Below are 55,966 nucleotides of genomic sequence, written 5' to 3'. Positions count from 1 at the left end.
GAACTGACGAGCCTGTCTTCGTTCCTGCTGATTGGCTATTGGAACTACCGAGCGGATGCCCGTCAGGGTGCGCGCATGGCTCTGGCGGTGACGGGCGGCGGCGGGCTGGCATTGCTCGCAGGGATTCTGCTGATCGGGTATATCGTCGGCAGCCTTGAACTGACCACGGTGCTGGCGTCGGGTGATCTGATCCGCGCCAATGCTCTGTACCCTGTGGCGCTGATTCTCGTACTGCTTGGCGTATTCACCAAGTCGGCTCAGTTTCCATTCCATTTCTGGTTGCCGCAGGCCATGGCCGCGCCGACGCCGGTTTCCGCCTTCCTGCATTCGGCGACCATGGTCAAGGCTGGTGTATTCCTTCTCGCTCGGCTTTATCCAGCACTGGCTGAATCGGAGTGGTGGTTCTATCTGGTCAGCGTTACCGGTCTGGCAACGTTGCTGCTGGGTGCCGTGATGGCTCTGTTTCAGCACGACCTCAAAGGACTGCTGGCCTATTCCACAATCAGCCATTTGGGACTTATCACGCTACTGTTTGGTTTGGATTCTCGTCTGGCGGCCGTTGCGGCGATATTTCACATCATCAATCACGCGACGTTCAAGGCCTCGTTGTTCATGGCGGCGGGGATCATTGATCACGAAACTGGAACCCGCGACATGCGGCGTATCAATGGCATGTGGAAGTACATGCCTCACACCGCGGCGCTCGCCATGGTGGCATCGCTGGCCATGGCCGGGGTGCCGCTGCTCAATGGCTTCCTGAGCAAGGAGATGTTTTTCGCCGAGACACTCGATCAGCATCTGCTCGGAAGCTTCTACTGGACCATTCCGGCGGCCGCAACCCTTGCCGGTGCGTTTTCCGTAGCCTATTCGCTGCGCTTCGTGCATGACGTGTTCTTCAATGGCGAGCCGGTCGATCTGCCGAAATACCCACCGCACGAGCCGGCACGCTACATGAAGATTCCGGTGGAAATCCTTGTGCTGCTTTGTCTGCTGGTAGGCATGCTGCCGGCGTTCACGGTGGGGCCGCTACTGGCCGCTGCCGTGTCGGGTACGCTGAATGGCAACGTGCCCGAATACAGCCTGTCGATCTGGCACGGTTTCAATCTGCCACTAGCGATGAGCTTCGTCGCGTTGATTGGCGGCATCCTCATTTACTCGCTGCGCAAGTGGGCGTTCCGCTGGTACGAAGGATTACCTTCAGTCGATTCGCTGGAAGTATTCGAGCGAGTGATGGGAGGGCTGACGCTTGGTGCTCGTTACATCACCGGCCTGTTGGAGAACGGCTCGCTGCAGCGTTATATCGCGCTGATGCTTATCAGTACGCTGGTGCTGGTGGTGTATGCCTTGACGCCTCTGGAAACCCTGCACGGGCCGGTGGCGCTCACGCCGCTGGACGGTATCACTGTGATGGGCATGGTAATTCTCGGGCTCACCTCGCTGCTGACCGTGCTGTTCCATCGCCAGCGACTGGTTGCACTGATCGTGCTAAGCGTCGTCGGGTTGATGGTCGCGCTGGCATTTGCCCGTTATTCGGCACCGGATCTCGCGCTGACGCAGCTGTCGGTAGAGGTCGTAACCATCATCCTGCTGATTCTCGCGCTGTTCTTCATGCCTGACCGCACACCGGCGGAGTCGAGCAGCTTGCGTGCTTTCCGTGACTTCATACTTGCTGGCGGTTGCGGCACGATGGTGGCTTTGCTGGCCTATACCGTGCTGACGCGCGAGTACGACAGCATTGCTTCGTTCTTTCTCGAAAACAGTGTCTCCGGCGGCGGCGGCACCAACGTCGTGAACGTCATCCTTGTGGACTTCCGCGGCTTCGATACGTTGGGTGAGATCGCGGTTCTGGCGGTAGCAGGTGTTGGGATTTACAGCCTGCTCTATGGCCTGCGCTTGCCGCATCCGATTCGAGATGCGGGCGGGCGGCTATGGTCGCTGGACAAGCATCCAATGGTGCTCGATGCGCTGGCGCGTGCGTTGCTTCCTATGGCTTTGCTGATCTCGGCGTTCATCTTCCTGCGTGGCCATAACTTGCCAGGTGGCGGTTTCATCGCCGGCCTTATCACGGCCGTCGCGTTGATTCTGCAGTACATCGCTCATGGTGTGGCCTGGGCACAGGCGCGGCAGCCGCTCAGCTACCACGCGATGTGCGGGGCGGGGCTGCTCATTGCTGGCGCAACCGGGCTGGGTAGTTTGCTGTTCGGTCAATCGTTCCTGACATCGGCATTCGATCATTTCCATCTGCCGCTCATTGGCGAGTTCGAGCTGGCCACTGCAATGCTGTTCGATCTAGGGGTTTATCTGGTGGTTGTTGGAGCGACATTGTTGATCCTTTCCAATATCGGCCAAGTCAGGCAGGACGATTCCAACATGGAGGTGCTGTGATGGAGGCTGTGTTCGCGATTACGCTTGGAATCATGACCGCAAGCGGCGTCTATCTGCTGTTGCGCGCTCGGATCTTTCCGGTGGTGATGGGGCTGACGCTGATTTCCTACGCGGTCAATCTGTTCATCTTTTCCATGGGACGCCTGGCGACCGGCGTTCCGAGCGTCATAGGCAAGAGCGCCGAACACGGCGATCCGCTGCCTCAGGCGCTGGTTCTTACCGCAATCGTCATCGGCTTTGCCATGACGGCGTTCGTCGTGGTCCTGGCGCTGCGCAGCATTGGTGAGCTGCGCACCGACCATGTCGATGGGCAGGAGCCGGGCAAATGAACCATGCGTTAATCCTTCCGTTGTTGGTGCCCTTGATCGTGGGCGCGCTATTGCTGCTCTCTCACCGGATGGGCAAACCGGCCAAGCGAATGCTTTCACTGGCAGCGACCTGGGCGCTGGTCCCGATTGCACTTTGGCTAGTGCTTCTTTCCGATGATGGCCAACTGCGCAGTTATGCGTTGGGAAGCTGGCAGCCGCCATTCGGCATCATCCTCATGCTCGACCGTCTCAGCGCGCTCATGTTGCTCGTGACGGCCGTTCTGGCAGGCTTCGCTGTGCTGTATGCCAGTCGTGGTGACGATGAGCGTGGGCCCAACTTCCACGCGCTCTATCAGTTTCAGCTGCTCGGTATAAACGGCGCATTCCTCACAGGCGACCTGTTCAATCTGTTCGTCTTCTTCGAGATTCTGCTGATCTCCTCGTATGCCTTGTTGTTGCATGGCCATGGCCAAAAGCGAGTGCGTGCGGGCATGCACTATGTGGTGTTGAACCTGCTTGGCTCCTCGCTATTTCTGATCGGGGTCAGCATGCTTTACGGGCTGCTGGGCACGTTGAACATGGCCGATATGGCGGGGCGCGTGAGCGTGGCCGATCCAGCTGACGCTCCGTTGCTTGCGGCCGCCGGCTACCTGTTGCTGGTGGTCTTCGCGCTCAAGGGTGCCATCCTGCCACTGTACTTCTGGCTGCCACGTGCCTACGCGTCGGCAACTGCCCCGGTCGCCGCGCTGTTCGCGATCATGACCAAGGTCGGGCTGTATGCGATCGTTCGAGTATTTACCCTGGTGTTCGGTAGCGAAGCGGGTGAGCTGAGCAATATGGTCGAAGTCTGGCTCTGGCCACTGGCTCTGCTGACTCTTGGCGCGGCGGTGCTCGGTGCGCTGGCCGCACGCAACCTACAGGTGCTGCTCGCGTATCTGGTAGTTGTATCGGTGGGTACGCTGCTGGCCGGTATCGCGCTGGGTACCGATGCGGGTCTCGCCGCTGCGCTGTACTACCTGGTGCACAGTACGTTGGTCGCGGGTGGGCTGTTCCTGCTTGCAGATCTGATCGCTCGTCAGCGCGGCGATCTGGGTACTGATCTGATCTCGGCTCCAGCCTTGCGCCAGCCGTTGCTGCTTGGCTCGCTGTTCTTCATGGGAGCGATTTCTGTTGCCGGATTGCCGCCTTTTTCCGGTTTTCTCGGCAAGGTGATGCTGTTGCGTGCCATTGAGCTGGGTCCGGATGCCATCGCGCTGTGGGCTGTCGTGCTGGTTGGCGGGCTGGGTATGCTGATCGCCTTGAGTCGCGCCGGTAGCCTGGTGTTCTGGCGTCATGCGTCGGAGGCGGTAGGACCCACTGCCGATCCAATCCGCGTGGTCGCGACAGTGGGGCTTCTGCTGGGTAGTGTGGTTCTGGTGGCTGCGGCCGGTCCGTTACAGGCATTCATGCAAGCTACCGCAGCGCAGCTGCTCGATGTCGCACCCTATCTGCAGATCATTCAGGGAGGTGCAGCATGAAGGCCCGCTGGTTACCGAGTCCTGCGCTGACCCTCTTGCTGGCGCTGCTCTGGCTGCTGCTCCATAACACGTTGAGCTTTGGGCATGTTCTGCTCGGGCTGTTCCTTGGTTGGGGTATTCCGCTTCTTGTTCGCGGTTTCCTCATCGAGGTGCCCACGATACGCAAGCCGCTGAAGCTGTGCCTGTTCACGCTCAAGGTTCTCTACGACATCGTGATTGCCAATGTGCAGGTAGCCAAGCTGGTGCTGGGGCCGAAGAAGAACCTGCGTCCGGCATTCATCGAGGTGCCGATGGCGATCGAGAACGAGTTTGCCCTGGCAACGCTCACCAGCATCATTTCGCTGACGCCGGGTACGGTATCGGCTTGCCTGAGCCCCGACCGTCGGTTGCTGATGGTGCATGCGCTGGACGTGCCGGATGTCGATGCGCTGATCGCTGACGTCAAACGCAACTATGAAGCGCCGCTGCTGGAGATCTTCGAATGCTCGCCTACGTAATTCCGCTCTGCATGGCCGTGCTGGGAGTGGCGGCTGTGCTGAACGTCATCCGCCTGGTCCAGGGCCCGGACATGCCCGACCGTGTGCTCGCGCTCGATACGCTATACATCAACGCCCTTGCACTCATCGTGCTGTTCGGTATCTGGCTCGCCTCGGATCTGTTCTTCGAGGCGGCACTGCTGATCGCCGTGATGGGGTTCGTCAGTACTGTGGCGGTCGGCAAGCATCTGCTGCATGGCGACATCATTGATTGAGGGGAGCGGTATGCCATTCTGGATTGAAGTGCTAGTAAGCGTGTTCCTGATCATCGGTAGCCTTTTCGCGCTGATCGGTGCGATTGGCTTGTATCGCCTGCCGGATTTCTATACGCGTCTGCATGGCCCGACCAAGGCGACGACGCTCGGGGTCGGAGGCATCGTCATTGCATCGATGATTTTCTTCAGCAACCAGAGCGACAGCTTGAGCCTGCACGAGCTGCTTATCACGCTGTTTCTCTTCCTCACTGCGCCAGTCAGTGCGCATATCTTGGCCAAGGCTGCGATGCAGCAGAAGCTGCCGGCCGTCGAGCAGACGCGCGGCAAACCCTGGGATTGAGGCGGTCACCTACCTGCGGGCGTGCAGGTAGGGCCGGGGTGGGGCGCTCAGATCAGAATGCTGCTCGGGGAGGGCTGCTGTTCATTCTCCTGCTGCAGTTCCTTGATTAGCGCCTGCTGCAGGCGCAGGCATAGCTGCGGATCGGACAGCGGCTGATTATCGGCATCGGTGATGAAGAACACGTCCTCCACGCGTTCGCCCAAGGTCGCGATCTTGGCGTTCTGTACCGATAGATCGAAATCGAGAAACAGCTGGCCCACTCGAGCCAGCAGGCCTGGCCGGTCCGGCGCGATGATCTCCAGAATGGTTTGCGGCCGCTGCGTGTCGTTATGGATGGTGACCTGCGGCGGGAACGCGAAATGCTTGAGCTGCCGAGGAACGCGGCGCTGGATGATGGTCAGGTAATCGTCCGGATTGCGTAGCGCAGCGATCAGGCCTCTACGAATTTCCTCGATACGTTCCGGATTGTTGCCGATGGGGCTGCCGTCGGCATCCAGCACGACGTAGGTGTCGAGGGTGAACTGGCTGCTGGACGTTAGAATGCGGGCGTCATGGATATTCAGGTTGAGCTGGTCCATGGCTGCCACGGTCACGGCGAAGAAGTCATGCTGGTCCTGCGCGTAGATGAATATCTGCGTGCCGCCTTCGAATTCGCGCTGAGTGGTTTCCTTGATCAGTACCAGCGGCCCGCCGTTGGCAGGGTGCTCGATGATCGCGTCAGTGTGCCAGGCGACGTCGATGGCTGTATGACGGAGGAAGTAGTCGTCACCGAGTTGCGCCCAGAGCTGCTCGGCGTCATCCGGGTCGGTGCCTTGACGCACCAGGTCATCTAGCGCAGCGCGCTGGGTCTGGCGGATCTGCTCCTCACGCCCCAGCGGGTTCTCCAGGCCACGCTTGAGCGCCCGTTTGGTTTCGGTGTAGAGCTGGCGCAGCAGGCTTGCACGCCAGGAATTCCAGAGGGTCGGGTTGGTGGCGTTGATGTCGGCCACGGTCAGGACGTAAAGATAGTCCAGGTGCGTCTCGTCGCCGACCAGTTGGGCGAAATCGTTGATCACCTGTGGGTCGGATAGATCCTTGCGCTGCGCAGTGGTGGACATGACCAGATGGTTTTCCACCAGCCAGACCACCAGCCGCGTGTCCCATGCCGGCAGCTTGTGGCGGCTGCAGAACTGCTCGGCATCCACAGCGCCGAGTTCCGAATGGTCGCCGCCACGACCCTTGGCGATGTCGTGGTAGAGCCCGGCAATATAGATAAGCTCTGGCTTGGGCAGCCTCTCGACCAGCTTGCTGGCCAGCGGATACTTCTCGGCGACGCCGGGCTTGGTCAGCTTGCGCAAGTACTTGATGACATTGAGCGTATGCGCATCGACGGTATAGATGTGGAACAGGTCGTGCTGCATCTGCCCGACGATGTGTCCGAATTCCGGCAGGTAGCGGCCGAGAATGCCGTAGCGGTTCATACGCCTGAGATTGCGGTGGATACCTTCCTTGCACTTGAACAGTTCGATGAACAGGCTGGTGTTGCGCAGGTCCTGGCGGAAGACATCATCGATCAGGTAGCGGTGATCGCGGAGCAGACGAATGGTGTCGGAGCGCACACCCTGGATATCCGGGTGTTGGGCCAGCAGCACGAAGGTTTCCAGAATGGCGAACGGCGTTCGTTTGAAGATGGCTAGGTTGCTGACTTCAAGGTAGCCGTCGCGAACCTGGAAGCGGCTGTTGAGCGGCACGATCGGGCCTGATTCGCCTTCCCAGAGAATCACTTCGGCGAAGTGCTGGCCGACCAGGTCGCTGAGTTCGGCGATGCTCATGACGACCCGATAGTACTTCTGCATGAAGCGCTCGATGGCCAGCTTGGCATCGTTGTTCTCGTAACCCAGCAGCGCGGCGAGGCTGCGCTGGTGGTCGAACAGCAGGCGATCTTCAGCGCGACCGGCAAGCATGTGCAGGCCGTAACGGACCTTCCAGATGAATTCCTGAGCTGCCGTGAGCAGGCTGTGTTCGCCTTCGGTAAGAAAGCCTTGATCAACCATGGCTTGCAGGTTGAGGGTGCCGAATTCCCGACGGGCAATCCAGAGGATGGTCTGGATATCGCGCAGACCTCCGGGGGAGCCCTTTACGTTGGGCTCCAGGTTGTATTCGGTGTTGTTGTACTTCGCATGGCGCGCGCGCTGCTCGTTGCGCTTGGCGAGGAAGAACTCCTTGCTCGGCCACATTTGCTCGGTACTGGTGACCTGCAGCATCGCCTGGCGCAGGCGCTCGGGGCCTGCGATCGTCCGGCTTTCCATGAGGTTGGTGATAACCGTGAGGTCGGCTCGAGCCTCCTCAGCGCATTCGGCAACCGAGCGCACGGCCTGACCAACTTCCAGACCGATGTCCCAAAGCAGGGTGAGGAAACCTTCGATCGCGTCGCGAAAGATCTCTTGGTCGTTATCGTCGAGCAGGATCAGCAGGTCGATGTCGGAGTAGGGGTGCAATTCGCCCCGGCCATAGCCGCCTACCGCGACGAGGGCGATATCGGCGCCCTTGTTCCAGTCGAAGCGGTCCCAGGCCGAGCGCAGAATCTGATCGACGAACCAGGCTCTGTCCTGAATCAGGCGGCGGATATCCCGGCCCGACTTGAAGCGCTCGTCTAGCACCTGTCGCGCCTGGCGTATGGCCTTCTTGTACGCGGCGATGGGGCTGGCCTTCAGCGCCAGCTCCGCCTGAAACTGGCTGCGGTCAAACAGCTCCGGATCGACCTGGGGCATGCGAACGTCCTCCCATGGGTGCTGCGGCTGGGGAAATCTTAGGCGGAGGTGCGGGCGATGGTGTCGTCGCTGCGCAAGGTGAAAATTTCGTAGCCATCTGCGGTGACCAGAATGGTGTGCTCCCATTGCGCCGACAGCTTGCGATCCTTGGTAATCGCGGTCCAGCCGTCGCCGAGCAAGCGGGTCTCCGAACGGCCCTGGTTGATCATCGGCTCGATGGTGAAGGTCATGCCTTCCTTGAGCTCCAGGCCGGTGCCAGCTCGCCCGTAGTGCAGCACCTGTGGCTCCTCGTGGAAGACCTTGCCGATGCCATGGCCACAGTATTCACGGACCACGGAAAAGCCATTCTTCTCGGCATGCTTCTGGATCACCTCGCCAATGTCACCGAGGCGGGCGCCTGGGCGAACCAGCTCGATGCCTTTATATAGGCATTCCTGAGTGACCTGGCAGAGTCGCTCGGCCCACTCGGGTACCTTGCCGGCCATGAACATCTTGCTGGTGTCGCCGTGATAGCCGTCCTTGATCACGGTGATGTCGATGTTGACGATATCGCCTTCTTTCAATGGCTTGTCGTTGGGGATGCCGTGGCAGACGACATGATTGATCGAGGTGCAGATCGACTTGGGGAACCCCTTGTAATTCAGCGGGGCGGGAATGGCTTGCTGCACATTGACGATATGCTCGTGACAGAGGCGGTCAAGTTCTTCGGTGGTGACGCCCGGCTTGACGTGCTCGCCGATCATCTCGAGAACTTCGGCGGCGAGCCGCCCGGCGATACGCATCTTTTCGATATCTTCGGGCGTCTTGATGGTAACAGTCATGCAAACCTCTTAATGCGCCCGCAGGCGAAGGCAATAACGGAAAGCCGCGATGATAAACCAAAGCACCCAATGCCTGCAGGTCAGGGCTGGTCGAGCTGCTGAGCGTGCCGCCGAGGCGTCAAGGCAGTAGCCTCTGGGTAGTCTTTGTGCTATAAAACGCGCCGCTCAACGGGGTAGACCCCGTCGGGCCTAACCCCACACACGTGTCGACACGGTATCCTGGGTGCTCGCAAGAGTTGGATATCGGGACGCGTGGAGGCCTAACCCGACTTATTCGAGGACTGATCATGTCTCAAGTCACTATGCGCGATATGCTGAAGGCCGGTGTGCACTTCGGCCACCAGACCCGTTACTGGAACCCGAAAATGGATAAGTACATTTTCGGCGCGCGTAACAAGATCCATATCATCAACTTGGAAAAAACCCTGCCGATGTTCAACGACGCGCTGCGTTTCGTTGAAAAGCTGGCTGCAGGCAAGAACAAGATTCTGTTCGTTGGCACCAAGCGTTCCGCTGGCAAGATCGTTCGCGAAGAAGCTGCTCGTTGCGGCTCGCCGTATGTCGATCATCGCTGGTTGGGCGGCATGCTGACCAACTACAAGACCATCCGCGCTTCCATCAAGCGTCTGCGTGAGCTGGAAGTTCAGTCCCAGGACGGCACTTTCGACAAGCTGACCAAGAAAGAAGCCCTGATGCGCACCCGTGATCTGGAAAAGCTGGATCGCAGCCTGGGTGGTATCAAGGATATGGGCGGTCTGCCGGACGCCATGTTCGTCGTTGACGTCGATCACGAGCGCATTGCTATTTCCGAAGCCAACAAGCTGGGTATCCCGGTCATCGGCATCGTTGATACCAACAGCAGCCCTGAAGGCGTTGACTACATCATTCCTGGTAATGATGACGCCATCCGTGCCGTGCAACTCTACCTCGGCTCCATGGCTGATGCTGTTCTGCGCGGTCGCCAGAACGGTGCCGGTGGTGCTGACGAGTTCGTCGAGGAAGTTGCTTCCGAAGCGGCTCAGGGCTGAGCGCAGCGCACTGCAGCGTGACACCCGATGAACAAAAAGGGGGCTAGGCCCCCTTTTTGTCTCTTGCGAATTGATCACCCGTGTCATGGGTGAGTGGTTTAGAAACCAAATCGAGAGGATTCCCAACATGGCAGAAATCACTGCAGCCTTGGTCAAAGAACTGCGCGAGCGTACCGGTCAGGGCATGATGGAGTGCAAGAAGGCTCTGGTTGCCGCCGGTGGCGACATCGAAAAAGCGATCGACGACATGCGTGCTTCCGGCGCCATCAAGGCAGCCAAGAAGTCGGGCAACATCGCTGCCGAAGGTTCGATCGCCGTTCGCGTCGAAGGTGGCCGTGGCCTGATCATCGAGGTCAACTCGCAGACCGACTTCCTGGCTCTGCAGGATGACTTCAAAGCGTTCGTCAAGGATAGCCTGGACGAAGCTTTCGAGCAGAAACTGACCGAAGTGGCTCCGCTAGTAGCTTCTCGCGAATCCGCTCGCGAGGCGCTGGTCGCCAAGTGTGGCGAGAACGTCAACATCCGTCGCCTTAGCGCAGTTGAGGGCGAAGTGGTTGGTGCCTATCTCCATGGTCATCGCATCGGCGTACTGGTCACCCTGAAGGGTGGCGATGCCGAGCTGGCCAAGGATATCGCCATGCACGTGGCTGCCAGCAATCCGGCTGTTCTGAGCCCGGCTGACGTTTCCGATGAGCTGGTTGCCAAGGAAAAGGAAATCTTCCTGCAGCTCAATGCTGACAAGATTGCCGGCAAGCCGGAAAATATCGTCGAGAACATGATCAAGGGTCGTATCAACAAGTTCCTGGCCGAGGCCAGCCTGGTTGAGCAGCCGTTCGTCAAGGACCCGGAAATCAAGATCGGTGAGCTGGCCAAGAAAGCCGGCGCCGAAATCGTTTCGTTCGTTCGTTACGAAGTAGGCGAGGGCATCGAGAAGGCTGAGGTCGACTTCGCTGCCGAAGTAGCTGCCCAGGTAGCTGCGACCAAGAAGTAAGTATCGCTCGTGGTTTGACAAGAGGCTGCCCGCTTACGCGTGCGGCCTCTTTGTCGAATTGGGCGGCGGAATTGTTTTTCTTGTCACGATATAGTCATCGCGTGGCACCAACCCCGAGTTGCGCTGTCATAGCGCAGATATTTTTGGTCTGGGTCATACAGACTTGGTCATAGCACGCCGCAGGAGATAACACGCCAATGGCTCAGCAGATGAGTGCACGCAATCCTCGCTATAAACGCATTCTGCTCAAATTGAGCGGCGAGGCCCTGATGGGTTCCGAAGACTTCGGTATCGATCCAAAGGTTCTGGATCGCATGGCTCTTGAAGTCGGCCAGTTGGTGGGGATCGGGGTCGAAGTCGGTCTGGTTATCGGTGGTGGCAACCTCTTCCGCGGTGCGGCGCTTTCGGCAGCCGGCATGGATCGTGTTACTGGCGACCACATGGGTATGCTGGCCACGGTAATGAACTCGCTGGCGATGCGCGATGCGCTCGAGCGCTCGAATATCCCTGCATTGGTGATGTCCGCCATTTCCATGGTCGGCGTGACCGACCACTACGATCGCCGCAAAGCAATGCGTCATCTCAAGACCGGCGAAGTGGTCATCTTCTCGGCTGGTACCGGTAATCCGTTCTTCACCACCGACTCGGCGGCTTGCCTGCGTGCGATCGAGATCCAGGCGGACGTGGTACTCAAGGCGACCAAGGTTGACGGTGTCTACACTGCAGACCCATTCAAGGACCCCAATGCCGAGAAGTTCGCCGAGCTCACTTACGATGAAGTGCTCGATCGCAAGCTCGGCGTGATGGACCTGACGGCCATCTGCCTGTGTCGTGACCACAACATGCCGCTGCGGGTCTTCAATATGAACAAGCCCGGCGCCCTGCTCAACATTGTGCTCGGTGGCGCCGAAGGAACACTGATCGAGGAATCGAACGAATGATCAATGAGATCAAGCAAGACGCGCAGGAGCGCATGAAGAAAACCCTGGAGTCGCTGGACCATGCGTTCGCCAAGATCCGTACTGGTCGTGCGCACCCCAGCATTCTCGATAGCGTGATGGTGTCCTACTACGGTTCTGATACGCCGCTGCGTCAGGTTGCCAACGTGATCGCCGAGGATTCCCGGACACTGGCATTGACCGTGTTCGACAAGAGCATGATCCAGGCGGTCGAGAAAGCGATCATGACTTCGGATCTGGGTCTGAATCCGGCCACAGCGGGCACCACCATTCGTGTGCCGATGCCGGCTCTGACCGAGGAAACCCGCAAGGGTTACACCAAGCAGGCGCGTGCAGAAGCCGAGAACGCTCGCGTTGCGGTGCGCAACATTCGCCGTGACGCGATTGCGCAGCTGAAGGATCTGGTCAAGGAAAAGGAAATCAGCGAGGACGATGAACGTCGTGGCCAGGATGACGTCCAGAAGCTTACCGATAAGCACGTTGCCGAGATCGACAAGGCCCTCGAAGCCAAAGAAGGCGACCTGATGGCCGTGTAAGGCCGGCATCGAACCGCTTCTATCGCGTCACGAGTTTGCGTGGCGCGATGGGCGTGGATGCCACAGAGCTGTTGCTTGCAGCTTTTTCTTTTGGTTCGCAGCGTGTTTTAGCGCAAGTAGAGTTGTTCATGGAAAAGGTCAGGCAGATCGTCGGGCGGAACATACCCCGCCATGTGGCGATCATCATGGATGGCAACAATCGCTGGGCTAAGAGGCGTTTGCTGCCCGGTGTGGCCGGACACAAGGCTGGTGTCGACGCGGTTCGCGCCGTTATTGAGGTCTGTGCCGATTCCGGTGTCGAGGTGCTGACGCTTTTTGCGTTTTCAAGCGAGAACTGGCAACGCCCGGCGGATGAAGTCGGTGCGCTGATGGAATTGTTCCTCTCCGCGCTCAGGCGCGAGGCACGCAAGCTCGATGAAAACGGGATTCGGCTTCGCATCATCGGCGACCGTGCGCGCTTCCATCCAGAGCTCCAGGCAGCGATGCTGGAAGTGGAGGAAATGACCGCTGCCAATCACCGCTTCGTGCTCCAGGTCGCAGCCAACTACGGCGGGCAGTGGGACATTCTCCAGGCTGCTCAGCGTTTGGCTACCGAGGCGCAGTCCGGGCGGCTGAACCCGGCCGAAATTACTCCAGCGCTGTTTCAGAACTATCTGGCGACCGGCGACACGCCATTGCCGGATTTATGCATTCGAACCGGCGGTGAGCGGCGCATCAGCAATTTCCTGCTTTGGCAGCTTGCCTATGCAGAGCTGTACTTCTCTGACCTGTACTGGCCGGATTTCAAGCATGTCGCGATGCGTAAGGCGCTCGCGGACTTTTCTACTCGGCAGCGGCGCTTCGGCAAGACTGGCGAGCAGGTTGAAAGTGAGGTCAAAGTCGAATGCTGAAGCAGCGAATCATCACGGCAGCCATTCTTCTTCCCGTCGCGATCATCGGTTTTTTCCTCCTTCATGGGCTTGCGTTCGCGCTTTTCATTGGTCTTGTCGTTGTGCTAGGCGCCTGGGAGTGGGCGCGCCTCGCTGGTTTCGCCAGCCAGTCGGCGCGCGTTGGTTATGCCGCGCTGGTCGTGGTGTTGCTTGCTGTGCTGTATCAGCTTCCGGGTCTGGCGCCCTGGCTGTTGGCGCTGGCTATCTTCTGGTGGCTTGCCGCGACCTACCTAGTGCTGACTTATCCCCAGAGTAGTCGTCTCTGGGGTGGTTCTGTTGGCAGCTTGCTGATCGGGCTGGCGATTCTGTTGCCGGCATGGCAAGCCTTGGTTGTGCTCAAGCAGTGGCCGTTGGGCAACTGGTTGATCCTGGCAGTCATGGTGCTGGTTTGGGTAGCTGACATCGGTGCGTATTTTTCTGGCAAGACCTTCGGTAAGCGCAGGCTCGCGCCTCAGGTCAGTCCTGGCAAGAGTTGGGAGGGCTTGGTGGGTGGTCTACTGACCAGTCTCGCGGTCACGCTTGCCGTTGGGGTCTACCGTGGTTGGACCCCGCGAGAGCTGGTGCTAGCGCTGTTGGGTGCAGCGGTGGTGGTCTTGATCTCGGTGATCGGCGATCTGACTGAAAGCATGTTCAAGCGCAGCTCCGGCATCAAGGACAGCAGTCAGTTGCTGCCCGGGCATGGCGGTGTCATGGATCGCATAGACAGTCTCACTGCGGCCGTACCGGTGTTCGCAGTCCTGTTGTGGCTTGCCGGTTGGGGCGCGCTGTGACCCGACCCTTGCAGATCACCGTGCTGGGCGCCACTGGGTCGATTGGGCTCAGTACGCTGGATGTCGTTGCGCGTCACCCTGATCGCTACAGTATTTTCGCGTTGACTGGCTTCAGCCGGCTAGCCGAGCTGCGCTCGCTCTGCGTCAGGCATCGGCCTGTCTATGCGGTGGTTGGCGATGAGAAGCAGGCCGCGACGTTGCAGGAGCAGCTGCAATCCGATGGCGTCACGACACGGGTTCTGAGTGGCGAGGGCGGTCTGAGCGAGGTGGCTGCGCATCCTGAGGTCGATGTGGTCATGGCAGCCATCGTCGGCGCTGCGGGATTGAAGCCGACGCTTGCGGCTGTGCAGGCGGGCAAGCGTGTTCTGCTGGCAAACAAGGAGGCGCTGGTGATGTCTGGCGCCCTGTTCATGCAGGCGCTGCGCGATAGCAAGGCGGTATTGCTGCCGATTGATAGCGAACACAACGCGATTTTCCAGTGCTTACCATCCGGTTACGCTCAGGGTCTTGGCACGGTTGGTGTTCGGCGAATATTGCTGACCGCATCCGGTGGCCCCTTCCGCGATATGGCGCCGCAGCTCCTGGCGGACGTGACGCCCGAGCAGGCTTGTGCGCATCCCAACTGGTCGATGGGGCGCAAGATATCGGTGGACTCGGCAAGCATGATGAACAAGGGCTTAGAGCTGATCGAGGCCTGCTGGTTGTTCGATGCGCGACCGCAGCAGGTCGAAGTGGTGATTCATCCTCAAAGCGTCATCCACTCCATGGTGGATTACGTGGACGGTTCGGTCCTCGCGCAGCTCGGTAATCCGGACATGCGTACGCCTATCGCTCACGCGTTGGCCTGGCCGGAGCGGATCGATTCCGGTGTTTCAGCGCTCGACCTGCTGCAAGTCGGGCGGCTGGACTTTCAGGCGCCGGATGATCTGCGTTTCCCTTGTCTGCAATTAGCCCGGCTGGCTGCAGAAGCTGGCGGTACAGCGCCAGCGATGCTCAATGCGGCGAATGAAGTGGCGGTCGATGCCTTTCTCAATCGGCGCATCCGCTTCACTGAGATCGCGAGTATCATCGACGACGTATTGAATCGCGAGACAGCGGTTCCGACCGCCTGTCTCGAGGATGTGTTAACGGCAGACAGGCAGGCGCGGAAAGGTGCCGAAACCTGGTTGAGCCGCCACGGGCGATAGGGTCTGCCGGCCTCAAGGCTTGCAGCGAAACGTCAACAGACCCAGTCCCGGAGGAAAGTATGGGCGCGCTATACATGATCATTGGCACCCTCGTTGCGCTCGGGGTGCTGGTGACCTTCCATGAGTTCGGTCATTTTTGGGTCGCGCGGCGCTGCGGCGTTAAGGTGCTGCGATTCTCCGTAGGCTTCGGCACGCCACTGGTGCGCTGGCATGATCGACAGGGCACTGAGTTCGTCATCGCGGCGGTACCCTTAGGTGGCTACGTCAAGATGCTCGATGAGCGCGAAGGTGACGTACCCCCGGCAATGCTCGATAGTGCGTTCAATCGCAAAACCGTCCGTCAACGCTTCGCCATCGTATCTGCCGGGCCGCTGGCCAACTTCCTCCTCGCCATGGTGTTCTTCTGGTTGCTGGCAATGCTTGGCAGCGAGCAGGTGCGGCCGGTGGTCGGCGCTGTCGAGCCCGGCAGCCTTGCGGCGCAGGCAGGTTTGGCCGTCGATCAGGAGATCGTCGCCGTCAACGGCAAGCCGGTCAGCGGCTGGGGCGAGGTCAATCTGCAGTTGGTTCGTCGCTTGGGTGAAAGCGGTCAGCTAAATCTGACCGTGCGCGACATGGGTAGCACTGCCGATCGGCATCTGCAGGTTTCGCTGCAGAACTGGCTGAAAGGGGTGGAAGAGCCGGACCCGATCACTTCGCTTGGTATCAGGCCTTGGCGCCCGCAAATATCGCCGGTAATCGCTCAGTTGGATCCTGAAGGTCCAGCACAGGCGGCAGGCATTCGTCTTGGTGATCTTTTGCTGGGGCTGAATCAGCAGCCGCTGGCGGATTGGCAGCAGGTCATCGATGCGGTAAAGGTGCTCCCCGGCGAATCGGTGTCACTGCAGGTGGAGCGCGAGGGGCAGCGTCTGGATGTGCCGCTGACGTTGGCCGTTCGCGGCGAAGGGGATGCACGGCGCGGTTACCTTGGCGCTGGAGTCGAGGGCGGTGAATGGCCGGCTGAGATGCTGCGCGAAGTCCGCTTCGGTCCTCTCGAGGCGGTGGTAGAAGGTGCAAGGCGCACCTGGACCATGAGCCTGCTGACTCTCGATTCGTTGAAGAAAATGCTCTTCGGGGAGCTATCGGTAAAAAACTTGAGCGGCCCGATAACCATTGCTAAAGTGGCGGGCGCTTCTGCCCAGTCGGGGTTGGGGGATTTCCTCAATTTCCTCGCCTATCTGAGCATAAGTCTGGGGGTTCTCAATCTATTGCCTATCCCGGTGCTCGATGGCGGTCACCTGCTCTTCTATCTCGTCGAGTGGGTCCGCGGACGTCCTTTGTCGGAGCGGGTGCAGGGGTGGGGAGTACAGATCGGTATCAGCCTGGTGGTAGGGGTGATGCTGCTTGCGCTGGTCAATGATATTGGCCGTTTGTAACGCCGAATCCGTAGTGTCGCCGTGCCGAATCGCCGGTTCATTTATCAGGTTTGAACAAGAAAGGACTTCATGAAACGTCTGCTGCTACCTGCGGTTATCTCCGCATTGATGATTGCCGAAGTTCACGCTGAGTCCTTCACTATCTCCGATATCCGGGTCAACGGCCTGCAGCGGGTTTCCGCCGGCAGCGTATTCGGCGCATTACCTTTGAACGTGGGTGAGCCGGCCGACGATACCCGTCTCGTCGATGCGACTCGTGCGCTTTTTCGAACTGGGTTCTTTCAGGATATCCAGCTCGGTCGTGAAGGCGATGTGCTGGTCATCAGCGTAGTCGAGCGTCCGTCCATTTCCGGCATCGAAATCGAAGGCAACAAGGCGATCAAGACCGAAGATCTGCTGTCAGGTTTGCAGCAGTCCGGCTTGGCCGAAGGGGAAATTTTCCAGCGAGCCACGCTCGAAGGCGTGCGTAACGAGTTGCAGCGCCAGTACGTTGCTCAAGGCCGCTACTCGGCGACCATTGAGACTGAGGTCGTTTCACAGCCGCGCAATCGTGTCGCCCTGAAAATCAAGATCAACGAAGGCTCGGTCGCAGCTATCAAGCACGTCAATATCGTCGGCAACTCTGTCTTCGCTGACGACGATCTGGTCGATCTGTTCGAGCTGAAGACGACCAACTGGCTTTCCTTCTTCCGCAACGATGACAAGTACGCCCGTGAAAAACTGTCCGGTGACCTGGAGCGTCTGCGTTCCTACTACCTGGATCGCGGCTACATCAATATGGATATCACCTCGACTCAGGTGTCCATCACGCCTGACAAGAAGCATGTCTATGTCACGGTGAACATTGACGAGGGTGAACGTTATACGGTTCGCGACGTCAAGCTCAGCGGTGACCTCAAGGTTCCGCAAGAAGAGATCGAGGCGCTGTTACTGGCCAAGGAAGGACAGATCTTCTCTCGCAAAGTAATGACTTCGACTTCCGAGCTGATTACTCGTCGGCTGGGCAATGAGGGCTATACCTTCGCCAACGTCAACGGCGTTCCGGAAGCCCATGACGAAGACAACACGGTTTCCATCACCTTCGTCGTCGATCCTGGCAAGCGTGCTTACGTCAACCGCATCAATTTCCGCGGCAATACCAAGACCGAAGACGAAGTGCTGCGTCGCGAGATGCGCCAGATGGAAGGTGGCTGGGCTTCGACGTACTTGATCGATCAGTCCAAGACTCGTCTTGAGCGTCTCGGCTTCTTCAAGGAAGTTAACGTCGAAACGCCCCAGGTCCCGGGCACGGATGACCAGATCGACGTCAACTACAGCGTCGAGGAGCAGCCTTCCGGTTCAATCATGGCCAGTATCGGTTTTGCTCAGAACGCCGGTCTGATCCTTGGCGGCTCCATCAGCCAGAACAACTTCCTCGGTACCGGTAACCGCGTGTCACTGGGTTTGACCCGTAGCGAATACCAGTCGCGCTACAACTTCGGTTTCGTGGACCCCTACTGGACCGAAGATGGCGTCAGCCTTGGCTACAATGCTTTCTATCGCACAACAGATTACGACCAGTTGGACTACGACGTCTCCAGCTACTCGGTGGACAGTCTGGGTGGTGGTATCAACATTGGCTATCCGATCAGCGAAACTTCGCGCCTGTCCTTCGGCCTGACCGTGCAACAGGACGATCTGGATACCGGCCGCTATACCGTGGACGAGATATTCGACTTCATGGAGGAGGAGGGCGACAGCTTCCTCAACTTCAAGGCATCGGTAGGCTGGTCAGAATCTACGCTTAACCGTGGTGTGCTGGCGACACGTGGTCATTCCCAGAGCCTGGTTTTCGAGACCACCATCCCGGGTAGCGACCTGTCGTTCTACAAGCTCGACTACAACGGGCAATTGTTCGTGCCGATGAGCAAGGACTACACGCTGCGTATGCACACGCGCCTTGGTTACGGCGATGCCTACGGTTCGACGTCGAGGCTGCCGTTCTATGAAAACTATTACGCGGGTGGCTTCAATTCGGTGCGGGGCTTTGAAGATAGCAGCTTAGGTCCGCGCAGTACCCCGAGCGACGGTACACGTCCAGGAACCATTGCCGATCCGGATCAGGATCCGTTGCCCTTCGGCGGCAACGTGCTTGTGCAGGGCGGGCTGGAAGTGCTGTTCCCGATGCCATTCGTCAAGGATCAGCGCTCGTTGCGAACTTCGGTATTCTGGGACGTCGGTAACGTGTTCGATACCAACTGTCCGTCGGGCTCAGCCAATTGTAGCGATATCGACTTTGGTGACATGGCCAGCTCAGTCGGCGTCGGTTTGACCTGGATTACCGCAATGGGCCCGCTTAGCTTTAGTTTGGCTATGCCGGTCGTTAAGCCCGACGACGCCGATACCCAGGTATTCCAGTTCTCGCTGGGACAAACGTTCTAACATTGCGGCGTGATGCGGCAGTGTTTTCTTTCAGGAGTGGTGTTTACCGTGCGTAAGTTGACTCAACTGTTTCTCGTCGTTGCCGCGCTGGTAGCGACCCCGGCATTTGCCGAAATGAAAATCGCCGTCATGAATTATCAGATGGCGCTGCTCGAGTCCGATGCCGCCAAGCGTTACTCGGTCGATGCGGAGAAGAAATTCGGTCCTCAGCTGACCAAGCTGAAGACGTTGGAAAGCGATGCCAAGCGCATTCAGGACCGTCTGATGAAGGACGGAGACAAGATGCAGCAGGCTGAGCGTGAGCGTCTGGAACTTGAGTTCAAGCAGAAGGCGCGCGACTTCCAGTTCCAGTCCAAGGAGCTGAACGAATCCAAGGCCGTGGCTGATCGCGACATGCTCAAGCAGCTCAAGCCGAAGCTGGACCAGGCGGTCGAAGAAGTCATCAAGAAAGGCAACTACGATCTGGTGTTCGAGCGCGGTGCCGTGGTGGATGTCAAACCTCAGTTCGACATCACCCGCCAGGTCATCGAGCGCATGAATCAGATGCGCTGATATGTCCGGCGCAGTCTTTACGCTCGGCCAACTGGCCGAGGAGCTGGGTGGCAGCCTGCGCGGCGATGCTGCCTTGGCCATCAATGGGCTCGCAACCTTGCAGGAAGCGGGTCCATCGCAGTTGAGCTTCCTGGCTAATGCCCAGTACCGCAAGTATCTGGATGCCACTCAGGCTGCGGCGGTATTGCTGTCAGCCGCCGATGCCGAGGCGTATGCCGGTTTCGCCATTGTCGTCAGTGACCCTTATCTCGCCTACGCGCGAGCCTCGCATCTGTTCGAAACTCGTCCGCAAACGACTAGTGGCATCCACCCCACCGCGTTGGTGGCGGCCGATGCGAGCGTTCATCCATCGGCCAGTATCGGGGCTTATGCGGTGATCGAATCGGGCGCATGCATCGAGTCGGACGTAGTGGTTGGTGCGCAGTCATTCGTTGGTGCGCGCAGCCGCATCGGCGAAGGCGGCCGACTGGCTCCGCGCGTCACGCTCTATCACGATGTTCTGATCGGCAAGCGCGTGGTGATCCAGTCGGGTGCCGTGATTGGCGGCGAGGGGTTCGGTTTTGCCAAAGAACAAGGTGCTTGGCAGAAGATCGCGCAGATTGGTGGCGTGCGTATCGGCGATGACGTCGAAATCGGCTCCAATACCACCATTGACCGCGGTGCCCTTTCCGACACGCTGATCGGTAACGGCGTGAAACTGGACAACCAGATCATGATCGCGCACAACGTGCAGATTGGAGACAACACCGCGATGGCTGGCTGCGCCGGCATATCCGGCAGTACCAAGATCGGGCGCAACTGCATGATTGCCGGTGGTGTTGGCATGGTTGGGCACATCGACGTCTGCGATAACGTGTTCGTGACGGGAATGACCATGGTCACCCGTTCCATTACTGAGCCCGGTAGCTATTCCTCTGGCACGGCGATGCAAAATGCTGCCGATTGGAGAAAAAGCGCGGCGCGGATTCGTCAGTTGGACGATATGGCCCGCCGGCTTCAACAGTTGGAGAAAAGCCTGGCCGCCGTGACTCAGGCTCAGAATCCGGCTTCTGATGCCTGAGCTTCTAGTCTGATCCGTTTTTTTTCGGGGTTACTGCCTGTCAGTGCTCGCGCGAGCTTTCAGCGCAGGCTGCCCTATACTTTTTTACAGGCTCTTTCCTGACATGATGGATATCAACGAGATTCGCGAATACTTGCCTCACCGTTACCCGTTCCTGCTGGTGGACCGCGTAACGGAACTGGATGTCGAGGCCAAGCGCGTTCGTGCCTACAAAAACGTAACCATCAACGAGCCGTTCTTCAACGGGCACTTCCCACAGCATCCGATCATGCCGGGCGTGTTGATCATCGAGGCCATGGCACAGGCTGCAGGCCTGCTCGGTTTCAAGATGATGGGTGTCAAGCCAGCCGATGGCACGCTTTACTATTTCGTTGGTTCTGACAAGCTGCGCTTTCGTCAGCCGGTCGTTCCGGGCGATCAGTTGATCCTTGAGGCGTCGTTCATCAGCGCCAAGCGCGGCATCTGGAAGTTTGATTGCCGCGCAACCGTTGAGGGCAAAGCGGTCTGCTCGGCCGAAATCATCTGCGCGGAACAGAAGATATGAGTTTGATCGACCCTCGCGCCATTATCGACCCTGCGGCCCAGCTGGCGGCTGACGTCCAGGTCGGGCCCTGGTCGATCATTGGGGCGGATGTCGAGATTGGCGCGGGTACGGTGATCGCGTCGCACGTGGTCATAAAAGGACCGACTCGCATCGGACGCCACAATCGTATCTACCAGTTCTCCTCGGTTGGCGAAGACACGCCGGATCTGAAATACAAGGGCGAGCCGACACGCCTGGTGATCGGCGATCACAACGTGATTCGCGAGGGTGTGACGATCCATCGCGGCACCGTTCAGGATCGATCCGAAACCACTATCGGCGATCACAACCTGATCATGGCCTATGCGCACATTGGCCACGACAGCGTGATCGCCAATCATTGCATCCTGGTCAACAACACTGCGTTGGCCGGTCATGTACATGTGGGGGACTGGGCCATCCTGTCCGGTTACACCCTGGTGCATCAGTTCTGCCATATAGGCGCGCATAGCTTCTCTGGCATGGGCACCGCGATTGGTAAGGATGTGCCGGCGTTCGTGACCGTTTTTGGCAATCCTGCCGAAGCCCGCAGCATGAACTTCGAAGGTATGCGCCGGCGTGGCCTCAGTGCCGAGGCCGTACATGCGCTGCGCAACGCCTACAAAATCGTTTATCGCAAGGGGCTAACGGTGGAAGCCGCGCTCACGGAGCTAGCCGATAGTGCGGCAGCGTTCCCGGAAGTCGCGATATTCCGTGATTCCATCCAGGCATCTACCCGTGGCATCACCCGCTGAAATGAAACGGCCGCTCAGGGTTGCTCTGGTCGCAGGCGAATCCTCGGGCGACATCCTTGGCGCGGGGCTGATGCAGGCGCTGAAGGCCCAGCACGCAGATGTCGAGTTTGTCGGGGTCGGCGGTCCGCTGATGCAGGCCGAAGGGTTGCAGTCTTATTTTCCGCTCGAGCGTCTGGCCGTGATGGGGCTGGTCGAGGTGCTCGGTCGCTTGCCGGAGCTGCTCGCGCGACGTAAACGCCTGGTCAAGACGTTGACCGCGCTTCGTCCGGATGTGTTTATCGGAATCGATGCGCCCGATTTCAATCTCGGCCTGGAACTCAAGCTGCGCCGCGCTGGGATCAAGACCGTGCACTACGTCAGTCCATCGGTCTGGGCCTGGCGGCAGAAGCGGGTACTTAAGATTCGTGAAGCCTGCGATCTGATGCTCACGCTATTTCCGTTCGAAGCCAAATTCTACGACCAGCACCAGGTGCCGGTGCGTTTTGTCGGCCACCCGCTCGCTGACGCCGTTCCGCTTTGTGCCGATCGTGTGGCTGCAAGACAAACGCTGGGGCTGCCAACGGATGGACTGGTCGTTGCTCTGATGCCAGGTAGCCGAGGCGGCGAGGTGGCCCGGCTGGGCGATCTGTTTCTTTCCGCGGCCGAGCGTTTGCGTGCCATGCGCCCCGGGATTCGTTTCGTCATGCCATGTGCCAGTCCCGAGCGGCGGCTGCAGCTCGAAGAGATGCTGGCCACGCGTGATCTGCCGCTGGCCCTGCTCGATGGTCGTTCCCATGAGGCATTGGCCGCCTGTAACGCTGTGCTGATCGCTTCCGGCACCGCAACGCTCGAAGCTCTACTGTTCAAGCGGCCGATGGTGGTGGCTTACAGCGTGGCGCCGATGACCTACCGCATCCTCCGTCGGCTGGTGAAGAGCCCCTATGTCGCGCTTCCCAACCTGCTCGCTCAACGCCTGCTGGTCCCAGAGCTGCTGCAAGATGCCGCGACGCCGGAGGCGCTAGCTCAGGCGCTGTCGCCATTACTGGACGATGGTGACGTGCAGACCGAAGGGTTCGACAGCATCCACCGCACGCTACGCTGCGATGCTTCGAGTCAGGCTGCCGACGCGGTGCTCCGTCTGGTTGGGGCGCGCTGATGCAGATCGGACTCGATTTCAATCTGGTCGAAGAGCTGGTTGCCGGCGTCGATGAGGTAGGGCGCGGGCCGCTGTGTGGTCCGGTGGTAACGGCCGCTGTGATCCTGGATCCGGCGCGTCCGATCAAGGGGCTGAACGACTCAAAGAAGCTCAGCGAGGCCCGTCGAGAGGCACTGTTCGACGAGATATGCGAGAAGGCAGTAGCCTGGTGCATTGCTCGGGCCGAGGTTGATGAGATCGATCAGCTGAACATTCTTCACGCCACGATGCTTGCCATGCAGCGCGCAGTAGAGGGACTGAGTGTCACCCCGCGGCTGGCGTTGATCGATGGTAATCGCTGTCCACAGCTGAGCGTGCCCAGCGCGCCGGTGATTCAGGGCGACGGCCAGGTGCCGGCAATCGCCGCCGCGTCGATTCTGGCCAAAGTCAGTCGCGACCGTGAAATGCAGGCTCTCGATCTCTGCTATCCGGGTTACGGCCTGGCTGGGCACAAGGGCTATCCAACTCCCAGTCATCTGGAAGCGCTTCGTCGGCTCGGGCCTACGCCGATCCATCGTCGCTCCTTCGGGCCCGTCCGGGCGATGCTTGAGCAGGCGCTTATAGAAATCGAGGTTCCGACCAGCGTTCTGTTGGTCTAGCCCGCGCCAACGCAACGATCCGCTGCGCGCTGTTCTCGCTACAGCTGCCTCGCGGCGTCGCCATGAATGCCCGCTTTGCTGCTTGATGGCGCTCCTCCACTCCCCAGTCGCTCCGTGCTTTCCGGTACAATCGCGCGCTCGTCGTTCTGCCAGTTCAAGGTCTGTTCATGCCTGTTTCCTTCGTCCATCTACGTCTGCACACCGAGTACTCGCTGGTCGATGGGCTGGTCCGGGTCAAACCGCTGATTAAAGCGGTTGCGGCTGGTGGAATGCCGGCTGTGGCAGTGACCGACATGAGCAACATGTGTTCGCTGGTGAAATTCTACAAAGCTGCGCAGGGTGCCGGCATCAAGCCAATTTGTGGCGCCGATATCTGGATGGCCAACTGTGACGAAGATGGGCCGCTCAGCCGTTTGACCCTGTTGGCAATGAACCCGAAGGGCTACCGCAATCTCACCGAGCTGATTTCTCGCGGCTGGACCGAAGGTCAGCGCAATGATCTGGTGATCATCGAGCGCGATTGGGTCAAGCAGGCAGCCGAAGGTGTGATTGCGTTGTCGGGCGCGCGCGAAGGGGAGGTCGGCCAGGCGCTGCTCAATGGTGACGAAGCACTGGCTGAATCGCGCCTGGCCGAATGGCGCGACGTGTTTGCCGATCGCTTCTATCTGGAAATCCAGCGCACCAGTCGGGTCAACGATGAGGAGTATCTGCACGCCGCAGTCGCCCTTGCCGAACGCAGCGGTACGCCGCTGGTCGCGACTAACGATGTGCGCTTCCTGAAGCAGGAGGATTACGAGGCTCACGAGACCCGCGTATGCATCGGCGAAGGGCGCGCCCTGGACGATCCGCGGCGGCTGCGAACCTATTCCGATCAGCAGTATCTGAAAACGCCAGAAGAGATGGCGGAGCTGTTTTCCGATCTGCCCGAGGCGCTGGAAAATACCGTCGAGATTGCCAAGCGCTGCAATATCGAGGTCCAGCTCGGTACGTACTTCCTGCCGGACTTCCCGGTGCCGGACGGCATGACGATGGACGAGTACTTCCGCAAGGTCTCGTTCGATGGCCTCGAGGAACGACTTGAGGTGCTGCTGCCACGTGACACGCCGGACTACGACGCGAAGAAGCAGGTCTACGTCGACCGCCTGAACTTCGAGCTCGACATCATCATTCAGATGGGCTTTCCCGGTTACTTCCTGATCGTCATGGACTTCATCCAGTGGGCGAAGAGCAACGGTGTGCCGGTTGGGCCGGGCCGGGGCTCGGGTGCGGGTTCGCTGGTGGCCTATGTGCAAAAGATCACCGACCTCGACCCGCTGGCCTATGACCTGCTGTTCGAGCGCTTCCTCAATCCCGAGCGGGTCTCCATGCCCGACTTCGACGTCGACTTCTGCATGGACGGCCGTGATCGGGTCATCGACTACGTAGCCGAGAAGTACGGGCGCAACGCGGTCAGCCAGATCATCACCTTCGGCACCATGGCGGCCAAGGCTGTGGTGCGCGACGTGGCGCGGGTACAGGGCAAGTCTTATGGCCTGGCTGACCGACTTTCGAAGATGATCCCCTTCGAAGTCGGCATGACGCTGGAGAAGGCCTACGAGATGGAGGAGCCGCTGCGCGACTTCCTCACCGTAGATGAGGATGCCCGGGAAATCTGGGACATGGCGCTCAAGCTCGAAGGTATTACTCGCGGCACCGGTAAGCACGCCGGTGGCGTGGTAATCGCGCCGACCAAACTGACCGATTTTGCACCGATCGCCTGTGACGAGGAGGGCGGCGGTCTGGTGACCCAGTTCGATAAGGATGATGTCGAATCAGCCGGCCTGGTGAAGTTCGACTTCCTCGGTCTGCGCACGCTGACGATCATCAAGTGGGCGCTGGAAACCATCAATCGCGAGCAGGCCAAGAAAGGCCTGGGGCCGATCAACATCGACTTCATCCCGCTGGATGACAAACCCACGTACCAGTTGCTGCAGAAGGCCGAGACCACCGCGGTATTCCAGCTCGAGTCACGCGGCATGAAGGAGCTGATCAAGAAGCTCAAGCCCGACTGCCTCGAAGACCTCATCGCACTGGTGGCGCTGTTCCGTCCCGGCCCGCTGCAGTCGGGCATGGTGGATGACTTCATCAATCGCAAGCACGGGCGCGCGGAAGTCTCATATCCGCACCCGGACTACCAGTACGCCGGCCTTGAGCCGGTACTCAAGCCCACCTACGGCATCATCCTGTATCAGGAACAGGTGATGCAGATCGCCCAGGTGATGGCGGGTTATACCCTTGGCGGCGCGGACATGTTGCGTCGCGCTATGGGTAAGAAGAAACCTGAAGAGATGGCCAAGCAGCGCGGGGGCTTCATCGAAGGCTGCTCCAACAATGGCATCGAAACGGAGTTGTCGGGCAACATCTTCGACCTGGTGGAAAAGTTCGCCGGTTACGGCTTCAACAAGTCGCACTCGGCGGCGTATGGCCTGGTGTCCTACCAGACCGCCTGGCTCAAGGCGCATTTCCCGGCGCCGTTCATGGCCGCCGTTCTTTCGGCGGATATGCATAACACCGACAAGGTGGTGATCCTCATCGAGGAATGTCGCAGCATGAAGCTGCGCATTGATCCGCCGGATGTGAATGTTTCCGAGTTCAAGTTCACGGTCAATGACGACGGCCGTATCGTATACGGCCTTGGCGCTGTCAAGGGGGTCGGTGAAGGGCCGGTGGAAGCCATCGCTGAATGCCGCACCGCAGGTGGGCCGTTCCAGGACCTGTTCGATTTTTGCGCGCGGATCGACCTTAAACGCATCAACAAGCGCACCCTGGAGGCGCTGATCCGCTCCGGTGCGCTGGATCGTCTCGGGCCGTATTTCTTCGAGGAAGCCAAGGCCTATCAGGCCAACATCGATCGCAATCGTGCGGTGTTGCTGGCGGCCATGGAAGAAGCAGTTCAGGCTGCCGAACAAACGGCGCGCAGCGCTGAAAGCGGGCACATGGACCTGTTTGGCGGCTTGTTCGCCGAGCCCGAGGCGGACGTCTATGCCAATCACCGCAACGCGCGTGATTTGTCGCTCAAGGAGCGCCTCAAGGGCGAGAAGGATACGCTCGGGCTGTATTTGACCGGTCATCCAATCGATGAATATGAGGGTGAGGTTCGCCGCTTTGCCCGTCAACGTATCATCGACCTGCGGCCCGCGCGTGGTGAGCAGACCATTGCGGGGCTGATCGTCAACCTGCGAGTGATGAAGAACAAGAAAGGCGACAAGATGGGTTTCATCACGCTGGACGACCGCTCTGGCCGTATCGAGGCTTCGCTGTTCGCCGAGGCGTTCAATACGGCCCAGGCGCTGCTGCAGACCGATGCTTTGGTGGTGGTGGAAGGTGAAGTCAGCAATGATGATTTTTCCGGCGGTCTGCGCCTGCGCGCCAAGCGGGTGATGAGCCTGGAGGAAGCGCGCACCGGGTTGGCCGAAAGTCTGCGCGTGAAGGTTGCCGGCGAGGCGCTCAAGGGCGAGCGTATGCGCTGGCTGGCTGAGGTCTGTGGCCGCCATCGAGGCGCCTGTCCGATCACACTGGAGTACACCGGTCATGATGCGCGGGCTTTGCTGCAATTTGGTGAGGCCTGGCGGATTGATCCTGCTGATAACTTGATTCAGGCATTGCGTGACCAGTTCGGGCGCGACAACGTCTTTCTGCAATACCGATAGAGGGCGGACGCCCGGAATGCGGCAGATGCACGCTTTCCGAGCTAGGCCCGAACGGCCCGGTGTCAACCGGGTCATGGTTCAGAACAATTTTTGTTCGACCTGAATGCGCCCGTCCCGTAAGGTAAGGCGCAAAAAACGGAACAGCCTCCCGGCCGCCTGGCCGTCGACGCATGACGGATGCCTATGAACCCGAATTTCCTGGATTTCGAACAGCCGATCGCCGACCTGCAAGCCAAGATCGAAGAATTGCGCCTGGTTGGTAACGATAACTCGCTGAATATCGGCGATGAGATTGCCCGCCTGCAGGACAAGAGCGAATCGCTCACCGAAAGCATTTTCGGCAACCTGACCAGCTGGCAGATCGCCCGCCTGGCTCGCCACCCGCAGCGGCCGTACACGCTCGATTACATCAATCACCTGTTCACCGAGTTCGAAGAGTTGCACGGTGATCGTCATTTCTCCGATGACGCCGCGATCGTTGGCGGTACTGCTCGCCTGGATGGTCAGCCGGTGATGATCATTGGTCATCAGAAGGGCCGTGAGGTGCGCGAGAAGGTTCGCCGTAATTTCGGCATGCCGCGCCCGGAGGGTTACCGCAAGGCCTGCCGTCTGATGGAGATGGCTGAGCGATTCAAAATGCCGATCCTCACCTTTATCGACACACCTGGCGCTTATCCGGGTATCGATGCCGAAGAGCGCAACCAGAGCGAAGCGATCGCCTGGAACCTGCGTGTCATGGCGCGGCTGAAGACGCCAATCATTGCCACCGTGATCGGTGAAGGTGGTTCTGGTGGTGCGCTGGCCATTGGTGTCTGTGACCAGCTGAACATGCTGCAATACTCCACCTACGCGGTGATTTCGCCGGAAGGCTGCGCCTCGATTCTCTGGCGTACCGCCGAGAAGGCACCGGAAGCGGCTGAGGCCATGGGCGTTACTGCCGAGCGTCTGAAGGATCTGGGCATCGTCGACAAGGTGATCCCCGAGCCGCTGGGCGGCGCGCATCGCAACCCGGCCGTCATGGCTGCCGCCCTGCGCGAACAGCTCAACAGCCAGCTGCATATGCTCAAGTCGCTGGATACCGATGCGCTGCTAACGCGTCGCTATGAGCGTCTGATGAGCTACGGTATCGCCTGATCCAACAGCGCCAACTGCGCGTCTCGATTCGGCTGGTGTGGATCGAGGCGCGCTGTTGTTGGTCGCATTTGCTGGTTCCCCTCGCTGCTTGCTTTGCTGAGCTTTATGCTTACCGACAATGTCGGTTCTCGAAGCGCTTGCATGTCCCTCGATTCCCTCCTGCTTTCCGCGCTGACGCCTTGGCGTAGCTCACCCACGTGGTGGGTGGCGTTCTCTGGCGGCCTTGATTCGACCGTCCTGCTGCATGTGCTGACACGACTTGCTGATCGGCATCAGCTGCCGGTCATCCGCGCGATCCATGTGCACCATGGCTTGCAGGCCGTTGCCGATGATTGGCCGGCACACTGCCAAGGCATCTGCGATGAGCTGGGTGTTTTGTTGAACGTCGTTCAGGTGCAGGTCGAATCTGGCGCCAGCATGGAGCAGGCTGCCCGTAATGCGCGCTACCAGGCTTTCAGCGATTGCCTGGGTGAGGGCGAGCTGTTGCTGACCGGCCAGCATCGCGACGATCAGGCCGAAACGGTGCTGTTCCGTCTGCTGCGCGGCGCAGGCGTACGGGGTTTGGCCGCGATGCCGGGCGAACGTCCGCTCGGGCGCGGCAGGCTGGCACGTCCGCTGCTCGGTGTGCCACGAGAGGAGTTGGAGGCATACGCAAGGTCCAGCGCCCTGACTTGGGTGGAGGACCCCAGCAATCAGCAATACGCCCACACGCGCAACTATCTCCGCCGGGAAATACTGCCCCTGCTAAAACAGCGCTGGCCGCAGGCGGCATCGACGTTGGCAAGAACCGCAGCGCATATGGCAGAAGCGCAGGAGCTGATGGACGAGCTGGCGCAGCAGGATATCCGCGCCGCGAAGGCGGCGAGCAGCGACGGCTGGCTGAGCCTGCCCAATCTCGCGTTGCCAGCGTTGCGCGCGCTAACGCCGGTGCGGCAGCGCAATGTGTTGCGTTACTGGTTGGCAGGTCTGACCTTGGCGCCGGACGAAGCGCATTGGGCCGGATGGCTATCGTTGCGCGACGCCAAGTCGGATGCCACGCCTCGCTGGCGCTTGGTCGGTGGAGAACTGCAGCGCAGTGGTGACCGGATCTGGTGGCTACCGGATGCTTGGCTGAAAACGATTGTCGCACCGGTCGATTGGCCCGATCCGGCTGCACGCCTGGTACTGCCGAGCAATGGCGCGCTTCGAGTGGAAGGGGTGCCGCCCACAGGCAAGCTGCAGATCCGCTATCGAAAGGGCGGCGAGGCGCTGTTGGTGCCAGGTCGTGGGCGGCGCGATCTCAAGCGCTTGCTTAACGAGGCCGGAGTGCCAGCGTTCGTGCGCGGGCGGCTGCCGTTGCTGTATTGCGATGACGAGCTGGTCGCGGTGGCCAATCTGCCGCAACTGAGTGATGGGGGGTTCGCACTCATTTGGTGCGCTCCGACGTTCTAAGTGGTTTGAGCTGATAAGGGCTTTCCGGTAGACTACGCTCCCGTCCCAATACAGCTTCTGCGGTTTCTTCGAATCCGTGGCAGTTGCGCTATTGCCGCTCGCGAGCAATGGCACCTTCGCTTTTCCCCGGCGGCGCTGGCCGCTTAACGCAGACTTCTAGGGTTTTTCATGACGCGCTACATCTTCGTCACGGGTGGTGTTGTTTCTTCATTGGGGAAAGGCATCGCCTCGGCTTCATTGGCGGCCATCCTGGAGGCGCGGGGCCTGAAGGTCACGATGCTCAAGCTTGACCCTTACATTAACGTCGATCCGGGCACCATGAGCCCGTTCCAGCACGGAGAGGTGTTCGTCACTCACGACGGCGCCGAGACCGATCTCGATCTGGGGCACTACGAGCGGTTCATCCGCACCCGCATGACCCAGAACAACAACTTCACTACCGGTCGCGTTTACGAAGACGTGCTACGCCGCGAGCGCCGGGGTGATTATCTGGGTGCAACCATCCAGGTCATTCCGCATATCACCGACGAGATCAAGCGTCGCATCATCAAGGGCGCCGGCGATGCCGATGTGGCTCTGGTGGAAGTTGGTGGCACCGTGGGTGATATCGAGTCGCAGCCGTTCCTCGAGGCGATTCGCCAGTTGCGCGTGGAGGTGGGCGCCAAGCGCGCCATGCTGATGCACCTGACGCTGGTTCCCTACATCGCTACGGCTGGTGAGACCAAGACCAAGCCGACACAGCATTCGGTGAAGGAGCTGCGCTCCATTGGCCTGCAGCCGGACGTACTGGTTTGCCGCTCGGACCGTACCATCGACGTTTCCTCGCGCCGCAAGATCGCGCTGTTCACCAACGTCGAAGAGCGTGCGGTAATCAGCCTGCCGGACGCCGATACCATCTACAAGATTCCGGGCATCCTGCATGCGCAGGGGTTGGATGACTACGTTGTAGAGCGTTTCGGCCTCGAATGCCGTGGTGCCGATCTCTCCGAGTGGGACCGTGTGGTCGACGCCAAGCTGAACCCGGAGAAAGAAGTCACCATCGCCATGGTTGGCAAGTACATGGAACTTCTGGACGCCTACAAATCTCTGATCGAAGCGATCAGCCATGCTGGCATCCAGAGCCGTACCAAAGTGAACCTGCGCTATATCGACTCCGAAGACATCGAAAACCAGGGCACCGGCCTGCTGGAAGATGTCGACGCGATTCTCGTACCCGGCGGTTTCGGCCTGCGCGGCGTCGAGGGCAAGATCGCTACGGTGCGCTATGCGCGCGAGAACAAGATCCCGTATCTGGGCATTTGCCTGGGTATGCAGGTCGCCGTCATCGAGTTCGCTCGCGACGTGCTGGGCTGGTCCGATGCCAACTCCACCGAGTTCGACAAGGACAGCGCTCATCCAGTGGTTGGTCTGATCACCGAATGGGAAGACGCCAGTGGTGCAGTTGAAACCCGCAGCGATAATTCCGATCTGGGTGGCACCATGCGCCTCGGTGCCCAGGAGTGCGGTCTCGAAGCCGGCTCCAAGGTGTTCGAATGCTACGGCCAGGAGCGCATCGTCGAGCGCCATCGTCATCGTTACGAAGTGAACAACAATCTGCTGCCGCAACTGCAGGCAGCCGGGCTGAAGATAACCGGGCGCTCCGGTGACGGTGCGTTGGTGGAAGTGGTCGAGGCGCCGGATCATCCCTGGTTCGTCGCCTGTCAGTTCCACCCTGAATTCACCTCCACGCCGCGTGACGGTCATCCGCTGTTCAGCGGTTTCGTCAAGGCGGCGCTGGAACACAAGGCGAAGAAGGCATGAGCCAGAAGACTATCCGCGTAGGCAATATCGAGATCGCCAACGACAAGCCGTTCGTGCTGTTCGGTGGCATCAACGTTCTCGAATCGCGCGACCTCGCAATGCAGGCCTGCGAAGAGTACGTGCGGGTTACCGAGAAGCTCGGCATTCCTTATGTCTTCAAGGCCAGCTTCGACAAGGCAAATCGCTCCTCGGTCACCTCCTTCCGCGGCCCAGGCCTGGAGGAGGGGATGAAGATCTTCGAGGAAGTGAAGAAGACCTTCGGTGTGCCGGTCATCACCGATGTGCACGAGCCCTGGCAGGCGCAGCCGGTTGCCGAAGTCTGCGACATCATCCAGCTGCCGGCCTTCCTCTCCCGGCAGACCGATCTGGTGGTGGCGATGGCCAAAACCGGCGCGGTGATCAACATCAAGAAGGCTCAGTTCTTGGCGCCGCAGGAGATGAAGCACATCCTGCGCAAGTGCGAAGAAGCCGGTAACGACCAGCTGATCTTGTGCGAGCGAGGCTCGTCCTTCGGCTACAACAATCTGGTCGTCGACATGCTCGGCTTCGGCGTCATGAAGCAGTTCGAATACCCGGTGTTCTTCGATGTCACCCACGCGTTGCAGACGCCGGGTGGTCGTTCGGATTCCGCCGGTGGTCGTCGCGCTCAGGTCACCGATCTGGCCAAGGCCGGTCTGTCCCAGGGGCTGGCCGGGCTGTTCCTTGAAGCGCATCCGGATCCGGACAACGCCAAGTGCGACGGTCCGTGCGCGCTGCGCCTGAGCAAGCTCGAGCCTTTCCTTACCCAGCTCAAGCAGCTGGATGATCTCGTCAAGAATTTCCCGCCAATCGAAACTGCTTGAAGCCTTGCAGCTATCTACGGAGTGTTAATAACAATGGCAAAGATCGTCGACATCAAGGGCCGTGAAGTTCTCGATTCCCGTGGCAATCCCACTGTGGAAGCCGACGTGATCCTGGACAACGGCATCATCGGCAGCGCCTGCGCGCCGTCCGGTGCTTCCACAGGTTCTCGCGAGGCTCTGGAACTGCGCGATGGCGACAAGAGCCGCTACATGGGCAAGGGTGTGTTGACCGCCGTAGCCAATGTAAACGGCCCGATCCGTGACCTGCTGTTGGGCAAGGATCCGCTCGATCAGAAGGCGCTGGATCACGCGATGATCGAGCTCGACGGTACCGAGAACAAGGGCAAGTTGGGCGCCAATGCCATCCTCGCCGTGTCGCTGGCTGCCGCCAAGGCTGCTGCCCAAGCCAAGGGCGTGCCGCTGTACGCCCACATTGCCGATCTGAACGGCACCCCAGGCGTCTATTCCATGCCGGTGCCGATGATGAACATCATCAACGGCGGCGAGCATGCCGATAACAACGTCGACATCCAGGAGTTCATGGTCCAGCCGGTCGGCGCCAAGACCTTCGCCGATGCGCTGCGCATGGGTGCGGAGATCTTTCACCACCTGAAGGCTGTGCTGAAGGCCCGTGGCCTGAGTACCTCTGTCGGCGACGAGGGTGGCTTCGCGCCGAACCTGGCTTCCAATGAGGACGCCCTGGCTGCGATCGCCGAGGCGGTGGCCAATGCTGGCTACAAGCTGGGTGACGACGTGACGCTGGCTCTGGACTGCGCTTCCTCCGAGTTCTTCAAAGACGGCCAATACAATCTGGCCGGTGAAGGCAAAGTGTTCGACGCTGCCGGATTCGCCGACTACCTGGCGGGCTTGAGCCAGCGCTATCCGATCATCTCCATCGAAGATGGTATGGACGAGTCCGATTGGGCCGGTTGGAAGGTGCTGACTGACAAGATTGGCGACAAGGTCCAGTTGGTCGGCGACGACCTGTTCGTTACCAACACCAAAATCCTCAAGCGCGGCATCGACGAGAAGATCGGCAACTCGATCCTGATCAAGTTCAATCAGATCGGCTCGCTGACCGAGACCCTCGAAGCCATTCAGATGGCCAAGGCCGCTGGCTACACCGCGGTGATTTCGCACCGTTCCGGTGAAACCGAAGACAGCACCATCGCCGACCTGGCTGTGGGTACTGCCGCTGGTCAGATAAAGACCGGTTCGCTGTGCCGTTCGGATCGCGTGTCGAAGTACAACCAGCTGCTGCGTATCGAAGAGCAGCTGGCCGGCAAGGCAGCCTACAAGGGCCGTGCCGAATTCCGCGGCTGATTCGTGACACATAAAAAAGGGCGGCGCGAGTCGCCCTTTTTTGTTTCAATCGCACCGTGCATTCGCCAACCACCCGTTGTGCGTGTATGCCCGAGTGCCTGCTCAATACCTGAATTACAGCCGAAGTCGTTTCATGCCTTCTATGCGTCGCCCCTACTGGTTGTTCGTCGTATTACTACTGCTTCTTGGCGGTCTGCAGTACCGTCTTTGGGTGGGCGAGGGCAGCTTGGCGCAGGTCAACGGTCTGAACAAACAGATTGCCGACCAGCAAGGTGAAAACGAACGGCTTCTGGAGCGCAATCGGATCCTCGAGGCTGAGGTCCGGGAGCTGAAGCAGGGCATGGAGACCGTAGAAGAGCGTGCTCGCCAGGAGCTCGGCATGGTCAAAGAGGGTGAGACCCTCTTTCAGCTGATCGAATGAGCCCGCGTGAGCAGCCTGCCTTCTGGGTCATCATTCCCGCTGCCGGCGTCGGTAGCCGCATGCGCGCCGATCGCCCCAAACAATACCTGCAGCTGGGCGGGCGCAGCATCATCGAGCACACGCTCGATTGCTTTCTCGATCACCCGTCGCTTGCCGGTGTGGTGGTCTGCATAGCCTCCGATGATCCGTACTGGCCGAATCTACCCTGTGCAAACGACCGTCGCGTTCAGTGCGCGCCGGGTGGCCGGGAGCGCTGTGATTCGGTGCTCAGCGGGCTGCGACGGCTCGGCGAGCTGGGCGCGGATGAGCATGACTGGGTGCTGGTGCATGATGCGGCACGCCCCAATCTTGCGCGCGAGGACCTGGAAAAGCTCCTGGCCGGGCTGGCCGACGATCCGGTTGGCGGCCTGCTGGCAGTGCCTGCGCGGGACACCCTGAAGCGGGTAGGGCCGGACGGTCGGGTAATGGAAACGGTTGATCGCAGTGTCATCTGGCAGGCGTTCACACCACAGATGTTTCGACTGGGTATGTTGCGCAACGCCCTCGAAGCGGCGCTCGAAGCCGCTGTGCTGATCACCGACGAGGCCTCGGCGCTGGAATGGGCAGGGCATGCGCCAAAGGCTATTGAAGGTCGGGCGGACAACCTGAAGGTCACACGCCCCGAAGATCTCGAATGGCTCGCGCAGCGCTGGAACTCCGGCCGCGCGCATTGAAAGCGGGCAGGGGTCGCCTGCCCGCAATGCGCCGTCAGAACCGATAAATCGCCGCCGCTCCCGTAGCAGTCGGCATGCGCTCGGTTGGCACGACGACGACATCGCCGCCTTGCTCCAGCGTCCAGATCGTCAGTTCGTCGAGCAGATCGGGAGTGTTGACGTCGCCCTCGGTTGCCGGCGTTGCCGTGCCGTCATTCCTGTCGACGTGCCCTGGAATTTGCCGCTCGGCCTCGACCAGCAGCGTGGCAACCCGGCCCTGTCGAGTAGCCTGGCCGATGTCCTCCAAGTGATCGGATGCCAGCCCTTGACCATGGGAGGAGCCGAACTGGTCGAGCAGTCCCTCGAGGCGCTTGAGGTAACGCGGTTGCATCACCATCCAGCTTTTTCCCCGTAGCTCTTCGATGCCCAGTGCGCCTTGTCCAATTTCGATGCCTTCCGGCAACAGGTTCTGGTTATGGCTGATGCGCCGAAAATGCGGCTGCTGCTCCGCCAGGGCCGCGAGGATCAGCGGAAGGCCGGAAGGTTTGGAGTGGTGCTCAAGAATGGTCCGGTCGACTTCGCGGAAATAGCGATCACGGTCTCGGTCGATCTCGGCCTGCTTGCCGCTGCCGCCGGCCTCTACCTGCATTGGATCGCCTCGTTCGCTGGCGCGACTGTAGCCTTGCGGGAAGCCGCTCTGGCCTTTTTCGGTAAGGTCGCTGCCCAAGGCATCGGCGAGTGTCTTCGGTACGGCTTCGTGCAGCTTCACCTCGTCGAGCGCATCACGGTTACCTTCGAACAAGCGTACCGAGTCGCGCGACAGACAGAGAATCTGGTAGCGATCAGCCGATTGGGCGATGCGCACCAACGGCTTGAGGTGCATGCGCGAGTTGGCCACTGCCATTTCCGGCACGCTGCGTTGCAGTCGATAGACCTGGAAATAGTCCTTCGCAGCAAAGGCTGCCAGCCCATCGAGGCTGTGGTTCCAGAAGTCGTTGTTGTCGATCAGGGCATAGAACGGCTCGAGCAGGGTTGGCGCCTGTTCGGCGTGCCCTTGTTGCTTGAGTGCATCTTCCAGTTGCCGGACAAGTTGCTTGAAGCGAATCGGGTCTTGCTGACGTTCCGGAAAGCTGCGATGAGTGGGCTGATAGACGGACAGGCAGGGCCCATCGCGTTGTGCCAGCAGGTTGGTGAGGGTTTCGCGATCGAGCAGTCGGTTCATGCGTGTGCTCCAGTAGCTGTGGTTCGGTCCCTCGCAGAATATCGATGGCACACTCAATGGCCATCCAGGGCCAGGTCAGTGGCGGTTGAGCTTGTCTAGTGCGTGAGCGAGCGCGTGGTTCAGCTTCTCCGCTGCCCCGTTGATTGCCAGGTCAAGCGTCTCGGCCTTGTGCGTAGCTGAAACGGGGTCGTGACCCTTGACTCGCGCTTCCATCTGGCAGCGCTTGTCCTGCGGCCCGCTCTTGTTGCTGTTTTCGTCGTTGAGATGAACTTCGACGCGGGTCAGATGATCATCGAAGCGTTCAAGCTCGGCTTCCACCGTTGCCTTGATCCGACCTTCAAGATCACTGGTAACGCTGATGCTGTGGTTGCTGTTCACCAGAACCTGCATGGCTTCCTCCTGATTGCAGCGCTGCACCCTTCGTAGCACAGGCGGCTCGAAGAGCTGCAGCTACACAAGTTACGACGTGGCGGACTCGGACGGGTTCCGCCTCCTGCCTGGCCTCGGACGCGCGGTTCAAGTTCTGTTCAGCTTGAGCTGCCTGCGTATTCATGGCGTCTGGCAAGCCCGGCCTTAAGTGCTTCGATGAGCAGACGAACCTTCGGCAGGGGATAGCGGCGCTGCGGATAGACTGCCCAGACGGCGGTATCGGGTGGCTGGTTGCCTTCTAACAGGGAAGCCAGTTCGCCGCGCTGTAGCGGGCCCTGCACGTAGTAATCCGGCAGCTGACACAGCCCAAAGCCGCGCAGGGCGGCGTCTAGTAGAGCCTCGCCGCTGTTGCAGCGCCAGTTGCCGCTGGGCTTGAAATGTTGCTCGCGCCCTGCAACCAGGAAAGACCAGATATCACTCGTTCCGATCAGGCAGTTGTGCCGGGCCAGTTCCGACAATGTATGCGGTCGTCCGTAGCGCTCCAGATAGCTGGGTGCGGCGCACAGATACATCGCCCTGGGAGCAATGCGCGTGGCAATCAGGCGCGACTCGCCGAGTTTGCCGAGACGGATGGCCAGGTCATAGCCCTCCTGCACAAGATCGAGATTGCGGTTGGTCAGCTCGATATCCACGCGCAATTGCGGGTGTCTTGTCATGAACTCATTCACCAGCGGCACGATGAATCGCTCGCCATAGGCTACTGCCGCGGTCATTCGCAACAACCCGGTGGGGGCGCTGTGCAGGTCGCTGATGGCGAGGAATGCTTCGTCGCGCTCTTCGATCAAGCGCTGGCAGCGGGCAAAGAAGGTGTGCCCAGCCTCGGTCAGCGAGACGCGGCGGGTGGTGCGATAGAGCAGGCGCGCTTGCAGACGCTCTTCGAGGCGGGCGATCTGTCGGCTGACGTGGGATGACGAGACGCGCAGGCGTTCCGCGGCGCGCATGAAGCTGCCGCATTCAGCGACAGCCACGAATTCGTCGAGGCCTTCCCAGCGATTCATGGCGTCTCCGGTATTGGTAATGAGTGATATCAAACTGAATGCGAAGCGTAGCGTCGAGCGAGACGATTGTCCCTGTGTGGCAATAATGTTTTCCTGAATGGTCGATTAATCCCTATTCGAGCATGAATTACACTTCACTCTTTCCTGATCACATCGAGAGTGATGTCCATGACCATCAAGTCGCGTGCCGCCGTTGCCTTCGGCCCCAATCAGCCCCTGCAGATCGTGGAAGTGGACGTCGCGCCGCCCAAAGCAGGCGAGGTGCTGATCCGCATCGTCGCCACTGGCGTCTGCCATACCGATGCGTACACCCTTTCGGGTGAGGACTCGGAAGGCGTTTTCCCCTGCATTCTCGGGCATGAGGGCGGCGGTATCGTCGAGGCAGTGGGTGAAGGCGTCACGTCGGTCGCCATTGGCGATCACGTGATCCCGCTCTATACCGCCGAGTGCGGTCAGTGCAAATTCTGTAAATCTCAGAAGACCAATCTGTGCAGCTCCGTTCGTGCCACCCAGGGCAAAGGCCTGATGCCGGACGGCACCACACGCTTCAGCTACAAAGGCGAGCCGATCTATCACTACATGGGCTGCTCGACCTTCTCCGAGTACACCGTGCTGCCCGAGGTTTCGGTAGCCAAGATCCCGAAAGAGGCGCCGCTGGAAAAGGTCTGCCTGCTCGGTTGTGGTGTCACCACCGGTATTGGTGCCGTGCTGAACACCGCCAAGGTCGAGGAGGGCGCCACCGTGGCGATCTTCGGCCTGGGCGGTATCGGCCTGGCGGCGATCATTGGCGCGAAGATGGCCAAGGCCAGCCGGATCATCGCCGTCGATATCAACCCGAGCAAGTTCGCCATCGCTGAAGAACTGGGCGCCACGGACTTCGTCAATCCGAAGGAGCATGACAAGCCGATTCAAGAGGTGATCGTCGAGATGACCGATGGCGGCGTCGACTATTCCTTCGAGTGCGTCGGCAACGTCCAGCTGATGCGCGCCGCGCTTGAGTGCTGCCACAAGGGCTGGGGGGAGTCGACCATCATCGGCGTCGCCGGAGCCGGGCAGGAAATCAGCACCCGGCCGTTCCAGCTGGTCACCGGTCGCGTTTGGCGCGGTTCGGCATTCGGTGGCGTAAAAGGGCGTAGCGAGCTACCGAGCTACGTGGCGAAGGCACAAAGTGGCGAGATCCCGCTGGATACCTTCATCACTCACAACTTGCCGCTCGACCAGATCAATGAAGCGTTCGACCTGATGCACGAAGGCAAGAGCATTCGTACCGTCATCCATTTCTGATCCCAGGGTGGAGAACGCCGTCGCCAGACGGCGTTCTCCACCTCGACTGGTGGGAGCCCGTGCGGTTTCCATCGCGCGCGAGGCCCGTTCATGACCCTTGAAATCGTTTCCAGCAACAAGAGTTTCGGCGGTTGGCACAAGCGCTACCGCCACCGTTCCAGTAGCCTGAACTGCGACATGGTGTTCGCCGTCTTCCTGCCGCCACAAGCGGAGCAGGGCGAGAAGCTGCCGGTGCTGTACTGGCTGTCCGGTTTGACCTGCACCGATGAGAACTTCATGCAGAAGGCCGGCGCGCTGCGTCTGGCCGCCGAGCTGGGCCTGATCATTGTCGCGCCGGATACCAGCCCGCGAGGTGCGGGCGTGCCGGACGATGCCGACGGCGCCTGGGATTTCGGCCTTGGCGCCGGCTTCTATCTCAATGCCACTCAGGAGCCTTGGGCGCAGCACTATCGGATGTACGACTACGTGGTCGATGAACTGCCGGCACTGGTCGAGGCGAATTTCCCCGTTTCCGATCGCCGCGGCATCAGCGGGCATTCCATGGGGGGGCATGGCGCGCTGATCTGTGCGCTGAAGAACCCTGGTCGTTATCACTCACTTTCTGCGTTCGCGCCTATCAGCAACCCGCTTAACTGTCCGTGGGGCGAAAAGGCGTTCAGCCGCTATCTGGGCGAGGATCGTTCGCGCTGGCGCGAGTGGGACGCTTGCGTGTTGATTGCCGATGCGGATGAAAAACTGCCGATACTGGTCGATCAGGGTGATCGTGATGATTTCATGGAGGGGCAGCTCATGCCGCTGGCGCTGCAAGCAGCCGCGACTGCGGCCGGTCACCCGCTTACGCTGCGTATCCAGCCGGGCTACGACCACAGCTACTACTTCATCGCCAGCTTCATCGACGATCATCTGCGTCACCATGCGCAGGCGCTGAAGGCGTAGGGTGGATGACGGCGAAGCCCTCATCCACGCGTTGGGCCAGGCTCGCCCTCTAAGACGCAGCGTTCGCGCGGCGCGGGACCTAGGGGCGTGCGTAAGCAGAAGCGTGGGCAAAAGCTCCAGCCTGACCTACGGATTAGAGATGCTTGCTGGCCGCGCCCGGGCCGCGTGGAAAGGCTTCGCCGTTTTCCACGCTACGTAATACCGATGCGACGGCGGAATGAGCAGGTGTTAGGGCGCAGCGTCGAGAACGCGTTGCTTGTCCATCGAAACCGACTCGCCGCCAATCTCTCGCGTGAGGGTAAGCCCACCGTCGCGGTAATGGAAAAAAGGCCCGACCGGTCACCCCGGTCGGGCCTTCCGTCGCAAGGAGCTAGAGCGACGGATAATCGGTATAGCCAACCGGTCCCTGGGCGTAGAACAGCTCAGGCTTGGCCTCGTTCAGCGGCGCGTCCTGGCGCAAGCGTTGGACCAGATCCGGGTTGGCGATGTAGGGGATGCCGAAGGCGACCGCATCGGCCTTGCCCTCCGCCAACCAGGCATTGGCCTGTTCGTTGGTGAAGCGTTCGTTGGCGATGTAGACGCCACCGAAGATTTCCTTCAGCTGAGGCCCCAGGCTGTCTTCGCCGGCTTGTTCGCGAGTGCAGATGAAGGCGATGCCGCGCTTGCCCAGTTCACGCGCAACATAGCCAAACGTCTCGGCGCGATTGGAATCGCCCATGTCATGCGAGTCGGCGCGCGGTGCCAGGTGCACGCCGACACGGCCGGCGCCCCACACCGAGATAGCGGCGTCGGTCACTTCCAGCATCAGTCGGGCGCGGTTTTCCAGAGAGCCACCGTAGGCGTCTGTGCGCTTGTTGGTGCTGTCCTGCAGGAACTGATCGAGCAGGTAGCCATTGGCGCCGTGGATCTCCACGCCGTCAAAACCAGCCTCCTTGGCGTTCTCCGCCCCCTTGCGATAGGCCTCGATGATGCCCGGAATCTCTTCAGTTTCCAGCGCCCGTGGCGTCTCATAATCTTTCATCGGGCGAACCAGGCTGACGTGGCCGGCCGGTTTGATGGCGCTGGGTGCGACCGGCAGTTGGCCGTCCAGGTAAATCGGGTCGGAGATGCGGCCGACATGCCAGAGCTGCAGAACGATCTTGCCGCCCTTGGCATGCACCGCGTCAGTGACCTTCCTCCAGCCCTGCACCTGCTCGGCGGACCAGATGCCAGGGGTGTCTGGGTAGCCGACGCCCATCGGCGTGACGGAAGTGGCTTCGCTGATGATCAGGCCGGCATCGGCGCGCTGGGCGTAGTACTCGGCGATCAGGTCACCGGGAATACGGCCGGGCTCGGCGCGGCAGCGGGTCAGCGGCGCCATGATGACGCGGTTGTTCAGTTCCAGGTCGCCGATCTTGATCGGGTCGAAGAGTGTGGGCATAGCAATATCGCTCCTATTACTGGTGATGCGAAAAGGGCTCAGAGGTCTTGGCCGATGCGCTCGACGAAGGTTTGGATGGCCTGGTCGTTACGCTTGAAAAAATGCCATTGGCCGACCTTTTGGCTGGTAATCAACCCGGCCTTTTGTAGGGTCGCCAGATGGGCCGATACGGTTGACTGCGACAGCCCGGCGCGCTGGTCGATCTGCCCGGCACAGACGCCGTTTTCGAGTGAATGGTGCTGGTCGGCGAAATAGCGCTGCGGCTCCTTGAGCCAGCGCAGAATGTCGCGGCGCAACGGGTGGGCGAGGGCCTTGATGATGTCGTCGAAGTCGTCCGGCATGAGTTGGCCTGGGTTGTGTATATCGGAATGAAGCGAACTATATATCGCTATCTTCCGATATGAGATCGATTCGGCTGATGGTGGTTATCGCTGATGTCGATGGCCGGGCTGAATCGCGAAACCCTCAGGCCGCGGCCGGGTCCTGTAGAATCGCCGCCTCGAGATTTTCCAGGGTGCTTCATCTATGCGTATCGGCCACGGTTACGACGTGCACCGCTTCGGCGAAGGCGATCACATCACGCTTGGCGGCGTGCGAATTTCACACAGGCTTGGGTTGCTGGCGCATTCCGATGGTGATGTGCTGCTGCACGCGTTGAGCGATGCACTGCTGGGGGCCGCGGCGCTGGGTGATATCGGCAAGCATTTCCCGGACACAGACCCGCAGTTCAAGGGCGCCGATAGCCGCGTGCTGCTGCGTCATGTGCTGGAACAGGTACAGGCCAAGGGCTGGCAGGTGGGCAACGTAGACGCCACCATCATCGCCCAGGCGCCGAAAATGGCACCGCACATCGACAACATGCGTGCGCTGATTGCCGCGGACCTGCAAGTCGAAGTGGATCAAGTCAACGTAAAGGCCACCACCACCGAGAAGCTTGGCTTCACCGGACGTGAGGAAGGGATCGCTGTTCATGCGGTTGCCTTGCTGGTCCGCGCATGACTGAAGATCAGTTGCTCGGACCGCGCGCCCATGGCGAGCCCTGTGGCAGCGCGGTGCTGAAGGCCGTCGCGGAGGATTTTCAGGTCGACGAGGTACTCGACATCCCGTTGTCCGGCGAGGGCGAGCATCTGTGGCTGTGGGTGGAAAAACGTAACCTGAATACCGAGGAAGCCGCCAAGCGCATCGCCCGGGCCGCCGGCGTGCCGTTGAAGATGATCAGCTACGCCGGGTTGAAGGACCGGCAAGCGCTTACCCGTCAGTGGTTCAGCCTGCATCTGCCGGGCAAAGCCGATCCTGATCTTGCCGCCGCCGAAAACGACAGCCTGACGATCCTCAAACGCACCCGGCACCAGCGCAAGCTGCAGCGTGGCGCGCATTCTGCCAATGGCTTCCGCTTGCGCCTGACTGCGCTGCAGGGCGACCACGCTGAAATCGATGCGCGACTGCAACGAATCAAGACTCATGGCGTGCCGAACTACTTTGGTCTGCAACGTTTTGGCTATGAAGGCGGCAATCTTCACGGCGCGCGCGAGTACGCCGAAAAAGGCGAGCTGCCTGTGCAACGCAACCTGCGCTCGCGCCTGCTCTCGGCGGGGCGCAGTTACCTATTCAATCGCGTGCTCGCCGAGCGGATTGCCGATGGCACCTGGAATCAGGCAAAGCAGGGCGATCTGCTGGCTTTCACCGACAGCCGCAGCTTTTTCCCGGCGGGGCCTGCAGAGTGCAGCGACCCACGTTTGGCCATCCTGGACCTGCATCCAACAGGTCCTTTATGGGGCATCGAAGGCTCGCCAGCAGGTGACGAAATACAGGCACTCGAAAATGCTGTCGCTGAAACTGAGCCATCTGTCGTCAATTGGTTGGCGCAAGCAGGAATGAAGCACGAACGGCGCATTCTTCGCCTCCCCATTGGCGGTTTGTCGTGGCATTATCCCGAGCCTGACATTCTGCAACTGGAATTCGTCCTGCCGACCGGATGCTTCGCCACCGCCATGGTGCGTGAGCTGGTCAGCCTGGCAGGGCAGACGGACATCTGATGCGTATTCTGATCGCCAACGACGACGGGGTGTATGCACCCGGGCTCGCCGCGCTTTATGACGCGCTGGCCGACTATGCCGAGTGCAAGGTAGTAGCCCCGATTCAGGACATGAGCGGCGCGAGCAGCGCGCTTACCCTGGATCGCCCACTTCATCCGGTAAGCATGCCGAACGGCTTCATTGGGCTGAACGGCTCGCCCACCGATTGCGTGCACCTGGGCCTCAACGGCTTGCTCGAGGAAACCCCGGACATGGTCGTTTCGGGCATCAACCTCGGCGCCAACCTGGGTGACGACGTGCTGTACTCCGGCACCGTCGCGGCAGCTATCGAAGGGCGCTTTACCGGGCGTCCGGCTTTCGCCTTTTCGCTGGTATCGCGCACGACGGAGAACTTGGCGACCGCTGCCCACATCGCGCGCATGCTGGTGGAAAAGCACGACCAGCTCGAGCTGCCTCCGCGTACGGTGCTTAGCGTCAACGTGCCGAACTTGCCTCTGGACCATATTCGCGGCATTCGGCTGACCCGCCTGGGCCATCGCAGTCGTGCTAAACCGCCGGTCAAGCAAGCCAACCCGCGCGGCAAGGAAGGTTACTGGATTTCGGTTGCTGGCGATGTCGAAGACGGCGGGCCGGGTACCGATTTCCACGCGGTAATGCAGGGCTACGTATCGATCACGCCGCTGCAGTTGGATCGAACCTTTCATGAGGCCTTTGGCGGTCTTGAGAGCTGGCTGGAGAACGTGCTGTGAGACATCGCGAACAAGACAGCTTGCTACATGGCTCGGGAATGACATCCCAGCGCACCCGTGACCGCCTGATCCAACGCCTCTATGAAGAAGGGCTGTCCAGCGCCAAGGTGCTGGAAGTCATTCGTCGCACGCCGCGTCATCTGTTCGTCGACGAAGCGCTGGCGCACCGCGCCTACGAAGACACCGCACTGCCAATTGGCCACAACCAGACAATTTCCCAGCCGTTCATGGTCGCGCGCATGAGCGAACTGCTGCTGGCGGACGGCCCCCTGGACAAAGTATTGGAGATCGGTACCGGTTCCGGTTATCAGACCGCTGTGCTGGCACAGTTGGTCGAGCGGGTGTTCTCGGTCGAGCGCATCCAGGCATTGCAGGACCGCGCCAAGGAGCGCCTGGTCGAACTCAAGCTGCGCAATGTGGTCTTTCGCTGGGGCGATGGTTGGGAGGGCTGGCCTGCGCTGGCGCCTTACAACGGAATCATCGTCACCGCAGCGGCAGCCGATGTGCCGCAGGCCCTGCTCGATCAACTGGCGCCCGGCGGGCGACTGGTGATTCCGGTTGGTGTCGGCGAGGTCCAGCAACTCATGCTGATCATTCGAGAGGAGAACGGCTTTTCACGCCATCTTCTGGATACCGTACGTTTCGTGCCGCTGCTCAATGGACCTGTGATTTGATCATTCAGCGGAAGGAAGCATGAAGAACGCTTTATTGTTGTACGCCAAGGGCATGGCCATGGGCGCGGCGGATGTGGTGCCGGGTGTCTCGGGCGGTACCGTAGCGTTTATCACCGGTATCTACGACGAGTTGCTGCGTTCGATCAGCGCTGTGCCGTATGCCGCTCGCCCGCTGTTGCGTGGACGCATTGGCGAAGCGTGGAGTACCGCCAATGCCAGTTTCCTGCTGATTCTATTCGCTGGTGTGCTCACCAGCATTCTCAGCCTGGCGAGGCTGATCACCTATCTTCTGGAAGAGCATCCAATTCCGGTGTGGTCGTTTTTCTTCGGCCTTATCCTGGTATCGGTGCACCTGGTGGGCAAGGAAATCCAGCGGCGCAACCTGACGCGGCTGGTGAGTTTCTGTCTGGGTATAGGGTTCGCCTACTGGATCACCGTGGCGGCTCCCATGCAGTGGGGCAGTGGCAGCGTAAGCCTGTTCCTCGCTGGCGCCATCGCCATATGCGCAATGATCCTGCCCGGGATTTCCGGCAGTTTCATTCTCGTCCTGCTGGGGTTGTATCAAGTGGTACTAGGTGCCGTGAAAAGCCTGGATGTGGGCGTCATGATGACTTTCGCAGCAGGCTGCGTCGTGGGGCTGCTGAGCTTCGCCCGACTTCTGAGCTGGTTGCTCAAGCGGTGGCGTGATCTGACGCTGGCGTTTCTCACCGGGCTGATGCTTGGTTCATTGAATAAAGTATGGCCCTGGAAGGAAACGCTAACCTGGCGCACCAACTCCAGTGGAGAGAATGTTCCGCTTTTGCAGCAAAACCTCATGCCTGGCACCTACGGTGATTTGACCGGCCAGGATCCTCAGTTGCTGCTGGCCGTGCTGCTGGCGGTTGGCGGTATCGTTCTGGTACTGAGTCTCGAGTGGTTCGCTGGTCGACGCCAGCCGATGACGGAAGGCGTCTGACGCACTTGTCTATGAAAGGGAGCGGGCATTGAGGCTCACAGCAGTACAGCGGTGGATTCGCGACCCAATGGTCCGCTCGATGCTCGGCCTTCTGGTGATTGCCGGAGCGCTGGAGGGCTGTACCTCGCCTCAGGGTGGCGGCGTGCAGGTCGTCGATCGCAATCAGCGTGATCGTGTCACCAGCGGTCAGTACACCGTGCGCCGAGGCGACACGTTGTGGTCCATCGCGTTCCGCTTCGGTTGGGACTGGCGTGAGCTGGCTCGGGTGAATGGCATCCAGCCGCCACACGTCATCTATCCAGGGCAGAAGATCCGCTTCGGCGGCGGCTCGTCGCGTGTCGCTTCTGCTGCGCCGCGGCCCGCACCTCAACCTGCGCCGACGCCGGCACCCTCGACGCCTGTGGTAGTTGCCACGCCCATACCGCGTCAGGCGCCAATTACCACTCCTTCGAGTCCGCCTCCTGCAGCCCCGCCGGCAAGCACTCAGGTGACCCCCGTTGCCCGTTCTGCAAGCGGTTGGGCATGGCCGGCGAACGGCGCGATCATCGGTCGATTCTCGTCAAACGGTAGTTTGAATAAAGGAATTGATATCGCTGGGGAATTAGGACAGCCTGTCCTGGCTGCTTCTGATGGGACTGTTGTGTACGCCGGCAGTGGATTACGGGGTTACGGCGAACTTGTGATCATCAAGCACAGCGATACCTATGTAAGCGCCTACGGACATAGCCGCAGGCTGCTGGTGCGGGAGGGCCAACAAGTCAAGGCTGGGCAAAGTATTGCCGAGATGGGATCGACGGGAACCGACCGGGTGAAGCTGCACTTTGAGATTCGCCGCCAGGGCAAACCCGTAGACCCGTTGCAATATCTGCCAAGACGTTGACCTGTCGCCTGCCTGTTCCAGCACTAGGTTCGGCTTGAGCGTAGCCAGGGACCCGCGTCGCTTGGGCCTGTTGTCGAACTCGGAACAGGACAAGAATAATATGGCACTTAAAGACCAAGCGCTGGAGTTTGACGTCGACGATGCGGTTCTGCTTATGGAAACGCCTATCCACCTCGACCAGAAAAACAAAGTGACCAAGGCTGCCACAGCAGGCAGACCCAAGGCCGCATCCAGCAAACAGCACAAGTTCATCGATTACAACCGGGCCCTGGATGCAACCCAGTTGTACCTCAACGAAATCGGTTTCTCCCCCCTCCTTACACCCGAAGAAGAAGTGCACTTCGCGCGCCTTGCTCAGAAAGGCGATCCTGCGGGGCGCAAGCGCATGATTGAAAGCAACCTGCGGCTAGTGGTGAAGATCGCTCGGCGATACGTTAACCGTGGCCTTTCGTTGCTCGATCTGGTTGAGGAGGGCAATCTGGGACTGATTCGCGCGGTCGAGAAATTCGATCCCGAACGCGGCTTCCGCTTCTCCACCTATGCCACCTGGTGGATTCGACAGACCATCGAGCGGGCGATCATGAATCAGACCCGTACGATCCGGCTGCCGATTCATGTGGTCAAGGAGTTGAACGTCTACCTTCGGGCGGCGCGCGAGCTGACGCAAAAGCTCGACCATGAGCCGAGCCCCGAGGAGATTGCCAATCTGCTGGAAAAACCGGTCGGTGAGGTCAAGCGGATGCTTGGCCTCAACGAGCGTGTCACTTCAGTCGACGTGTCGCTTGGTCCGGATACAGACAAGACCCTGCTCGATACGCTGACCGACGATCGTCCGACTGATCCGTGTGAATTGCTATTGGACGATGACCTTTCCAACAGCATCGATCAGTGGCTGTCAGACCTCTCCGAGAAGCAGCGGGAGGTGGTGATCCGTCGTTTCGGCCTGCGGGGTCACGAGGCCTCCACGCTGGAAGAAGTGGGCCAGGAGATCGGCCTGACTCGAGAGCGTGTTCGCCAGATTCAGGTGGAGGCGCTACGACGCCTTCGCGAGATTCTGGAGCGCAACGGCCTGTCGAGCGACGCGCTGTTTCAGTGAAGTACCGTCGGGCTCGGCACCGCCGGGCCCGACATCCGGTACTTAGTAGGGCTCCCCTCATTATGCCGTGCGCCCTCAATGGTCGATCCATTGAATTAATCCGTTCCGGCCACTTCTCCGTGTTCGCCTATTCGGTTGTGAGCATTCGCTTACAAACGTTGTAAGCAAAGCCCATAAAGTAGCCGCAGCAGCCGACCATTTTTGATCCTGAACCAAGATAAGTGGCGGATAGATAAGCTATTTATTCTTCGGTGGCGGCATGCTGCCTATTGCCGTACGGATATGCACTAGCTTGCTGCTCAGCGGCCAATCATTAATATCGCTCTCGCGCTCAGGGATTAGCGCGGCCTTCAGGAAGAAGGTTAGGGACCATCGCAGGAAGCGGTGTCATCCAGGATGATGAGAAGGGATATAGGGAGCAAGGAAGGAGGTGGGCGGGGTCAAACCCGCCCCTTTTTTTTGCCTGCAAAAACTCTCGCTGAACCGAGTGGCCGGGATACGGCCTAAGGTTGGAGTCCATCAGCGGAGAATGAAAATGAACGGCGATCAGCACAACGACCAGTCAACCGAAGAGCAAGACGACGTGGCCCGTCGGCCAGATGAGGCTGACGAAGATCAGCTCGATGAGGCGATTGAAGAAACCTTTCCAGCCAGCGATCCGATTTCACCCTGATCCTGGCAAGCGGCAGGCGGGGATGCCCGCTTCTGCCGCCCGCGCTAGCAATGCAGGCATCACGTGCCTGCATAGCAGCGGCGCGATGTCTTCCCGTGTACATGGCGCCAGTGCCAACCATTCCAACTCCTCCAGTTCGGCCTGTACCTTCACCGTATGGCGCAGACGGGCAATGAACACGTCCGCTTCCACCTGATGGTCAGGTTCGTTCGCCGCCGCTGCGCGGAAATGTCCCAACGGCTCGAAAGCCTCATTCTCAAACCGCAGATCCAGCTCCTCATGCAGCTCACGTCTTAATGTCTCGAGCGGCGTTTCGCCCGCTTCAGCCTTGCCGCCGGGCAGCATGAAAAAACGCGTTCCACGCTTGCGCACCACTAGCAGCCGGTCGCTTTCGTCGAACAGGCAGGCTATGGCAATGGTGAGGGTAGCGATGGGCATGGGCAGCATCCTTCTTTCGATGACCAGGGCGAGCAGTGTCTTGGTTCGTTTGTATCGGCTGAGTCGGTCGGCCAAGGGCTCCGGTAGTTGGCTCGTCAGCTTAAACCCCAGGCGCGTGTAGAACTCCAGAAGCTCTGGTTTGCAGAATAGCCAGACCGGCCCGAGGGTGGCGTCCAGGGCGCGGCGTACCAGTTGTGTGCCTACTCCACGTGTTCGCATGGAGGGGCTTACCAGCAGGCCGGTCAGAAAATGCCCGTGCGCTACCGGTGTCAGGCATAGACCAGCAACGATATCTCCGCGCCGCGCGACCCAGCAGGTTGCTTCAGGGCGCACGCGATTACGGCTGTTATGGTCACGATAGAACCGGACCAACAGTGGGCGCAGGGCCTCGGGTAGCTGCGTGTAGTCGATAGCGGGCATCTGCTTATGGGGGCTTTTTCGAGACCGCTAGTCTAGCGCTTGGGCGTTGAGCGCCAAACGGCTCTATGCCTCAAAAGTGCCGTTCATCCGCTCGGTGCATCTTTTCCGCTGTCTGGGCGCTCTCACCCTTTAGCGCCTCCAACGACAGGAATAACAAGATGTTGGATCTAATGATCGTGCTCGCGTTTGTCCTCTATGGCCTCTCGGCAGGGATGCGTGCTCGCAACAAAGCATCACAAAGCCTCGACGAATACTTTCTTGCCGGACGAACCATCAAGGGATGGCGTGCCGGCGTTTCGATGTCCGCCACGCAGTTCGCCGCCGACACGCCGTTGCTGGTCAGCGGTCTCGTCGCGACCGCCGGCGTCTTCGCACTTTGGCGGTTGTGGATCTACGGCCTGGCGTTCCTTCTGCTGGCGTGGGTATTCGCATCGGGTTGGCGCCGTGCAGGCGTGCTGACCGACGCGGAGCTCACGCGGGTGCGTTACAGCGGGCCTGCCGTTGTCCCGCTGCGACTGTTCAAGGCCATCTATTACGGCACCGTGATCAACTGCGTCGTGTTGGCGATGGTGCTGGTGGCTGCCATTCGCATCGCCGAGGTGTTTCTGCCCTGGCATGAGTGGCTGCCTGGTGGGGTCTACCCGGTGATCATGGGCGCGGTCGAGTCGAGCGGGATCCGCTTGGGCGAAAGCATCACCGGGCTGGATCAGCTGACGACCAGCACCAACAATCTGATTTCGATCCTGCTGATCCTCGCCTTCACCGCCATGTATTCAATCACCGGCGGCTTGCGTGCGGTGGTTCAGACTGACGTGATGCAATTCAGCGTTGCCATGCTCGGTACCCTGGCATACGCCTGGTTCGTGGTCGATGCGGCAGGTGGCTTGGGTGGGCTGACGGATCGCATCGTCGAGCTTTATGGCAGCGAGCAGGCAGCCAAGATGCTTTCGTTCTCGCCGCCGAGCAACGCTGGCGAGGCGTTGACGCCATTCCTGGTGATCGTCGGATTGCAGTGGTTGTTCCAGATGAACTCCGATGGCACCGGCTACCTGGCGCAGCGGAGTATGGCTTGCCCGACGGATCGCGAAGCGCGGATCGCCGGCCTGGTATTCACCTGGCTGCAGATTTTCCTGCGTAGCCTGTTCTGGCTGGCAATCGCCATCGGCTTGCTGGTGTTGTACCCGTTCAGCCCTGACGAGATGAGTGGCGAGGGGTTCACCGCTGCGCGCGAGGCCTTGTTCGTCACTGGCATTGATGAGCTGTTACCGCCGGGCTTTCGCGGTTTGATGCTGGTGGGTTTGCTGGCCGCACTGGCGTCGACCGTCGATACGCATCTCAACTGGGGGGCTTCCTACTGGAGCAATGACGTCTACGGCGGCGTCGTCGCGCCTAAGCTGCTCAAGCGCAAGCCCAAGGACAAGGAGCTGGTGTTGGTCGCGCGGCTGTCCAACATTCTCATTCTGCTGATTGCGATGGTCATCATGGCCAACCTCGGCTCGATCCAGACGGCGTGGTTCATTTCGTTGCTGTTCGGCGCGGGCATGGGCTCGGTGTTGGTCCTGCGCTGGTTGTGGGAGCGCATCAACCTGTATTCCGAGCTGACGGCTATGGTCGCATCGCTTATTACGGCGCCGCTGCTGCTCTACTTCCTCGGCACGGATCCGGAACGGGAGTGGATTCGCCTCGGCATCATGTCGCTGGTGACCTGTAGCGCCGCGATATTGGTCAGTTACATCACGCCGCCAACCGATGAGGAAACGCTCGACCGCTTCTATCGCAGGGTGCGCCCGTTCGGCTTCTGGGGGAAAACAGCGACACGCTGCGGGGTAACCCGTCGCGATTCAATCAAGGCATTAGGCGCACGACTGTTTGCGGTAGCCGTGACGGCCTTGTCCCTGTTCACGCTATTGATCGGTGTGGGGCGGTTGCTGTTCCCGCAGCCCGACGGCAGCCCGCTCCTGGCATGGATATGCGTTGCGGTTGGTCTGGCATTGATGCCCGTATGGATGTATCTCGCGTTTAGTCGTTATTTCGATGACAAGCGGGAAGAAGATACGCCCGACCTGCAGGCAGATCGTGCTGATGCGACCAGCTAACATTTGAATGACTGGCGATTATATAGGTAGAGCCAATAAGCCAAATAATAGCGGTTTAATGTCATGGAGTTGTTCGATGATGGCGTGACAATATTGTATGTATACATAAAATGATAAGAATCATCGTATTAGATAGTTTTCTTAGAGTTTTTTATGAAATATCGGTCATTCGTCGATTCTTCAGGCAACCACCAGTTTTACATGCTTGTCTCAGGACTACGCATTGCTATTGCGTAATTACCAACAAGCATAAATAGAGGTGCCGTCATGAACCGACTCTTCAAAACTTCATTGATGATTGCTGCAATGCTCCCGGCTATTGCCGGAGCGGCTCCAATGACGGGTGACAAGGAAATTACCCTGGGTGGCGCGGGCAGCAGCGACAAAGACTTCGACGATACTATTTTCTCCGTTCAGGGGAGTTGGGGTCAGTATCTGAGCGAATCGTCTTTATGGGGCGTTCGGCAAACCATCAATGCTCGTGATACCGAAGGCGAGAGCGTCAAATTCGATGGCTCAACCCGGGTCTTTTACGACTACCACTTCGGTACCGGCAAAGCTCGGCCATTCATTGGTGCCAGCATTGGCGGTGTCTACGGTGATCGTGTAGATGAGACCTTCATGGCGGGGCCGGAAGTCGGCTTTAAATACTGGGTTCAGGACAAGACTTTCATTACCGCGATGGCGGAATATCAGTTCCTGTTCAAGAGCGGAAGCGATGCGCGAGATCGTTATGACCATGGTGTATTTCTTTACAGCATCGGGGTCGGCTTCAACTATTGATCGAAGCCTGCGCGATGTCCTTCGTGGCATCGCGCATATTCGATAGAAAGGTCGTAATACCGTTTCGCTTGTTGGCGAGTGAGTCGACTAGCTCTCGACCAGTTGCTGTAGAAAGTTCTTCAGGGCGACGCCGGGTTCATCATCTTCGGATGCAATCATGCGAATGCCCCATTGCCGCAGCACTTCTTCCTGTACCGGGTTAGGCTTGTGTGAAAACACATAGGAAATAGGCCTTACGCCCAGCGCTTCGTGTTCGTTCCATATCTTCGAAAGCTTGTGGAAAAGCAAACGGATATTGGTATCCGAGAGGCTGTAGCCGATAAATAGAACGGCCTTGCTTAGCGTGTCAGCCCGCAACTTGATATCCAGCGGTGTTTCGAATTGCAGGCGCTGGTAGTAGCTCGTTTCGTCGAGCACGATTGATGCGTCGTCATCGAAGTCCCCATGAAACTTGACGATCTGCCTGACCCCGTCACGTGCCTTGGTGAGATCGCTCGCGTTGGCGATCTTGACGTAATCGACGGCATGCGCGTCATGCGCGTACTCGAGCCAGCGGTCGTAGTTGGTCGTGTAGATCGCTGGAAAGCGGCCACGCACGATCAGCCGATGGATCTCCGAGTCACGTATTTCGATGTCGCGGTGCCATTCACGATCCATCCAGCTTCGTAGCGGGCCGATGCTGCCTTTCTTGATCCGGTAGTACTCGGCTAGGGCGAGGAAGTTGCCGTAGGTATTGAACACCTCCGGGTCATAGTCGAGCTGCACGGCGATTTCATCGATCAGCTCCTTCCAGGGTGGCAGGCCGATGTTGGCGGACACGCCGGAGCCGACGAAGAGGATCAGCCGATTGTTCTTGTACGCATCGCGAAGCTGGTCCATGGCTGCTCAGGACTCCCGCAGAAACGTGACGAATGCGTCCAGCGCTCGCCGGCGCATGGATAGCCCGTTCTTCTGCTTGCCCAGTTGCGCAAACGTCTGGTTCTGCCCTTCGGGGATGAACACATCGTCCCATTCGAAACCGCCGTGGCCGGCGGGGTGAGATGAAATACGCCCGGCGACGATGCCCTCGAAGAAGTGCCGTTTGCGACCGTCGCAATAGCCGATCAGGGTCCGTGCTTCGGCTGCCGGATCGTCGAGCCGGCCGATCAGCTCCGAGAATCGCTCAGCCTGCAACCTGTCCCAGAATATCTGCGTCAGGCCTCCGGGGAAGCCATTCAGGCTGTTGATGAACAGCCCGGTGTGTTCGACAAAGACTGGCTTGCCGATCAGTTTGAAAGCGGCCAGCAGCTTGTCGCTGACCAGTTGCTGCAGGTCTTCGGTGCGTAGCTCCTCGATACGAATAGGGAAGGGCTTCACCTCGATTCCGCTTGGCTCGAGAATCTCGCAGACCTCGCGGATCTTCTGCTGGTTGATAGACGCAAAGCGGATTTTCATGAGACGAACCAACTCCGGTTGTTCGGCGGCTGGTACTGCCGCGATGACCGCTGCCATGTCTGTATGACGCGAGGTGTGCGGCTCGGTTCGCCTTTTGATGAGTGACAAGAAGCAAAGCCGCCTGACATGTCGCCGGCCGCTGCACCCGCATCACGGGTTCGAGGGTCGGGCTGGAGACCCGAAGGCCGGCGTGTCGCTGGAGGGCGCTACGGCTACGTCAGGTCAACCGGCGCTGCGCCGGGTGACCGAGCCAGCGCTGGCCCATTCGCCATTCGGCGTGCTAGATGGCCCTACCGCGTGGTGACGCTCGCGAGGATGAATGCTGTCGCTCAGTGCTGGCCGGGACGTGCCGGGCAAACCGCTTGAACCTGGCGGATGCGCTCGGCCGGGACGCGCAGTTGGCGCAGCAGGTATTCGGCGAACGCCAGAGTGTATGGCTGACGGGCGATGGCCTGCTCCATGCAGAACAGCCAGGCGTCCCGCTCGGCTTCGCCAACCTGCCAGCGTGTATGGAACTGCGGAATGCTGATGCCACCGTACTTTTCGGCGTAGCGCTTCGGGCCTCCGAGCCAGCCGCAGAGAAAGCTCGCGAGGCGATCATGGGCTTCGCTCAGATCATGCGGATACATGGCGCGAACATTCGCCGCTTGTGGCGCCTGTTCCATTACCCGATAGAAATCAGCGACCAGTCGTTGCAGGCCAGGCTCGCCACCGGCGGCCTGGAACGAGGCGTCACCGACGCCGAATGCGGGACCTTGACCGAGGCTCATCAGGCTTGTCTCTGGCTCGTTGAAGAGGCGCGCGATGATGCGCGCTTGTGCCAGATCAAAACAAGTGCAAGTAGCGACAACAGCGCAGCGGCAGCTGGTCTAAGCTGAGATTCCACACAACAGCGGAGACAGCAAATGCGCAGGCTTCTGGTTGCATACGATGGTTCAGACAACGCCAAACGCGCCTTGCAATATATTGTCGATCTGGCGCGGGACACGGGCCTGGTGCCGCAGGTGCATGTGGTCAATGTCCAGCATGAGCCGGTCATCTACGGCGAATATTTCACCGCGGCGATGTACGACGAGCTCAACAAAAGCATCATTGCCAAGGGACGTACCGTTCTCGACGAGGCGGCTGCCGTGCTTCAGGCCGCTGGCCTGAGCTGCGAGACCCACGCGCTCATGGGCAACGTCGCTGAGCAGGTCGCCGATGCGGTCAAGCGCCTGGGCTGCGACACGGTAGTGATGGGGACCCGCGGCCTGGGCAGCTTTACCGGGCTGCTACTGGGCTCGGTGGCGAACCGGGTGATCCATGAAGTGGCGGTCCCGGTTCTGCTGGTCAAATAAGCTGACACGCCAGCCCTGGTCAATCAGTCCGGTTTGCTCTTGAGCAAGTCAGCCAGATTGGCGAAGGCCTTGAAGGTTTCCTTCGGGCCAAGATCGCTGCCAGGGCGGGCCTCGGCGTGGTACTGGTTGTCGGTGTAACGAGAGTGTTCGTTGTCGTGGCAATACAGACAGAGCAGCTCCCAGTTGGAGCCATCCTCGGGGTTGTTGTCGTGATTGTGGTCCTTGTGGTGGACCGTCAGTTCACTCAGGCGCTTGCCGGAAAACTCACGGGCGCAACGCCCACAGACCCACGGGTACATCTTCAGGGCTTTTTCCCGATAGCCCTGCTCGCGCTGGCTGTAGGGCGTGGCGGGTTTGCTGGTACTCATCGTCAATGCTCGCCGGATTACGTTGTTCTTCTGGGGGCCGTTCCCGTGTGCTCGTTATCACGAGCAGGACGGGAGCTGTCCTTAGTTAAGCCGATGGCGGTCAGCCGGCCAAGCCGACATAGACGTTCTGCACATCGTCATGGGCATCGATGGCCTCGAGGAAGGCTTCGACTTCCTCAAGCTCCGCACCGGACAGGCTGACCGGGTTCTTCGGACGGTAGCCCAGTTGCGCCGACTGCACGGTAAAACCGAACTCCGGCAGGGCCTTGCAGACGGCGTCGAGGTCAGTCGGTTCGGTGATGAACAGCGTGGCGCCTTCATCTGCCGCTTCGAAATCCTGGGCACCGGCCTCGATGGCGGCCATTTCGGCGTCGGCATCGCCCTGTGGAGCGGCCTCGATCATGCCGACGTGGTCGAAGTCCCAGGTTACCGAACCGGAAGAGCCCAGCTGGCCCTTGCGGAACAGCACGCGGATCTCGGCGACGGTGCGGTTCACGTTATCGGTCAGGCATTCGACGATCAGCGGAACCTGATGCGGCGCAAAACCCTCGTAAAGGGTGCGTTCGTAATGAACCACCTCACCGCTGAGGCCGGCGCCT

The 55,966-nt window shown here is 59.9% G+C and carries 55 protein-coding genes (2 of these 55 only partly in view); 42 read left to right on the top strand and 13 right to left on the bottom strand.

All coding sequences use genetic code 11. The annotated features are described in order from the left end of the window. The 6 genes in view from SM130_RS14845 to SM130_RS14820 are tightly spaced (at most 10 nt apart) and all read left to right on the top strand, a layout consistent with a single transcriptional unit that may run on beyond the window. A protein-coding gene (locus SM130_RS14845; protein ID WP_102825269.1) for a monovalent cation/H+ antiporter subunit A crosses the window boundary here: on the top strand, positions 1–2,385 show its 3' portion. The gene continues 408 nt to the left of window position 1, outside the view; 2,385 of the gene's 2,793 nt are visible here — the last part of the coding sequence; its start codon lies beyond the left edge, outside the window; it ends in the stop codon at positions 2,383–2,385. Then, positions 2,385–2,714 carry a Na+/H+ antiporter subunit C gene (locus SM130_RS14840; protein WP_102825270.1) on the top strand — a complete coding sequence of 110 codons (330 nt, stop codon included), beginning with the start codon at positions 2,385–2,387 and terminating at the stop codon, positions 2,712–2,714. Before SM130_RS14845 ends, SM130_RS14840 begins: the two co-directional genes overlap by 1 nt. Next, complete coding sequence (locus SM130_RS14835) at positions 2,711–4,210, top strand: monovalent cation/H+ antiporter subunit D (protein WP_102825271.1); 1,500 nt, start codon at positions 2,711–2,713, stop codon at positions 4,208–4,210. Before SM130_RS14840 ends, SM130_RS14835 begins: the two co-directional genes overlap by 4 nt. Beyond that, positions 4,207–4,707 (top strand): Na+/H+ antiporter subunit E, encoded by a 501-nt coding sequence (locus SM130_RS14830; protein ID WP_102825272.1) that lies wholly within the window; start codon positions 4,207–4,209, stop codon positions 4,705–4,707. The genes SM130_RS14835 and SM130_RS14830 overlap by 4 nt, the downstream gene beginning before the upstream one ends. Further along, positions 4,692–4,961 (top strand): K+/H+ antiporter subunit F, encoded by a 270-nt coding sequence (locus SM130_RS14825; protein WP_102825273.1) that lies wholly within the window; start codon positions 4,692–4,694, stop codon positions 4,959–4,961. Before SM130_RS14830 ends, SM130_RS14825 begins: the two co-directional genes overlap by 16 nt. 10 nt (positions 4,962–4,971) lie before the next feature. Further along, the gene (locus SM130_RS14820; protein ID WP_102825274.1) at positions 4,972–5,301 is read left to right on the top strand and encodes a Na+/H+ antiporter subunit G; all 330 of its coding nucleotides are present in this window, start codon (positions 4,972–4,974) and stop codon (positions 5,299–5,301) included. A 47-nt stretch (positions 5,302–5,348) separates the two neighbouring features. On the opposite strand, the gene SM130_RS14815 is transcribed toward SM130_RS14820, so the two are convergent. Together SM130_RS14815 and map are read right to left on the bottom strand one after the other, a co-directional pair. Next, positions 5,349–8,051: a [protein-PII] uridylyltransferase gene (locus SM130_RS14815; protein ID WP_102825275.1), complete on the bottom strand. Its 2,703-nt coding sequence runs from the start codon at positions 8,049–8,051 to the stop codon at positions 5,349–5,351. 38 nt (positions 8,052–8,089) lie between these two features. Continuing rightward, positions 8,090–8,872 carry a type I methionyl aminopeptidase gene (gene map, locus SM130_RS14810; RefSeq protein WP_102825276.1) on the bottom strand — a complete coding sequence of 261 codons (783 nt, stop codon included), beginning with the start codon at positions 8,870–8,872 and terminating at the stop codon, positions 8,090–8,092. 287 nt (positions 8,873–9,159) lie between these two features. On the opposite strand from map, the gene rpsB reads away from it, so the two are divergent. The 23 genes from rpsB (at position 9,160) to ispD (ending at position 35,160) form a co-directional block, all read left to right on the top strand. Then, on the top strand, positions 9,160–9,900 hold the full coding sequence (rpsB, locus tag SM130_RS14805) for a 30S ribosomal protein S2 (RefSeq protein ID WP_038661667.1): 741 nt from the start codon (positions 9,160–9,162) through the stop codon (positions 9,898–9,900). A gap of 127 nt (positions 9,901–10,027) precedes the next feature. Then, a complete protein-coding gene (gene tsf, locus SM130_RS14800) occupies positions 10,028–10,891 on the top strand; it encodes a translation elongation factor Ts (protein ID WP_102825277.1) in 864 nt (287 codons plus the stop codon). Between the two features lie 197 nt (positions 10,892–11,088). Next, a complete protein-coding gene (pyrH, locus tag SM130_RS14795) occupies positions 11,089–11,832 on the top strand; it encodes a UMP kinase (protein ID WP_003285758.1) in 744 nt (247 codons plus the stop codon). Further along, positions 11,829–12,386 (top strand): ribosome recycling factor, encoded by a 558-nt coding sequence (frr, locus tag SM130_RS14790; protein ID WP_102825278.1) that lies wholly within the window; start codon positions 11,829–11,831, stop codon positions 12,384–12,386. The genes pyrH and frr overlap by 4 nt, the downstream gene beginning before the upstream one ends. Before the next feature lie 128 nt (positions 12,387–12,514). Then, positions 12,515–13,276, top strand: a complete 762-nt coding sequence (gene uppS / locus SM130_RS14785) for a polyprenyl diphosphate synthase (protein ID WP_102825429.1) — start codon at positions 12,515–12,517, stop codon at positions 13,274–13,276. After that, positions 13,270–14,085, top strand: coding sequence for a phosphatidate cytidylyltransferase (locus SM130_RS14780; RefSeq protein WP_102825279.1), 816 nt, complete (start codon positions 13,270–13,272; stop codon positions 14,083–14,085). Before uppS ends, SM130_RS14780 begins: the two co-directional genes overlap by 7 nt. Beyond that, the gene (gene ispC / locus SM130_RS14775; RefSeq protein ID WP_102825428.1) at positions 14,082–15,272 is read left to right on the top strand and encodes a 1-deoxy-D-xylulose-5-phosphate reductoisomerase; all 1,191 of its coding nucleotides are present in this window, start codon (positions 14,082–14,084) and stop codon (positions 15,270–15,272) included. Before SM130_RS14780 ends, ispC begins: the two co-directional genes overlap by 4 nt. A gap of 59 nt (positions 15,273–15,331) precedes the next feature. Beyond that, the gene (gene rseP / locus SM130_RS14770) at positions 15,332–16,684 is read left to right on the top strand and encodes an RIP metalloprotease RseP (protein ID WP_102825280.1); all 1,353 of its coding nucleotides are present in this window, start codon (positions 15,332–15,334) and stop codon (positions 16,682–16,684) included. 69 nt (positions 16,685–16,753) lie between these two features. Continuing rightward, entirely contained in the window at positions 16,754–19,105 is a 2,352-nt protein-coding gene (gene bamA / locus SM130_RS14765) for an outer membrane protein assembly factor BamA (RefSeq protein WP_102825281.1), read from the top strand. A 48-nt stretch (positions 19,106–19,153) separates the two neighbouring features. After that, positions 19,154–19,657 (top strand): OmpH family outer membrane protein, encoded by a 504-nt coding sequence (locus SM130_RS14760; protein WP_102825430.1) that lies wholly within the window; start codon positions 19,154–19,156, stop codon positions 19,655–19,657. A 1-nt stretch (position 19,658) separates the two neighbouring features. Next, positions 19,659–20,717 carry a UDP-3-O-(3-hydroxymyristoyl)glucosamine N-acyltransferase gene (gene lpxD / locus SM130_RS14755; protein ID WP_102825282.1) on the top strand — a complete coding sequence of 353 codons (1,059 nt, stop codon included), beginning with the start codon at positions 19,659–19,661 and terminating at the stop codon, positions 20,715–20,717. A gap of 103 nt (positions 20,718–20,820) precedes the next feature. Then, positions 20,821–21,261: a 3-hydroxyacyl-ACP dehydratase FabZ gene (gene fabZ, locus SM130_RS14750; protein WP_102825283.1), complete on the top strand. Its 441-nt coding sequence runs from the start codon at positions 20,821–20,823 to the stop codon at positions 21,259–21,261. Then, positions 21,258–22,034 carry an acyl-ACP--UDP-N-acetylglucosamine O-acyltransferase gene (gene lpxA / locus SM130_RS14745; protein WP_102825284.1) on the top strand — a complete coding sequence of 259 codons (777 nt, stop codon included), beginning with the start codon at positions 21,258–21,260 and terminating at the stop codon, positions 22,032–22,034. The genes fabZ and lpxA overlap by 4 nt, the downstream gene beginning before the upstream one ends. A 1-nt stretch (position 22,035) precedes the next feature. After that, positions 22,036–23,169 (top strand): lipid-A-disaccharide synthase, encoded by a 1,134-nt coding sequence (gene lpxB, locus SM130_RS14740; protein WP_102825285.1) that lies wholly within the window; start codon positions 22,036–22,038, stop codon positions 23,167–23,169. Then, a complete protein-coding gene (gene rnhB, locus SM130_RS14735; protein ID WP_102825286.1) occupies positions 23,169–23,807 on the top strand; it encodes a ribonuclease HII in 639 nt (212 codons plus the stop codon). Before lpxB ends, rnhB begins: the two co-directional genes overlap by 1 nt. Before the next feature lie 167 nt (positions 23,808–23,974). Next, positions 23,975–27,496, top strand: a complete 3,522-nt coding sequence (gene dnaE, locus SM130_RS14730) for a DNA polymerase III subunit alpha (RefSeq protein ID WP_102825287.1) — start codon at positions 23,975–23,977, stop codon at positions 27,494–27,496. Positions 27,497–27,679: 183 nt separating this feature from the next. Further along, complete coding sequence (locus tag SM130_RS14725; protein ID WP_102825288.1) at positions 27,680–28,630, top strand: acetyl-CoA carboxylase carboxyltransferase subunit alpha; 951 nt, start codon at positions 27,680–27,682, stop codon at positions 28,628–28,630. Between the two features lie 141 nt (positions 28,631–28,771). Then, a complete protein-coding gene (tilS, locus tag SM130_RS14720) occupies positions 28,772–30,061 on the top strand; it encodes a tRNA lysidine(34) synthetase TilS (protein WP_102825289.1) in 1,290 nt (429 codons plus the stop codon). A gap of 168 nt (positions 30,062–30,229) precedes the next feature. Next, complete coding sequence (locus SM130_RS14715; RefSeq protein ID WP_102825290.1) at positions 30,230–31,861, top strand: CTP synthase; 1,632 nt, start codon at positions 30,230–30,232, stop codon at positions 31,859–31,861. Next, entirely contained in the window at positions 31,858–32,703 is an 846-nt protein-coding gene (gene kdsA, locus SM130_RS14710; protein ID WP_102825291.1) for a 3-deoxy-8-phosphooctulonate synthase, read from the top strand. The genes SM130_RS14715 and kdsA overlap by 4 nt, the downstream gene beginning before the upstream one ends. 33 nt (positions 32,704–32,736) lie before the next feature. Continuing rightward, positions 32,737–34,026: a phosphopyruvate hydratase gene (eno, locus tag SM130_RS14705; protein ID WP_102825292.1), complete on the top strand. Its 1,290-nt coding sequence runs from the start codon at positions 32,737–32,739 to the stop codon at positions 34,024–34,026. A gap of 142 nt (positions 34,027–34,168) precedes the next feature. Continuing rightward, complete coding sequence (gene ftsB / locus SM130_RS14700) at positions 34,169–34,447, top strand: cell division protein FtsB (RefSeq protein ID WP_102825293.1); 279 nt, start codon at positions 34,169–34,171, stop codon at positions 34,445–34,447. Continuing rightward, the gene (ispD, locus tag SM130_RS14695) at positions 34,444–35,160 is read left to right on the top strand and encodes a 2-C-methyl-D-erythritol 4-phosphate cytidylyltransferase (protein WP_102825294.1); all 717 of its coding nucleotides are present in this window, start codon (positions 34,444–34,446) and stop codon (positions 35,158–35,160) included. The genes ftsB and ispD overlap by 4 nt, the downstream gene beginning before the upstream one ends. Before the next feature lie 34 nt (positions 35,161–35,194). Here ispD and SM130_RS14690 read toward each other — a convergent pair whose 3' ends face one another. From SM130_RS14690 to SM130_RS14680, 3 genes are all read right to left on the bottom strand, one after another. Then, positions 35,195–36,361, bottom strand: coding sequence for a hypothetical protein (locus SM130_RS14690; protein WP_102825295.1), 1,167 nt, complete (start codon positions 36,359–36,361; stop codon positions 35,195–35,197). Positions 36,362–36,436: 75 nt separating this feature from the next. Next, positions 36,437–36,751, bottom strand: coding sequence for an HPF/RaiA family ribosome-associated protein (locus SM130_RS14685; protein ID WP_102825296.1), 315 nt, complete (start codon positions 36,749–36,751; stop codon positions 36,437–36,439). Between the two features lie 137 nt (positions 36,752–36,888). Beyond that, complete coding sequence (locus SM130_RS14680) at positions 36,889–37,788, bottom strand: LysR family transcriptional regulator (RefSeq protein ID WP_102825297.1); 900 nt, start codon at positions 37,786–37,788, stop codon at positions 36,889–36,891. Positions 37,789–37,956: 168 nt separating this feature from the next. Between SM130_RS14680 and SM130_RS14675 the strand changes: the two genes are divergently transcribed. Continuing rightward, a complete protein-coding gene (locus tag SM130_RS14675; protein WP_102825431.1) occupies positions 37,957–39,072 on the top strand; it encodes an S-(hydroxymethyl)glutathione dehydrogenase/class III alcohol dehydrogenase in 1,116 nt (371 codons plus the stop codon). A gap of 90 nt (positions 39,073–39,162) precedes the next feature. Continuing rightward, positions 39,163–40,008: an S-formylglutathione hydrolase gene (gene fghA, locus SM130_RS14670; protein WP_102825298.1), complete on the top strand. Its 846-nt coding sequence runs from the start codon at positions 39,163–39,165 to the stop codon at positions 40,006–40,008. Between the two features lie 370 nt (positions 40,009–40,378). Here the strand turns inward: fghA and SM130_RS14665 are convergent, their stop codons facing one another. Together SM130_RS14665 and SM130_RS14660 are read right to left on the bottom strand one after the other, a co-directional pair. Further along, positions 40,379–41,428 carry an alkene reductase gene (locus tag SM130_RS14665; protein ID WP_102825300.1) on the bottom strand — a complete coding sequence of 350 codons (1,050 nt, stop codon included), beginning with the start codon at positions 41,426–41,428 and terminating at the stop codon, positions 40,379–40,381. Positions 41,429–41,466: 38 nt separating this feature from the next. Then, complete coding sequence (locus SM130_RS14660) at positions 41,467–41,769, bottom strand: ArsR/SmtB family transcription factor (protein ID WP_102825301.1); 303 nt, start codon at positions 41,767–41,769, stop codon at positions 41,467–41,469. 184 nt (positions 41,770–41,953) lie between these two features. On the opposite strand from SM130_RS14660, the gene ispF reads away from it, so the two are divergent. From ispF to SM130_RS14620, 8 genes are all read left to right on the top strand, one after another. Next, positions 41,954–42,427: a 2-C-methyl-D-erythritol 2,4-cyclodiphosphate synthase gene (ispF, locus tag SM130_RS14655; RefSeq protein WP_102825302.1), complete on the top strand. Its 474-nt coding sequence runs from the start codon at positions 41,954–41,956 to the stop codon at positions 42,425–42,427. Further along, positions 42,424–43,464, top strand: a complete 1,041-nt coding sequence (gene truD, locus SM130_RS14650) for a tRNA pseudouridine(13) synthase TruD (protein WP_102825303.1) — start codon at positions 42,424–42,426, stop codon at positions 43,462–43,464. Before ispF ends, truD begins: the two co-directional genes overlap by 4 nt. Continuing rightward, a complete protein-coding gene (gene surE, locus SM130_RS14645) occupies positions 43,464–44,213 on the top strand; it encodes a 5'/3'-nucleotidase SurE (RefSeq protein WP_102825304.1) in 750 nt (249 codons plus the stop codon). Before truD ends, surE begins: the two co-directional genes overlap by 1 nt. Before the next feature lie 38 nt (positions 44,214–44,251). Then, positions 44,252–44,887: a protein-L-isoaspartate(D-aspartate) O-methyltransferase gene (locus SM130_RS14640; RefSeq protein ID WP_102825305.1), complete on the top strand. Its 636-nt coding sequence runs from the start codon at positions 44,252–44,254 to the stop codon at positions 44,885–44,887. A gap of 19 nt (positions 44,888–44,906) precedes the next feature. Next, the gene (locus SM130_RS14635; RefSeq protein ID WP_102825306.1) at positions 44,907–45,842 is read left to right on the top strand and encodes a DUF368 domain-containing protein; all 936 of its coding nucleotides are present in this window, start codon (positions 44,907–44,909) and stop codon (positions 45,840–45,842) included. 67 nt (positions 45,843–45,909) lie between these two features. Continuing rightward, positions 45,910–46,722 carry a peptidoglycan DD-metalloendopeptidase family protein gene (locus SM130_RS14630; RefSeq protein WP_102825307.1) on the top strand — a complete coding sequence of 271 codons (813 nt, stop codon included), beginning with the start codon at positions 45,910–45,912 and terminating at the stop codon, positions 46,720–46,722. A gap of 100 nt (positions 46,723–46,822) precedes the next feature. Beyond that, positions 46,823–47,818 carry an RNA polymerase sigma factor RpoS gene (rpoS, locus tag SM130_RS14625; protein ID WP_102825308.1) on the top strand — a complete coding sequence of 332 codons (996 nt, stop codon included), beginning with the start codon at positions 46,823–46,825 and terminating at the stop codon, positions 47,816–47,818. A gap of 535 nt (positions 47,819–48,353) precedes the next feature. Continuing rightward, the gene (locus tag SM130_RS14620; RefSeq protein WP_181019257.1) at positions 48,354–48,491 is read left to right on the top strand and encodes a hypothetical protein; all 138 of its coding nucleotides are present in this window, start codon (positions 48,354–48,356) and stop codon (positions 48,489–48,491) included. Here the strand turns inward: SM130_RS14620 and SM130_RS14615 are convergent. Continuing rightward, positions 48,483–49,349 (bottom strand): GNAT family N-acetyltransferase, encoded by an 867-nt coding sequence (locus tag SM130_RS14615; protein WP_102825309.1) that lies wholly within the window; start codon positions 49,347–49,349, stop codon positions 48,483–48,485. The two genes, SM130_RS14620 and SM130_RS14615, sit on opposite strands and share 9 nt — an antisense overlap. A 158-nt stretch (positions 49,350–49,507) precedes the next feature. On the opposite strand from SM130_RS14615, the gene SM130_RS14610 reads away from it, so the two are divergent. Beyond that, entirely contained in the window at positions 49,508–51,445 is a 1,938-nt protein-coding gene (locus SM130_RS14610) for a sodium:solute symporter family protein (RefSeq protein ID WP_102825310.1), read from the top strand. 267 nt (positions 51,446–51,712) lie between these two features. Continuing rightward, positions 51,713–52,228, top strand: a complete 516-nt coding sequence (locus SM130_RS14605) for a hypothetical protein (RefSeq protein WP_102825311.1) — start codon at positions 51,713–51,715, stop codon at positions 52,226–52,228. Between the two features lie 87 nt (positions 52,229–52,315). Here SM130_RS14605 and SM130_RS14600 read toward each other — a convergent pair whose 3' ends face one another. From SM130_RS14600 to SM130_RS14590, 3 genes are all read right to left on the bottom strand, one after another. Continuing rightward, positions 52,316–53,107: an SIR2 family protein gene (locus SM130_RS14600; RefSeq protein ID WP_102825312.1), complete on the bottom strand. Its 792-nt coding sequence runs from the start codon at positions 53,105–53,107 to the stop codon at positions 52,316–52,318. 6 nt (positions 53,108–53,113) lie between these two features. Further along, positions 53,114–53,662: a non-canonical purine NTP pyrophosphatase gene (locus SM130_RS14595; protein WP_102825432.1), complete on the bottom strand. Its 549-nt coding sequence runs from the start codon at positions 53,660–53,662 to the stop codon at positions 53,114–53,116. A 329-nt stretch (positions 53,663–53,991) separates the two neighbouring features. Continuing rightward, entirely contained in the window at positions 53,992–54,432 is a 441-nt protein-coding gene (locus tag SM130_RS14590; protein WP_102825313.1) for a group II truncated hemoglobin, read from the bottom strand. 135 nt (positions 54,433–54,567) lie between these two features. Here SM130_RS14590 and SM130_RS14585 point away from each other — a divergent pair, with 135 nt between their 5' ends. Beyond that, positions 54,568–54,999, top strand: coding sequence for a universal stress protein (locus SM130_RS14585; protein ID WP_102825314.1), 432 nt, complete (start codon positions 54,568–54,570; stop codon positions 54,997–54,999). Positions 55,000–55,022: 23 nt separating this feature from the next. Here SM130_RS14585 and SM130_RS14580 read toward each other — a convergent pair whose 3' ends face one another. After that, positions 55,023–55,367, bottom strand: coding sequence for a YajD family HNH nuclease (locus SM130_RS14580; RefSeq protein ID WP_102825315.1), 345 nt, complete (start codon positions 55,365–55,367; stop codon positions 55,023–55,025). Between the two features lie 100 nt (positions 55,368–55,467). Then, positions 55,468–55,966 carry the 3' portion of a YebC/PmpR family DNA-binding transcriptional regulator gene (locus SM130_RS14575; protein WP_102825316.1) on the bottom strand. The gene runs 200 nt beyond the window's last position, so the window shows 499 of its 699 coding nt (coding positions 201–699); its start codon lies off the right edge, out of view — the gene reads right to left on this strand; its stop codon occupies positions 55,468–55,470.

Origin of the sequence: Stutzerimonas stutzeri (assembly GCF_038561965.1) — a bacterium.
In the GTDB taxonomy this organism is placed as follows: domain Bacteria; phylum Pseudomonadota; class Gammaproteobacteria; order Pseudomonadales; family Pseudomonadaceae; genus Stutzerimonas; species Stutzerimonas stutzeri_AA.
This window is presented reverse-complemented; position numbering and strand designations above follow the sequence as displayed.

What these genes read in the sequence shown, in the direction of transcription:
- SM130_RS14840 (WP_102825270.1), top strand. Translation starts at nt 2,385, where the DNA reads ATGGAGGCTGTGTTCGCGATTACGCTTGGAATCATGACCGCAAGCGGC.
- SM130_RS14835 (WP_102825271.1), top strand. Translation starts at nt 2,711, where the DNA reads ATGAACCATGCGTTAATCCTTCCGTTGTTGGTGCCCTTGATCGTGGGC.
- SM130_RS14830 (WP_102825272.1), top strand. Translation starts at nt 4,207, where the DNA reads ATGAAGGCCCGCTGGTTACCGAGTCCTGCGCTGACCCTCTTGCTGGCG.
- SM130_RS14825 (WP_102825273.1), top strand. Translation starts at nt 4,692, where the DNA reads ATGCTCGCCTACGTAATTCCGCTCTGCATGGCCGTGCTGGGAGTGGCG.
- SM130_RS14820 (WP_102825274.1), top strand. Translation starts at nt 4,972, where the DNA reads ATGCCATTCTGGATTGAAGTGCTAGTAAGCGTGTTCCTGATCATCGGT.
- SM130_RS14815 (WP_102825275.1), bottom strand. Translation starts at nt 8,051, where the DNA reads ATGCCCCAGGTCGATCCGGAGCTGTTTGACCGCAGCCAGTTTCAGGCG.
- map (WP_102825276.1), bottom strand. Translation starts at nt 8,872, where the DNA reads ATGACTGTTACCATCAAGACGCCCGAAGATATCGAAAAGATGCGTATC.
- rpsB (WP_038661667.1), top strand. Translation starts at nt 9,160, where the DNA reads ATGTCTCAAGTCACTATGCGCGATATGCTGAAGGCCGGTGTGCACTTC.
- tsf (WP_102825277.1), top strand. Translation starts at nt 10,028, where the DNA reads ATGGCAGAAATCACTGCAGCCTTGGTCAAAGAACTGCGCGAGCGTACC.
- pyrH (WP_003285758.1), top strand. Translation starts at nt 11,089, where the DNA reads ATGGCTCAGCAGATGAGTGCACGCAATCCTCGCTATAAACGCATTCTG.
- frr (WP_102825278.1), top strand. Translation starts at nt 11,829, where the DNA reads ATGATCAATGAGATCAAGCAAGACGCGCAGGAGCGCATGAAGAAAACC.
- uppS (WP_102825429.1), top strand. Translation starts at nt 12,515, where the DNA reads ATGGAAAAGGTCAGGCAGATCGTCGGGCGGAACATACCCCGCCATGTG.
- SM130_RS14780 (WP_102825279.1), top strand. Translation starts at nt 13,270, where the DNA reads ATGCTGAAGCAGCGAATCATCACGGCAGCCATTCTTCTTCCCGTCGCG.
- rseP (WP_102825280.1), top strand. Translation starts at nt 15,332, where the DNA reads ATGGGCGCGCTATACATGATCATTGGCACCCTCGTTGCGCTCGGGGTG.
- bamA (WP_102825281.1), top strand. Translation starts at nt 16,754, where the DNA reads ATGAAACGTCTGCTGCTACCTGCGGTTATCTCCGCATTGATGATTGCC.
- lpxD (WP_102825282.1), top strand. Translation starts at nt 19,659, where the DNA reads ATGTCCGGCGCAGTCTTTACGCTCGGCCAACTGGCCGAGGAGCTGGGT.
- fabZ (WP_102825283.1), top strand. Translation starts at nt 20,821, where the DNA reads ATGATGGATATCAACGAGATTCGCGAATACTTGCCTCACCGTTACCCG.
- lpxA (WP_102825284.1), top strand. Translation starts at nt 21,258, where the DNA reads ATGAGTTTGATCGACCCTCGCGCCATTATCGACCCTGCGGCCCAGCTG.
- lpxB (WP_102825285.1), top strand. Translation starts at nt 22,036, where the DNA reads ATGAAACGGCCGCTCAGGGTTGCTCTGGTCGCAGGCGAATCCTCGGGC.
- rnhB (WP_102825286.1), top strand. Translation starts at nt 23,169, where the DNA reads ATGCAGATCGGACTCGATTTCAATCTGGTCGAAGAGCTGGTTGCCGGC.
- dnaE (WP_102825287.1), top strand. Translation starts at nt 23,975, where the DNA reads ATGCCTGTTTCCTTCGTCCATCTACGTCTGCACACCGAGTACTCGCTG.
- SM130_RS14725 (WP_102825288.1), top strand. Translation starts at nt 27,680, where the DNA reads ATGAACCCGAATTTCCTGGATTTCGAACAGCCGATCGCCGACCTGCAA.
- tilS (WP_102825289.1), top strand. Translation starts at nt 28,772, where the DNA reads ATGTCCCTCGATTCCCTCCTGCTTTCCGCGCTGACGCCTTGGCGTAGC.
- SM130_RS14715 (WP_102825290.1), top strand. Translation starts at nt 30,230, where the DNA reads ATGACGCGCTACATCTTCGTCACGGGTGGTGTTGTTTCTTCATTGGGG.
- kdsA (WP_102825291.1), top strand. Translation starts at nt 31,858, where the DNA reads ATGAGCCAGAAGACTATCCGCGTAGGCAATATCGAGATCGCCAACGAC.
- eno (WP_102825292.1), top strand. Translation starts at nt 32,737, where the DNA reads ATGGCAAAGATCGTCGACATCAAGGGCCGTGAAGTTCTCGATTCCCGT.
- ftsB (WP_102825293.1), top strand. Translation starts at nt 34,169, where the DNA reads ATGCGTCGCCCCTACTGGTTGTTCGTCGTATTACTACTGCTTCTTGGC.
- ispD (WP_102825294.1), top strand. Translation starts at nt 34,444, where the DNA reads ATGAGCCCGCGTGAGCAGCCTGCCTTCTGGGTCATCATTCCCGCTGCC.
- SM130_RS14690 (WP_102825295.1), bottom strand. Translation starts at nt 36,361, where the DNA reads ATGAACCGACTGCTCGATCGCGAAACCCTCACCAACCTGCTGGCACAA.
- SM130_RS14685 (WP_102825296.1), bottom strand. Translation starts at nt 36,751, where the DNA reads ATGCAGGTTCTGGTGAACAGCAACCACAGCATCAGCGTTACCAGTGAT.
- SM130_RS14680 (WP_102825297.1), bottom strand. Translation starts at nt 37,788, where the DNA reads ATGAATCGCTGGGAAGGCCTCGACGAATTCGTGGCTGTCGCTGAATGC.
- SM130_RS14675 (WP_102825431.1), top strand. Translation starts at nt 37,957, where the DNA reads ATGACCATCAAGTCGCGTGCCGCCGTTGCCTTCGGCCCCAATCAGCCC.
- fghA (WP_102825298.1), top strand. Translation starts at nt 39,163, where the DNA reads ATGACCCTTGAAATCGTTTCCAGCAACAAGAGTTTCGGCGGTTGGCAC.
- SM130_RS14665 (WP_102825300.1), bottom strand. Translation starts at nt 41,428, where the DNA reads ATGCCCACACTCTTCGACCCGATCAAGATCGGCGACCTGGAACTGAAC.
- SM130_RS14660 (WP_102825301.1), bottom strand. Translation starts at nt 41,769, where the DNA reads ATGCCGGACGACTTCGACGACATCATCAAGGCCCTCGCCCACCCGTTG.
- ispF (WP_102825302.1), top strand. Translation starts at nt 41,954, where the DNA reads ATGCGTATCGGCCACGGTTACGACGTGCACCGCTTCGGCGAAGGCGAT.
- truD (WP_102825303.1), top strand. Translation starts at nt 42,424, where the DNA reads ATGACTGAAGATCAGTTGCTCGGACCGCGCGCCCATGGCGAGCCCTGT.
- surE (WP_102825304.1), top strand. Translation starts at nt 43,464, where the DNA reads ATGCGTATTCTGATCGCCAACGACGACGGGGTGTATGCACCCGGGCTC.
- SM130_RS14640 (WP_102825305.1), top strand. Translation starts at nt 44,252, where the DNA reads ATGACATCCCAGCGCACCCGTGACCGCCTGATCCAACGCCTCTATGAA.
- SM130_RS14635 (WP_102825306.1), top strand. Translation starts at nt 44,907, where the DNA reads ATGAAGAACGCTTTATTGTTGTACGCCAAGGGCATGGCCATGGGCGCG.
- SM130_RS14630 (WP_102825307.1), top strand. Translation starts at nt 45,910, where the DNA reads ATGGTCCGCTCGATGCTCGGCCTTCTGGTGATTGCCGGAGCGCTGGAG.
- rpoS (WP_102825308.1), top strand. Translation starts at nt 46,823, where the DNA reads ATGGCACTTAAAGACCAAGCGCTGGAGTTTGACGTCGACGATGCGGTT.
- SM130_RS14620 (WP_181019257.1), top strand. Translation starts at nt 48,354, where the DNA reads ATGAACGGCGATCAGCACAACGACCAGTCAACCGAAGAGCAAGACGAC.
- SM130_RS14615 (WP_102825309.1), bottom strand. Translation starts at nt 49,349, where the DNA reads ATGCCCGCTATCGACTACACGCAGCTACCCGAGGCCCTGCGCCCACTG.
- SM130_RS14610 (WP_102825310.1), top strand. Translation starts at nt 49,508, where the DNA reads ATGTTGGATCTAATGATCGTGCTCGCGTTTGTCCTCTATGGCCTCTCG.
- SM130_RS14605 (WP_102825311.1), top strand. Translation starts at nt 51,713, where the DNA reads ATGAACCGACTCTTCAAAACTTCATTGATGATTGCTGCAATGCTCCCG.
- SM130_RS14600 (WP_102825312.1), bottom strand. Translation starts at nt 53,107, where the DNA reads ATGGACCAGCTTCGCGATGCGTACAAGAACAATCGGCTGATCCTCTTC.
- SM130_RS14595 (WP_102825432.1), bottom strand. Translation starts at nt 53,662, where the DNA reads ATGAAAATCCGCTTTGCGTCTATCAACCAGCAGAAGATCCGCGAGGTC.
- SM130_RS14590 (WP_102825313.1), bottom strand. Translation starts at nt 54,432, where the DNA reads ATGAGCCTCGGTCAAGGTCCCGCATTCGGCGTCGGTGACGCCTCGTTC.
- SM130_RS14585 (WP_102825314.1), top strand. Translation starts at nt 54,568, where the DNA reads ATGCGCAGGCTTCTGGTTGCATACGATGGTTCAGACAACGCCAAACGC.
- SM130_RS14580 (WP_102825315.1), bottom strand. Translation starts at nt 55,367, where the DNA reads ATGAGTACCAGCAAACCCGCCACGCCCTACAGCCAGCGCGAGCAGGGC.